Source organism: Streptomyces sp. NPDC019937, from assembly GCF_040631655.1.
Lineage (GTDB): Bacteria > Actinomycetota > Actinomycetes > Streptomycetales > Streptomycetaceae > Streptomyces.
Window position 1 is genome coordinate 250015 of the sequence record NZ_JBEYAL010000006.1, and the last position, 49064, is coordinate 299078.

General features: G+C 71.9%; 43 protein-coding genes. 17 read left to right on the forward strand and 26 right to left on the reverse strand.

Annotated elements, in window-relative coordinates; genetic code table 11:
• Positions 1-235: 235 nt before the first annotated feature.
• From ABZ562_RS08185 to ABZ562_RS08230, 10 genes are all read right to left on the reverse strand, one after another.
• Positions 236-1513 (reverse strand): MFS transporter, encoded by a 1278-nt coding sequence (locus ABZ562_RS08185; protein WP_361475462.1) that lies wholly within the window; start codon positions 1511-1513, stop codon positions 236-238.
• Between the two features lie 93 nt (positions 1514-1606).
• Positions 1607-3073, reverse strand: a complete 1467-nt coding sequence (locus ABZ562_RS08190) for a dihydroorotase family protein (protein WP_361475464.1) — start codon at positions 3071-3073, stop codon at positions 1607-1609.
• Positions 3074-3084: 11 nt separating this feature from the next.
• On the reverse strand, positions 3085-4110 hold the full coding sequence (locus ABZ562_RS08195; protein ID WP_361475466.1) for a hypothetical protein: 1026 nt from the start codon (positions 4108-4110) through the stop codon (positions 3085-3087).
• Positions 4110-5912 (reverse strand): asparagine synthase (glutamine-hydrolyzing), encoded by a 1803-nt coding sequence (gene asnB / locus ABZ562_RS08200; RefSeq protein WP_361475468.1) that lies wholly within the window; start codon positions 5910-5912, stop codon positions 4110-4112. Before asnB ends, ABZ562_RS08195 begins: the two co-directional genes overlap by 1 nt.
• Positions 5913-5987: 75 nt before the next feature.
• Positions 5988-6713, reverse strand: a complete 726-nt coding sequence (locus ABZ562_RS08205) for a nitroreductase family protein (RefSeq protein WP_159043350.1) — start codon at positions 6711-6713, stop codon at positions 5988-5990.
• Between the two features lie 142 nt (positions 6714-6855).
• Positions 6856-7014 (reverse strand): hypothetical protein, encoded by a 159-nt coding sequence (locus tag ABZ562_RS08210; protein WP_159043349.1) that lies wholly within the window; start codon positions 7012-7014, stop codon positions 6856-6858.
• 99 nt (positions 7015-7113) lie between these two features.
• A complete protein-coding gene (locus ABZ562_RS08215) occupies positions 7114-7959 on the reverse strand; it encodes a hypothetical protein (RefSeq protein ID WP_361475471.1) in 846 nt (281 codons plus the stop codon).
• Complete coding sequence (locus ABZ562_RS08220) at positions 7956-8864, reverse strand: DUF692 family multinuclear iron-containing protein (RefSeq protein WP_361475473.1); 909 nt, start codon at positions 8862-8864, stop codon at positions 7956-7958. The genes ABZ562_RS08215 and ABZ562_RS08220 overlap by 4 nt, the downstream gene beginning before the upstream one ends.
• A gap of 28 nt (positions 8865-8892) precedes the next feature.
• Positions 8893-10074 (reverse strand): acyl-CoA dehydrogenase family protein, encoded by a 1182-nt coding sequence (locus tag ABZ562_RS08225; RefSeq protein WP_361475475.1) that lies wholly within the window; start codon positions 10072-10074, stop codon positions 8893-8895.
• Positions 10075-10328: 254 nt separating this feature from the next.
• The gene (locus tag ABZ562_RS08230) at positions 10329-12350 is read right to left on the reverse strand and encodes a BTAD domain-containing putative transcriptional regulator (protein ID WP_361475477.1); all 2022 of its coding nucleotides are present in this window, start codon (positions 12348-12350) and stop codon (positions 10329-10331) included.
• 1381 nt (positions 12351-13731) lie between these two features.
• On the opposite strand from ABZ562_RS08230, the gene ABZ562_RS08235 reads away from it, so the two are divergent.
• From ABZ562_RS08235 to ABZ562_RS08250, 4 genes are all read left to right on the forward strand, one after another.
• Complete coding sequence (locus ABZ562_RS08235; protein WP_361475479.1) at positions 13732-15105, forward strand: prolyl oligopeptidase family serine peptidase; 1374 nt, start codon at positions 13732-13734, stop codon at positions 15103-15105.
• Positions 15106-15219: 114 nt separating this feature from the next.
• Positions 15220-17634 carry a glycoside hydrolase family 3 C-terminal domain-containing protein gene (locus tag ABZ562_RS08240; RefSeq protein WP_361475481.1) on the forward strand — a complete coding sequence of 805 codons (2415 nt, stop codon included), beginning with the start codon at positions 15220-15222 and terminating at the stop codon, positions 17632-17634.
• Positions 17635-17667: 33 nt separating this feature from the next.
• Complete coding sequence (locus ABZ562_RS08245) at positions 17668-19272, forward strand: carboxylesterase family protein (protein ID WP_361475483.1); 1605 nt, start codon at positions 17668-17670, stop codon at positions 19270-19272.
• A 509-nt stretch (positions 19273-19781) separates the two neighbouring features.
• Complete coding sequence (locus ABZ562_RS08250; RefSeq protein ID WP_361475485.1) at positions 19782-21212, forward strand: endo-1,4-beta-xylanase; 1431 nt, start codon at positions 19782-19784, stop codon at positions 21210-21212.
• 75 nt (positions 21213-21287) lie between these two features.
• Here the strand turns inward: ABZ562_RS08250 and ABZ562_RS08255 are convergent, their stop codons facing one another.
• The 4 genes from ABZ562_RS08255 to ABZ562_RS08270 form a co-directional block, all read right to left on the reverse strand.
• Positions 21288-22811 (reverse strand): aldehyde dehydrogenase family protein, encoded by a 1524-nt coding sequence (locus ABZ562_RS08255; RefSeq protein WP_361475487.1) that lies wholly within the window; start codon positions 22809-22811, stop codon positions 21288-21290.
• 68 nt (positions 22812-22879) lie between these two features.
• The gene (locus ABZ562_RS08260; protein WP_361475489.1) at positions 22880-24211 is read right to left on the reverse strand and encodes a GAF domain-containing protein; all 1332 of its coding nucleotides are present in this window, start codon (positions 24209-24211) and stop codon (positions 22880-22882) included.
• Positions 24212-24256: 45 nt separating this feature from the next.
• Positions 24257-24409, reverse strand: a complete 153-nt coding sequence (locus ABZ562_RS08265; protein ID WP_361475491.1) for a hypothetical protein — start codon at positions 24407-24409, stop codon at positions 24257-24259.
• A gap of 259 nt (positions 24410-24668) precedes the next feature.
• Entirely contained in the window at positions 24669-25919 is a 1251-nt protein-coding gene (locus ABZ562_RS08270; RefSeq protein ID WP_361475493.1) for a glycoside hydrolase family 18 protein, read from the reverse strand.
• A 348-nt stretch (positions 25920-26267) separates the two neighbouring features.
• Here ABZ562_RS08270 and ABZ562_RS08275 point away from each other — a divergent pair, with 348 nt between their 5' ends.
• The gene (locus tag ABZ562_RS08275) at positions 26268-27440 is read left to right on the forward strand and encodes an acyl-CoA dehydrogenase family protein (RefSeq protein WP_361475495.1); all 1173 of its coding nucleotides are present in this window, start codon (positions 26268-26270) and stop codon (positions 27438-27440) included.
• Between the two features lie 60 nt (positions 27441-27500).
• Here the strand turns inward: ABZ562_RS08275 and ABZ562_RS08280 are convergent, their stop codons facing one another.
• The gene (locus ABZ562_RS08280; protein ID WP_361475497.1) at positions 27501-27875 is read right to left on the reverse strand and encodes a hypothetical protein; all 375 of its coding nucleotides are present in this window, start codon (positions 27873-27875) and stop codon (positions 27501-27503) included.
• A 217-nt stretch (positions 27876-28092) separates the two neighbouring features.
• On the opposite strand from ABZ562_RS08280, the gene ABZ562_RS08285 reads away from it, so the two are divergent.
• The 5 genes from ABZ562_RS08285 to ABZ562_RS08305 all read left to right on the forward strand — a co-directional run bounded on the left by ABZ562_RS08285 (position 28093) and on the right by ABZ562_RS08305 (position 33804).
• Entirely contained in the window at positions 28093-28533 is a 441-nt protein-coding gene (locus ABZ562_RS08285; protein ID WP_361475499.1) for an Lrp/AsnC family transcriptional regulator, read from the forward strand.
• A gap of 79 nt (positions 28534-28612) precedes the next feature.
• Positions 28613-30256 carry an amidohydrolase gene (locus tag ABZ562_RS08290; protein WP_361475501.1) on the forward strand — a complete coding sequence of 548 codons (1644 nt, stop codon included), beginning with the start codon at positions 28613-28615 and terminating at the stop codon, positions 30254-30256.
• 587 nt (positions 30257-30843) lie between these two features.
• A complete protein-coding gene (lnt, locus tag ABZ562_RS08295) occupies positions 30844-32586 on the forward strand; it encodes an apolipoprotein N-acyltransferase (protein WP_361475503.1) in 1743 nt (580 codons plus the stop codon).
• A gap of 215 nt (positions 32587-32801) precedes the next feature.
• The gene (locus ABZ562_RS08300) at positions 32802-33524 is read left to right on the forward strand and encodes a polyprenol monophosphomannose synthase (protein ID WP_050800284.1); all 723 of its coding nucleotides are present in this window, start codon (positions 32802-32804) and stop codon (positions 33522-33524) included.
• Positions 33525-33609: 85 nt separating this feature from the next.
• On the forward strand, positions 33610-33804 hold the full coding sequence (locus ABZ562_RS08305) for a rho termination factor (protein WP_361475505.1): 195 nt from the start codon (positions 33610-33612) through the stop codon (positions 33802-33804).
• Between the two features lie 20 nt (positions 33805-33824).
• Here ABZ562_RS08305 and ABZ562_RS08310 read toward each other — a convergent pair whose 3' ends face one another.
• The 6 genes from ABZ562_RS08310 to ABZ562_RS08335 are packed head-to-tail and all read right to left on the reverse strand — an operon-like array spanning position 33825 to position 37670.
• Positions 33825-35639 (reverse strand): complex I subunit 5 family protein, encoded by a 1815-nt coding sequence (locus ABZ562_RS08310; protein WP_361475507.1) that lies wholly within the window; start codon positions 35637-35639, stop codon positions 33825-33827.
• A 4-nt stretch (positions 35640-35643) separates the two neighbouring features.
• Complete coding sequence (locus ABZ562_RS08315; protein ID WP_361475509.1) at positions 35644-35988, reverse strand: sodium:proton antiporter; 345 nt, start codon at positions 35986-35988, stop codon at positions 35644-35646.
• A complete protein-coding gene (locus tag ABZ562_RS08320) occupies positions 35985-36746 on the reverse strand; it encodes an MnhB domain-containing protein (protein WP_361475511.1) in 762 nt (253 codons plus the stop codon). The genes ABZ562_RS08315 and ABZ562_RS08320 overlap by 4 nt, the downstream gene beginning before the upstream one ends.
• On the reverse strand, positions 36743-37027 hold the full coding sequence (locus ABZ562_RS08325; protein ID WP_361475513.1) for a DUF4040 domain-containing protein: 285 nt from the start codon (positions 37025-37027) through the stop codon (positions 36743-36745). The genes ABZ562_RS08320 and ABZ562_RS08325 overlap by 4 nt, the downstream gene beginning before the upstream one ends.
• Positions 37024-37509, reverse strand: coding sequence for an MrpF/PhaF family protein (locus tag ABZ562_RS08330; RefSeq protein ID WP_361475515.1), 486 nt, complete (start codon positions 37507-37509; stop codon positions 37024-37026). Before ABZ562_RS08330 ends, ABZ562_RS08325 begins: the two co-directional genes overlap by 4 nt.
• Positions 37506-37670, reverse strand: coding sequence for a hypothetical protein (locus tag ABZ562_RS08335; protein WP_361475517.1), 165 nt, complete (start codon positions 37668-37670; stop codon positions 37506-37508). Before ABZ562_RS08335 ends, ABZ562_RS08330 begins: the two co-directional genes overlap by 4 nt.
• A 127-nt stretch (positions 37671-37797) precedes the next feature.
• On the opposite strand from ABZ562_RS08335, the gene fxsA reads away from it, so the two are divergent.
• On the forward strand, positions 37798-38406 hold the full coding sequence (gene fxsA, locus ABZ562_RS08340) for an FxsA family membrane protein (RefSeq protein ID WP_361475519.1): 609 nt from the start codon (positions 37798-37800) through the stop codon (positions 38404-38406).
• 84 nt (positions 38407-38490) lie between these two features.
• Here the strand turns inward: fxsA and ABZ562_RS08345 are convergent, their stop codons facing one another.
• On the reverse strand, positions 38491-38868 hold the full coding sequence (locus ABZ562_RS08345; RefSeq protein WP_055556980.1) for an RNA polymerase-binding protein RbpA: 378 nt from the start codon (positions 38866-38868) through the stop codon (positions 38491-38493).
• A gap of 257 nt (positions 38869-39125) precedes the next feature.
• Positions 39126-39869, reverse strand: a complete 744-nt coding sequence (locus ABZ562_RS08350) for a hypothetical protein (RefSeq protein WP_361475521.1) — start codon at positions 39867-39869, stop codon at positions 39126-39128.
• Between the two features lie 98 nt (positions 39870-39967).
• On the opposite strand from ABZ562_RS08350, the gene ABZ562_RS08355 reads away from it, so the two are divergent.
• A complete protein-coding gene (locus ABZ562_RS08355) occupies positions 39968-41491 on the forward strand; it encodes a PLP-dependent aminotransferase family protein (protein ID WP_361475523.1) in 1524 nt (507 codons plus the stop codon).
• Positions 41492-41534: 43 nt separating this feature from the next.
• Here the strand turns inward: ABZ562_RS08355 and ABZ562_RS08360 are convergent, their stop codons facing one another.
• Positions 41535-43136, reverse strand: coding sequence for a hypothetical protein (locus tag ABZ562_RS08360; protein ID WP_361475525.1), 1602 nt, complete (start codon positions 43134-43136; stop codon positions 41535-41537).
• A gap of 1 nt (position 43137) precedes the next feature.
• Positions 43138-43332, reverse strand: coding sequence for a hypothetical protein (locus ABZ562_RS08365; RefSeq protein ID WP_039936790.1), 195 nt, complete (start codon positions 43330-43332; stop codon positions 43138-43140).
• A gap of 211 nt (positions 43333-43543) precedes the next feature.
• Between ABZ562_RS08365 and ABZ562_RS08370 the strand changes: the two genes are divergently transcribed.
• The 4 genes from ABZ562_RS08370 (at position 43544) to ABZ562_RS08385 (ending at position 46647) form a co-directional block, all read left to right on the forward strand.
• Positions 43544-43963 (forward strand): ankyrin repeat domain-containing protein, encoded by a 420-nt coding sequence (locus ABZ562_RS08370; RefSeq protein ID WP_361475527.1) that lies wholly within the window; start codon positions 43544-43546, stop codon positions 43961-43963.
• 187 nt (positions 43964-44150) lie between these two features.
• On the forward strand, positions 44151-44996 hold the full coding sequence (locus ABZ562_RS08375; protein ID WP_361475529.1) for a glycoside hydrolase family 16 protein: 846 nt from the start codon (positions 44151-44153) through the stop codon (positions 44994-44996).
• 36 nt (positions 44997-45032) lie between these two features.
• A complete protein-coding gene (locus ABZ562_RS08380) occupies positions 45033-46301 on the forward strand; it encodes an amidase (RefSeq protein WP_361475531.1) in 1269 nt (422 codons plus the stop codon).
• A gap of 37 nt (positions 46302-46338) precedes the next feature.
• Complete coding sequence (locus ABZ562_RS08385) at positions 46339-46647, forward strand: hypothetical protein (protein ID WP_361475533.1); 309 nt, start codon at positions 46339-46341, stop codon at positions 46645-46647.
• A 27-nt stretch (positions 46648-46674) separates the two neighbouring features.
• Here the strand turns inward: ABZ562_RS08385 and ABZ562_RS08390 are convergent, their stop codons facing one another.
• The gene (locus tag ABZ562_RS08390; RefSeq protein WP_361475535.1) at positions 46675-47844 is read right to left on the reverse strand and encodes an ROK family transcriptional regulator; all 1170 of its coding nucleotides are present in this window, start codon (positions 47842-47844) and stop codon (positions 46675-46677) included.
• A 175-nt stretch (positions 47845-48019) separates the two neighbouring features.
• Between ABZ562_RS08390 and ABZ562_RS08395 the strand changes: the two genes are divergently transcribed.
• Positions 48020-48916, forward strand: a complete 897-nt coding sequence (locus ABZ562_RS08395; RefSeq protein ID WP_361475537.1) for a sugar ABC transporter permease — start codon at positions 48020-48022, stop codon at positions 48914-48916.
• The last annotated feature ends 148 nt before the right edge of the window (positions 48917-49064 follow it).

Below are 49064 nucleotides of genomic sequence, written 5' to 3' on the forward strand. Positions count from 1 at the left end.
GGCCGTGGGGGTGTGTTTTGTATCGGGCCGGGCGTCGGGAGCCCGGCCTGATCCACACGACAATTCTTACGACCAGGCCACGTGCAGCGGCAGCTGCACGGTGCCGTGCCGACATGCAGACGAGTGTGGCGCAGCACTCGGGCGGGCGTGCCGCCACCAGTGACGACCGGGTGTGGCTTGGTCAGGGAGTGGTGGCGGGGTCGGTGCCCTGTGCACGGGCGAGGGCGAACGGGACTCATTCGGCGTGCGGTGGCGCCGCTACGGGGCGGGGTGGAGCGTCGTGGGCCGCGGCCAGGTAGGTGAGGTTGGCCCGGCGGGCGGTGGTGATCCACCACAGTGCGCCGACAGCCGTGGACAGCACACCGGTGGCTATGCCGACCGACTGGATGTCGACGGCGGCCAGGAGGCCACTGATCAGGGCGAGGGAGAGCTGGGACACCGCGTTGTAGGTCGTCATGTGGAGGCTTGTGACCCGTCCGCGAAGGGATTCGGGCACGGTCTCCAGGAGAATGGTGGTGTCCAGCGCGATGATCACCCCGCTCGCCAGCCGCATGACGCCGAAGAGCACCAGGCCCAGGACGACGTTTCCGGCGGCGAACATAAGGGCCCAGAACACGCCCTGGGCGATGTACGCCAGGGCGTAGCCCGGCAGGTGGCCGGCTCGCCGGAGGCGGGCGGCGCACCAGCTGCCGACCACCACCGCGGTCCCGTCCACCACGTAGAAGAGCCCGAGCCCCCCGCTTCCGCTGTGCAGTTCGTTGAGGGCCAGTCCTGCGATGAGGACGTTGAACCCACCGCTGATCAGGCCCCAGGCCATGCCGACCCAGATGATGGACCGGGCCAGGGGGTAGCGGTCCACGAGCCTCACGCCGTCGCGTGCGTCCCGCAGCAGCGAACGGGCCCCGGGCTCGGCGGGAGTGGTCCCGGTGGCGGTGGGGTACCGGGCGATGAGGATGCCGATGGCGGCACAGGTCTGGGCGGCGAGCGCCAGCAGGACGGTCAGGTCCGGGTTCCAGGCCGTCAGCACGCCGCCGGCGGCGGCGCCGATGACCGTCATGAGGCCCTGCACCGAGCCGATGGTCGCGTTGACGGCGGTGTACTGGCTCGGCTCCACCAGCCGGTAGAGCCACACCTGCCGGGCCGGCTGCCATAACGCGTTGCTGATCGTCAGCAGCGCGTAGAGGGCCGCGACGATGGCCGGGCCGTGGTGGAACATGAGGAGGAGGGCCGCCAAGCACGTGATCTGGGTGGCCATGGAGCCCAGCGAGAGCGTGCGGGCGTTGTATCGGTCGGCGAGGCTTCCGGCCAGCGGCATGAGCAGCAACGACGGCAGGATGCCGGCGAGTTCCACCATCGCCAGGGTGGAGGTCGAGTACTGCTCGAGGATACGTACGAAGATCACGATGCGGATGACCCAGGTCGCGCCGGAATCGAAGACCGTCGCACTCCACAACAGGGCGACATCGCGAGAAGTGAGGGACTTTCCCGCACGCCGGCGGAGCCTGCCTGTCACGTTACCGATGCGAAGACCTCCAGGAATCGGCCGGTGGCGGAGGGAGCGCGGCCCGCCCCGGCGCCATGACCGGCGTACAGGCGGAAGGCCCCATCATCCCACCCAGGGGGCCGCGGCGGTACGGAGCCGGGGCCGCCCGGCACGGTCGCCCGGGGTGGTGCCCTCCGCCCCGGAGTCCCGGGCGGGCAGCCATCTGCCGTTCCGTTCACCGAACGCCTCGGCGGAGCCGTGCTGCCGGTAGACCACCTCGCCCCGCCGGACGGTCGCCTCGACGGCGCCGAGGAGTTCGCCGCCCTGGTACGCCGACCAGTTGTTCTTGGTGTGAATGCGCCCGGGGGTCATCGTCCATGGTGCCTCGGGATCCACGATGACCAGGTCGGCGTCCTTGCCGACCTCGATGCTGCCCTTCCGGTCGGCGAGTCCGAACAGCCGGGCCGGAGCCAGCGCGAGGCGTTCCGCGACGATCGCCATCAGAGTCTCCGTGGCCTCCTGCGGCCAGCGGCTCCGCAGCCCCTTCCACACGGTGCCGAACAGCTCCTGCACCCCGGGCAGACCCGGTGGCACATCCGGGACGGGGCGGGCCTTCTCCGCCGCCGTATGCGGTGAGTGGTCACTGCCCACGGTGGCTGCCTCGCCCGTGCGGACCGCCTCCCACAACCGGTTCCGGTCGGCCTCGTCCCGGATCGCCGGACGGAGCCTGATCTGCGGTCCGAGGCGCCGGATGTCGGCGTCCACGAACGTCAGATGGTGTCCGGTGACCTCGAAGGTGATCGGAATGCCGGTGCTCGCCGCCGCCGCGAGCAGATCGGTCTCCTCCCGGGTGGACACGTGGACCACATGGGTTCGTACGCCGAACTCGGCTGCCAGATTGATGAGTTGGGCGGTCGCCACGATGCCGCCGGTCCGTGGCCGATGACGTTCGTACTCGCTGTACCGCGCGGGCGGCGCCTGCCGCCGGTCGAGAAGACCGAAGACGGCATCGTCCTCCGCGTGGAAGAGCAAGGTGACACCGGTGTCCGAGGCGATGGTGAAGATCCGCCGCAGGGTGCGGATGTCGCGGACCACGGTCGGTGTGGTGTGATGGCTGCTGAGGAAGACCTTGAAGGAGTCGGCCTCGGCCCGGTCCCAGTCGCGCATCGCCTCCACGCGCGAGGGATCGACCCCGGCGTGGCATCGGTAATCCACCAGACTCCGCCCCTCGATCAGCCGCCGGCGGGTGGCCAGCTCCTCCGGTGTGATCAGCGGTGGAACCGTGTTGGGCATGTCGATGACGGTGGTGACCCCGCCGGCGACCGCGGCCATGGACCCCGTCCGCCACTCCTCCTTGTGGGTGAGACCGGGGGTGCGGAAGTGGACGTGCGAGTCGACGAGCCCCGGCAGGACATAGCGTCCGGAGGCGTCCAGCGTCGACTTCGCCGCGGGCACCTCCGCGGCGGCTGCCGACGGGAGGAGCGCCGCGATCCGGCCGTCCAGTACGGCGACGTCCGCGGGGCGGGCCCCGTCCGGGGTCACGATCGTGCCGCCCCGCAGGAGAAGGTCGTAGAGCTGTGGTGATCGCACGGGCACTCCGTTCACGGCTTGGACGGCTCGGGCACCGCGCGGCTGCGCGCGCCCGCTTCCGGCAGGTCGAGGGAGGTGACGAGACGGGCCGACTTCGGTGACACGCTCACCTCCACCAGCCGGCCGGCGGCTGTGGCGGCCCGGACCTGCGTACGTCCGGCGGCGGTGCGCACGGTGAGCCGCCCGCTCGTGTCCACCCCGGCCAGCCGGTGCGGGACGGTGCCCTCCTGGGCGGCTGCGGTCGCCAGGCAGGTCGCCCCGGTGAGGGCGAGCGTCGGATGCCAGGAGGGCACCGATATGGCCCGCGCGGCGAGGACTCCGGGCCCGCCCGGCAGCAGGGCCGCCACCTTGGGGAAGCACAGAGAGTCCCAGCCGAGCCGGTGCGCCACCAGCTCGCGCGTCCGCGTCAGAGCCCGGAACAGCGGTGCCCCGGCCGCGAACAGCGCCGCCTCGTCGGGGATGTCCAGCTCCCGTGCGTCGACGAAGACATAGGGGTTGCCGAGCGAGACGAGCGAATAGGGGATCTCGAGCCCCCCGGAGCGCAGCACGCTCACCGTCTCGCCCAGCAGCAGGGTGCCCGCCAGCGGGGTCGGCGCGGTGCGCCGGAAACCGACGGTGAAGGTGACGCGGTCCCCGGCCGGGGTGATGTCCAGAGGCTCGCACACCACCGTGTCGTCGTTGGTGAGGACCCGTACCCGCACCCGTACGCCCGGCCGGAGCCATGGCACCATGCCTATCTGGCTCACCGCGAGCACCGAACTCAGGATCGAATGCCCGCAACTGCCCCCGAACTCGAACCGGGGGACGGCGCCGGGCACCACCTGGACGAAGCGGTACGCGAGATCGCATCCGGGGTCGGCGGGCGGCGCCACCAGCGCGATCTTCAGGACATGAGCGGCCCCGCGTTCGCACAGCGCGCGGTGGACACCGGTGAGGATCCAGGAGAGCGTCTCCTCGTCCCCGGGCCAGGCGATCGGCGACGGCAGCACCAGGGTGGGGCAGGGGCTGCCCTGGGCGTGGGCGATGTAGGCACGCATCACGCCACCTGTTCCCTGGGGCGCGGAGCCGGGACGGGCTCGCTCTCCTGCCTCCGCCAGAGTTCGAAGACCATGAGCGACCAGATGGCGAGCGCCGATCCGGCGTCGGGTGCGAGGGCCTGCCGGCGCAGCAAGGCGGTGACACCGCCGGGGTCGAGCGCTCCGCCGGTGCGCAGCTCCGCCGGTGCCAGCACCTCCTGGGCGTGGGCGAACAGCGCGGTGCCCGGGGCGAGCATCGCCGTGATGGGCAGGGTGAACGGCTGTTTGGGCCGGTTCCGTACGCTCTCGGGCACCACGCCCCGGGCCGCGGCGTGCAGCACGCGTTTGCCCCGGCCCCGGTGCACCTTGAGCGGGGCCGGCAGCCGGCGCGCCGCCGCCACGAGGGAGCGCTGGCAGAACGGCGGTCGCACTTCGATCGCGCTGGCCATGCTCAGGTGGTCGACGCGGCGCAGGTGGTACGCGGGCATCCGCAGGCCGATCTCCACGTCGGTCATGGCCGCGAGGCGGTCGCTCTCCCGTCCGCGCACCCGCTCCAGCAGCTCCTCCTCGGCGGTGTGGATCTCCCGCAGCAGATCCCGGTAGTCCGGCCGGTACAGCCGCGTACGCAGCGGGGACGGCACGGCGGCCAGGGCGCGGACGTACTCGGTGCCCCAGTCGCCCTGGGCCGAGACCCCCTCGGTGACCCGTGCGTAGCCGCCGAACAGCTCGTCCGCCGCGTCGCCGGTGAGCGCCACGGTGAAGCCCGCGTCCCGCACGGCCTCGAAGAGCGCGTAGGTGCTGACGGTGATGGGGTCGGCGTTCGGCTGCCCCAGGTGGCGCAGGACCTTCGGCAGCAGATCGGGTATGTGCGCGGGGTCGAGTTCGACCTCGTGCAGCCGGACGCCCCGCGCCGTGGCCACGGCGCGCGCGTGGGTGGACTCGTCGGCGGGCCAGGAGCCCCGGTAGCGGATGTGGAAGGCGTGCAGGTCGTCCACCACCTCCGTGAGCAGCCCGGTGACGAGGGAGGAGTCCAGCCCGCCGCTGAGGACGGCGGCCACCGGGACGTCCGCCACGGCGAGCCGGTGGACTTCCGTGCGGAGCAGGTCGCGCACCGTGCCGGCGGCTCGCTCCGGCCCGGCCGCGTCCGGCCCGGGTGAGGGAGCGGCCGGGGCGCGGGGGTGCCACCGCATCCGGCCGTGCGCGGTGACCGTCACCGTCCGCGCGGGCTCCAGTGCCGTGATGTCCTCGTAGACGCAGCGGGTGCCGAGCGGGGTCTTCGTCGTCAGGAAGGTGTCCAGCGCGTCGGGGGCGTGCCGGGCACCCGCGCCCGAGAGATACCGCAGAGCAGCGATCTCGGAGGCGAAGGAGACGCCACCGTGCCGGTCACGGTGGTAGTAAAGGGGTTTGACGCCGGTGTCGTCGGTGGCGAGCACCAGTCGCGGCGCGCCCCGCAGATCCATCACGGCGATGGCGTACATGCCGTCCAGATGGTCGGCGAAGGAGGTGCCGTACCGGTGGTACAGGGCAGGGAGCACCGCGCCGTCGCAGGGGTCGTCGATGGGGTATCCGTGCCTGGCGAGCCGCTCGCGCAACTCCCGGTGGTTGTAGATCTCGCCGTTGAACACCACCCGGATCGGACCGAGGACGTAGGGCTGCGCACCGTGCCGGGGAGCCATCACCGCCAGCCGGGTGGCCCCCAGGGCCCAGCCGGGGCCGTGGTCGAAAAAGCGTCCGTCCGGCCCGCCGTGGTGCAGAAGGGCGCCCGTGTGCGCCAGGCGCGTCGGTGGTACGTCACGGTTGATGTATCCATAGACGCGGCACATGTTCACCTTCGCATGTCTCGGGTGGGCGTGGCATGACGCGGCAGGCGGGCAAGGCGGGCGGTCCGGTGCGGCCCGTCAGCCCGGCCCGCGGAAGGTCCTCAGCCCCTTGACCACCTGCGCCCGCCATTCGTGAAGGTCTTGCTCCGTGACCGGCCCGGCGGGGTTGCGGAGGATGGCGTCGCTCGGCAGCGCGGCCCGTTCGGACCCGGTCTGCCGGTAGCGCTCGCGGTGAACCATCAAGTCGGAACGGAGACGCGGCCGGGCGGCCGGTGTCGTAGCGGCCCATCCGATGCACACGCCGAACAGCGGCGTGACGCCGGGCGGCAGCGCGAACACCTCCGCCACCCGGTCCGGTGACCGGCGCACCGCCCCGATCATGACGGTCCCGAGCCCCAGCGAATCGGCGGCGAGCGACAGGCACATGCCCACCATCGAGGCGTCGATGGTGGCGGACAGGGCGGCGTCCGCCGACCACTCGCCGAGCGGCACCCCGTAGTTGTCACCCTTCTCCGGCAGGGCCGCGAGGTCACAGCAGACGAGGACGAAGGCGGCGCACTGCCGCACGAAGTCCTTGCCCAGGATCTCGGCGAGTTCCTTCCTGCGGCCCTCGTCGACCAGGGTCACCAGGGAGTAGGACTGGAAGTTGAAGGAGGTCGGCGCCCGGAGGGCCGTGTCGAGCAGGGCGTCCAGTACGTGCGGCTCCAGACGCTCTCCGGTGAAGTTCCGGACGCTCGACCGACGCCGGAGCAACTCCAGAACACTGGATGTGGGGGCGGCTGCTCGCCGCACGGAGGCGGTCAACGGCGGATCTCCCTTCTCGGTGACCGGCCGGGGTGGAAGAGTGGTCCGTGCCGCGGTACGGCACGGACCACTCGACTCGTCACTCGTCCGGCACACCGTCAGGGACGTGCCCGGTGGTCCGCCGACGAGCGCGCACCACCGGTCAGGCGTTGCCGGTGAACTTGACCACGATGGTGCCCGGACCGGTCTTGCGGCCGCGCCCGGTGGCCTCGACGGCGGGAGCCGCGACGGCGCGGGTCTCGGTGGAACCGGTGAACTTCACGACGATGGTGCCAGGGCCGGCGCTACGACGCTTCTGCATGACAGCCTCCACTTTGGTGAGATCCAACCCGGCGCTTGACGACGGGTCATGACATCGGTGTCCGTCACCCGTGAGCTCGGCGGCGGACACCCCCGCTGGCTAACGCCCACCCGGGCGGGTGAGCTCACCAGCAAGCTCAGGGGGTACGACGAGGTGCACGATGCCTTCCCGGTGCAGCTCGGCCACCTCCGAGAACAACGTCTCGTAGGTGTAGGCCGGCAGCCGCCCCGCGAGTTCCAGCACACTCGCCGGTGCCTCGCTGATCGAGCCGATCAGCGGTTCCTCCGCCAGGTCGAAGACCTGGCAGCGTTTGTGCGTGTCCCAGATGCGCTGCACGAGGACCTTGCGGGCACCCGGGGTGGTGACCTGGGTGACCGTGTCCGGGTCGTCGAGGAGCGGCAGCACGTTGTACCGGAAGGACAGCACCTCGTAGGGCCGCCGCAGAACGGCCCGGTAGTTCCCGCGCACGGTCACCGCCCCGGGCGGATCGGCGTGCGCGGGCGCCTCTTCCTTGGGGGACTCGGCGACCGTGGTGATGGCGGAGCACAGCCGGCACAGGTCCACCAGGTAGGGCGGCAGCCGGTGATCGACGATGAACGCCACCACGAATGCCTCGAACCGGCGGATCTCCGCGCGCCGTTGCCACCAGCCGTGCCGGTGCTCGTCGTCGAAGCGGCGGTAGAGCGCGGGGACGTCGCAGTGGGGCGCCAGATGGTCGAAGAGCAGCGCGAAGACGGAGCTGAGCCGGTCGAACCGCTCACGCCGGACCGTTTCCGCCACCTTGGTGAGGTCGGCCAGCTCGATCTGCTCGATGAGCCCGCGCTCCTCCTCGGTGAGTTCCCGCCCATCGAGTACGGAGGTCAGCTCGCCGCCGTCGCAGCGGCGGCGGACGTCGCTGTCCCGCACGTACTCGGCGAGGAAGGTCTGCACCTCGCGCAGGCTCATGACGCCACCGCCACTTCGGTGTCGGCCCCGAGCAGCTCGCGCGCCCAGTCCAGGGCGTCACGCAGCTCCTCCGGCCGGGCGTGGGACGGGGTGCCCGCGTCCTCGATCTCGAAGATCACCGAGACCGGTTTGAACGAGGGTTCGCGGAAGAGCTGTTCCAGGGTGCTGTTGGCCCAGCGCTGTTCCTCCCGCCGCCAGTCGAGACCGAGCCCGGGGTCGTTCAGCTCCTCCGCCCGCCCCAGGGGGAGATGCACCTGCCACACGTGGTCCAGGGGGATCGCGGCCAGTTCCCGTTCGCGGTCCATGGAGACGAACCGCTCGGCGATGATGAAATTCGACAGGCTCAGCAGGATTCCCACATCGGCGCCGAGGGCGATGTCCCGGACCTGCTCGCAGATGGAGCGCGGGCCGACCTGGTTGTAGACCTGTGACTGGTTCTCGATGGTGAGCGGACATCCCGGGGCGCCTTCGAGGTCCCGCAGATTGTCGATGAACCGCTCGGTCTGCTCGTCGGTGCCGAACGGCTGCAGAAAGGTGCCGGAGTACCGCTCACCGGTGCCCATCATGCCGACGTGTTCGCCGATGTACTGGCAGTTGGCCAGCTCGGCCATGCGCCGGAGCTTGGTGATCGTCCGCTCGTCGGGACGGTCCACACACCCGATCATGTATTCGTAGCAGTGGAGCGTGGAGGGCGGGTCGCCCAGACTCCGGTTCACCTCCGCCACGTATTCGACGTCCGAGCCGAAATGGGTCGCCAGATACTCGATCATGTCGATCCGGCCGCCGCACTCGACCAGCGCGCGGTACAGGTCGGCGAACCTCGGGGCGCAGTGATAGAGGAAACCTGCCCCGATCGGGTCCGGCTTGGTATGCCGCCGCGCCGGGGCTTCGATGAGATCCGTCACGCGCTTGCCTCCAGATCTGCTCGGTCCTTCACACCAGGTCGTCCGCGATACGCCGCAGACACAACTCGTTTCCCGGTCCCATCAGCGCGGTCGCCTGGGCGTCGCGGAGGTGGCGCTCCAGCCCGTACTCCATGAGGAAGCCGCGGGAACCCACCACATGCGTGAGGTTTCTGGTGAGGTCCTCGGCCACCGTGGTGGCCGCCACCTTGAGCTTGCTGGAGGCCGCGTACGCGTCATCCGGCGCCGCCGCGATACCGCTCACCAGACGGGCGGCGTAGGCGTAGACGCTCTCCAGAGCCACCGTCGTCGCGGCCAGGCGGTGCGCACGGCTCTCGGAGAGGAGGACCGGCGCCGGTTCGGCGGCCTGCTCCCGCACCATCTCCAGGGCCCGGCCGAGCGCGGACGACGCGATGCCCAGCGCCAGCAGGGCGGGGTTCAGCGGGGTTTCGTGGTTGGCGCGCATCAGCTGCCGGGCCTCTCCCACGCCGCCGATCACGGCGTTCGGCGCCACCGGGACACGGGAGAGGGTGACCGTCCCCGTACTGGTGCCGCGCAGGCCCAGCATCGGATAGATCTCCCGGCCCACCCCCGCGTGGTCCGCGTCCACCCGGACGAAGGTGGGGCCGTGGCCGTCGTCGGTGGAGGCGTTCACGAGCACGTCTATCACCGAGGCGGAGTCCAAGCCGGTGCAGTACGTCTTGGTACCGTCGACGAACAGTGCGTCCCCCTGGCCCGCCAGGGACGTTCTGACATCCGACTTGCTCTTCGACGGGCCGGGTTCGGTCCACGCGCTGGCCGCGATCCGCTCACCGGCGGCCATCGCGGGGAGGTCCCTCTTCTGCTGGAGTTCGTCGCCGTATCGCACGGTGCGGTGCACGACCTGGTAGTGGAACATGAGGATGGCGGCCGTGGACGCACACGCCCGTGCCGTCCGTTCCACGGCCAGGGCGGCCATGGCGTTCCCGAGGCCGAGCCCTCCGTGCGATACGGGGATCTGCACCCCGAAGGCACCGATGTCCCGCAGCGCCTTGAGCGATTCCTCCGGGGCCCTGCGCTCCTGGTCCACGGAGGCCGCGTGCCGGGCCACCGTCTCCGAGCACACCCCGTCCAGAGCCTCCAGCCATCGTCTCGCGTTCTCGCCGGACCGCTCCAGGCAGGCCAGGACGAAATCTTCTCGGGTGGCGGGCAGATGCAACTTGGACGTGTACATGCGGCTCTTTCCTGACGAAGAAGGAGCGAACCTGGAATTCAGCGGGACATCCTGTGCAGGTGGCGCTTTTCGGAAGTGACGGGGTCCGGGGAACCAGCTCCCGGGGCCCGTCGGCTTCTGTTTCACAGTCTGCGCCGTGTCCCTTTCCGGAACCTCGCCCGCTCGCTGGAGGATTCCTTGCGATCCGCTTGCGGCCGGTCGCAAGCCCGCCGGGATCCGTGCCCCTCCGGGCCGGAAAGCACCTGGCCCGGCCGCTACCCGAGCCGCGCCGCCCGCGCGTGCAACCGGTCGCGGTCGTCCGGGGCCAGTTCGCCGAGCAGGGTCTCCCGGACGAAAACGGAGGTGAAGGAGAACACCCCTGGCCGCTTGGCGTCGGCCGTGAGCAGATGGCCCCGCACCGCGCTGTCCACGGCGGCCGCGGGGTCCTCGCCGTCGTCCAGGGCCGCCTTGACCGCGTCGAGATCGGCCTCGGGGCCGAGGACGGCACACACCTCCAGCACCCGTCTCGTCCGCGCGGGCAGTGCCGCCAGCCGACGGCTCAGCCGCGTGTGGAGATCCGGCGGTACTTCGGTGAGCAGCGCACTGACCGCGTCGTGGTCGTGCAGGGACTTCGTCGTTCCGAGCATCGAGAGCAGCTGGAGGAGCAGATACGGATTGCCCTGGGTGCGCCGGTGCAGCGCGCGGACCACCTGGGTGTCGACACCAGTCCCCACCTGGGCGGCGATGAGGTCCTCGGTGGCCTGCTCGGACAGCCCCTCGAGCCGCATCGTCCGGGTCCCCGGATCGCTGAGGATGTCGCTCAGCTTCCCGCTCAGATCCTCGCCGCGGACCGGTTCCTCGCGGCCATAGGCGTCGCTGATCGTCACCAGAACGCTCAGCCGGCTGCCGTACAGCCGGGCTCTGAGCAGCCTGAGCAGATCCAGCGACGGACCGTCGGAGAGATGCAGATTCTCCAGCACGAGCACCAGCGGCCGTTCGGCGGCCAGGGTGGTGAGAGTGACGCACACCGCGTCCTGGAGCAGGAAGCGCGTCCGGGAGGGCTGGGCCCCGGAAGGCGGTTCGAGGCGCGCCAGATTGGGCGACTCGGCATAGCTCGCGGTGGCTTCGCGGAAGCTCTCGCGGCGGGAGAGCGCCAGCTGGCGGAGGATCTGGGACCACAACCAGTGGGCGGGAACGCCCTCCCCCGGATCGGACTGGGCGCAGATGACTTCCTGCCCCATCTCTCCCAACCGGGCCACGAGTTCCGCGATGAGCCGGGTCTTGCCGACACCCATGTCTCCGACCACCGCCATCAGATGCCCCGCCCCCTGCAGAGCGTCGTCGGTGAGCCTCAGCAGAGCGGCGAGTTCACGCTCGCGGCCGACGAACGACGGCGCTTCCCCCGGCCGCGCCGCCGTCGGCACCTCGTCCAAAGGCGCCGGGGACCGGCCCTCCGAACCGTCCCGGGAGCTCTTCCGGGAGCCGTCATCGCCGCCGAGGTGGCCCACGGGGTGGCCGAGGTGGACGACGGAGGGACCGGCCTCCGCGCCGGAGTAGTGCGATGGCACGGTCAGTTCATGGCGGAGGATACGGGTGTGCACGCGCTGGAGTTCGGCGTCGGCGTCCACCCCGAGCTCCTCGGCCAGGCAAGCGCGGGTGCGCTCATAGAGCTGAAGCGCCTCGGCCTGCCTGCCCAGCTCGTACAGGGCGGTCATCAGATGGCCGATGAGACGCTCGCGCATCGGATGATGGCGAGCCTCCGGGCCGAGCCGGGCCACCACCGCGTCCGGCTGCCCCAGGGCCAGGCATACCTCCGCGTACGACTCGACCGCTGTCAGCCGCTGTTGCTCCAGCCGGGAGCTCTCCTCGGCGAGCGGTTCGTAGGAGGTCAGGCCCAAGAAGGGGCTGCCGTGCCACAGCCCCAGCGCGGCCGTGAGCAGATCGTGGGCCGATTGGAGGAGCTGCTCGCCCGCGTACCGCCGGGCCTGCGCGATCAGACCCTCGAAACGATGGGCGTCGACGTACTCGGGGTCCAGCGCGAGGACGTATCCGGGCGACTGGAAGCGCAGCAGCCGCGCGCCCTCCGCGCCGCAGTCAGGGGCGAGTGAGCGGCGTAAGTGGGAGACATAGGTCTGGAGGGTGGCGGCGGGCCGGCGTGGCGGGGCCCCGCTCCACAGCTCCTCCGCCAGCTGGTCGGTGGGGACCACCTGTCCGAGCCGGATGAGCAGCAGGCCCAGCAGCGCCCGGTGCCTCGGCGGCCCGAGCGGCGTTACCCGGCCCCCGCGGCGCCGGGTCATGGGGCCCAATACCTGCAATTCCAGATCCCGGCGGGCGTCGGGTCCTGGTCCGTCCTGGGCACGCCCGCTCGTTTTCCGGATCTGCCGCGAACTCTGCACGGTGTTTCCCTCCTGCGATCGGCATTCTTCGCGCTCGCGTACCCAGCGCGTAGGGGATGCGGCCATGGAAACGCCCCGAAACAATGCGATGAACGGTTTTCGGGAAATCGGCGCGCACAACACAAAGACCACCGCAGGCATGCGGAAGGGGTTATGTGTATTGCGTGCCGATGTGTCACCTGGTCATGCGTGTGACGCCGGATAATTCCCGTGGGGAATTCCGGGCGAACGCCGCCCCCGTTGATGCAGCGATCAGATCGGCCGCGGGCCGGGTGTCAGGTTCTGACTGCCTTGGAGCAGCTCACCGGGCCGAGTGGCGGTACGGACGGTCTCATGCGGTGCTCTGGTGCACCGGACGCAGGGCCACGCGGCCTTCGCTGGAGGGCGGAGCCGCCACAGGGAGCGTACGCGAGTGATGGGCGCTGTGACGCGCGCAGGAATAAGGCGGTACGCACGGAGACGGTCACTCCTTTGCATCGCACCGGAGGACGACTGAACCCAGTGGTGCCTGCCGGTTCCGAGCGATTTCGAGGATTGTGCTTTCGACTAGTATTTGCGCCGGGACAGCATGTGTAAAGAGCGGCCCCAGTGAGTGCGAGAATCCCTAGTCTTGGCGTCTTCCCTACCGGTCCGTTGTCGTGTAAAAAGCGGTCGGGCGATCCGGCCGGGGCCGACGGAATGAGCCCTGGGAGCGGAGAAGCCGCAGGTCGGCTCGGACTGCCCGCGAGTCACCGCCCTGCGGAGCCGGGCCGGAGGGCGACGTCGGCGCCGCACCGCGCTGTTCGCAAAGGTGCTGCTTCAGCGCGTAGGCGGTCTGGCGGCACCGGCGGGCGCCCTGAGATCATGCCCCGCCGATCGTCTCACTGGTCGACGGGACAGTCAGCGGATTTCCGCGGCACCGGGGCGGCGCGGCTGCCGCACGGGCTCCGGCCACAGCGCGGCATCTCGTCCTGTCCTGCCCGAAGACCTCATCCGCTCAGATGATTCGGCAAGCACACCGTCACGGGGGGCGAAGGTCAGCCACGCCGAGGAAGTCCTGACCGAGGGGGAAGAGGGCGTCCGTACGGGGACAGCGCCGGATCGCCGCCAGTTGACGCGAGGGGGTCCACGGCCCACGACGACAGGGCGCACTTGCTTGCATTGATGCGCTGATCGCATGAACAGATCTCGGTTTGTTGCTGGACACGGATCCGTTAATGCTTCGACACTCTCGCGTAACACCTCGCTCTGCCCCAGCCCCGCCCACCGTCCCCGGGTGCCCCACCGACTGAGACGAGGACCCATGAGAGGGATCACCAGACGCACGGTGCTCACCGTCACGGCAGGTGCGGTCACGGCGCCGGCCGTGAGCACGGGGGCCGCCGCGGCCGCCGGTACCACGACGGCGGCCTCCGGACCCCATCCGGTCCTGCGAACGGACCTCGTCACGCGGGTGACGCCGAGGAACAATTGGCTGGTGGCGGCGGTCGCCATCCAGTACTCGCATCGCATCGACTTTCGCGGCGGGGTGATCGAGCCCACCGCCTTCCAGGTGAAGGCCACGGTGGGCAAGCAGACGGCGGCTCGCACGGTGACCCGGGTCTACTCCAACACCGTCGCCGACGTGGACGACCGATCCGCTCCCGGGCGGCCGGGGGACCGTCTGATCGTCGAACTCGACCCGAACGACGCCAACGCGCGGGCCGCCGGCACCGATCCCCTTCCGCTCGACCGCGCGTACTCCGTCAGACAGGTCGCGGACGTGCGCACCCCGGGAGGTGAACTGGTGCTCAGGGCCGGCCCTTTCGCGAGCCGGAACAACGGGATCATCACTCCCGTGGTCGACGCGTTCGCCGCCGGTTCCTTCACCGACTCCGCGGGTTTCGAACTGGACTTCCGGCTGTACCAGCCCGAGGGATTCGTACGCCATCCGCACAGGCGCACGCGGTACCCGCTCGTCGTCACCCTGCACGGCGGTGGCGAAGTCGCGGACAACAACATGACCCAGCTCACCGCCAACCGGATCGCGGTCACGTTCGCCAAGCCGCAACGACAGCGCCGCAACCCCGCGTTCGTCCTCTCTCCGCAGATCCCCCTGCCCCGTCCCATGGACGGACCCGACGGCACGGACTGGACCGACGCCAAGGTCCAGGCCGCGCTCATCGAACTCATCGACACCTTCGTGAGCGAGCACTCCCGCAACGTGGACACGGACCGGCTCTACGTCGTCGGGCTGTCCTCGGGCGGGCGTGGCATCTACAGCCTGCTGGCGAAGCGACCCGAGGTGTTCGCGGCCGCCCTGCCCACGGCCGGCTGGGGCGACCCGGCCACCATGGAGAGGATCACGCACATTCCGATGTGGGCCGACCACTCCGTGGACGACCCGGTCGTCCCCTACCGGGAGGGCCGGTTCGGCAACCCCGGTACCTGGACGCTGATGAACGCGCTGGAGGCCGCCGGTGCACCGGTCAGCCGCGGAGAGTGGGCCAACGATCTACCGAAGGCGCAGTTCGAGGCCCGCTCGCGGGAGCTGCTGCGGCAGGCCCGGGCCGCGCGCGGTCACGTCCTGTTCACGAGCTATACGCCCGGCACGACACCGGTGAACCCGCACTTCGCATGGCCCCAGACGTACGAGAACGACGTGGTCATCGATTGGCTCTTCGAACAGTCCCGGTAGCCGGCCGCACGGCGGACACAACCCGGTCCAGCTCAAACCGTCGAATGCTTTCCTTGATGAGGAGTCCGCATGGAGTCCAATGGGACATCGGTACGGCGTCGCAGGAGAGGCCGGTTGCGCCGCACGGCCCTGATCGCGGGAGCGAGCGCGATGCTCCTTGCCGCGGGCACGGCCGTGGCCCCCGGCGCCTCGGGCGTGGGCGCGGGTGACGCCCGGGGCACCGCCGGCGTCTCTCCCCGCGTCGCTGCCCTCATCGCCCGGATGTCGCTGGACGAGAAGTTGTCCTTCGTCCATGGAGGCACCGATCCCCGGGCCCTCGGCCAGGCCGGATACATCCCCGGGGTTCCCCGCCTCGGCATCCCCGAACTGCGGCTCACCGACGGTCCGGCGGGCGTCCGGGTCAACGCGCACGCCACCGCGATGCCGGCGCCGGTCGCGCTCGCCTCGTCGTTCGACGACCGGCTGGCCCGTGCCTTCGGCCAGGTCATCGGACGCGACGGCCGTGCGCTCGGCCAGGACGTCCTGCTCTCACCGATGACGAACATCATCCGGGTGCCGTACGCGGGGCGGAACTTCGAGACCTTCAGCGAGGACCCGCTGCTCAGCTCCCGCATGGTGTCCGGCGAGATCGGGGGCGTTCAGAGCCAGGGCCTGATCGCCACCGTCAAGCACTACGCGGAGAACAACCAGGAAGACAACCGCATGGGGGTGAACGTCAACGTCGACGAGCAGACCCTGCGCCAGATCGAGCTGCCCGCCTTCGAGGCCGCCGTCAAGGCCGGCGCCGGTGCGGTGATGTGCTCGTACAACTCGGTGAACGGCAGTCACGGCTGCGGCAGCGACGAACTGCTCAACTCGATCCTCAAGGAGCAGTGGGGCTTCCAGGGCTGGGTCATGTCGGACTGGGGCGCGGCGCACGCGACGACCGACATCGTGAACGGCCTCGACCAGGAGATGCCGAGCGGCGTCTTTCTGGGCGACAAACTGAAGACCGCGATCACGAACGGCACCATTCCGGTCTCGGAGCTCGACGACGCGGTCGCCCGCATCCTGGGCCAGATGAACGCCTTCGGGCTCCTCGACGGCGCCGCGGGCCGGCGGCCCGCACGCGACCCGCAGGGCGGTGCCAGGGTCGCGCAGCAGGTGGCCGAGTCCGGCTCGGTCCTGTTGAAGAACACCGGCAAGGCGCTTCCGCTGACCGGCGAGGACACCGACATCGGACTCATCGGCCCGACCGCGAAGACACCGAAGGTCACCGGCGGCGGCAGCTCCAACGTCGTACCGGACTCCGCGGCCTCGCCGCTGGATACCATCACGCAGCGGGCCGGCCGGAATGCCACGGTGCGCTACGCGGCCGGGGTCGACACCACCGGCGCCCCCATTCCCGCGACGGCCCTCAGCCCCGCCCTGCCGGCCGGCTCGGACGGCACGATCACCGTCACCCCGGCCGCCCCCTTCGACTACAGCGGCACCCTCACGGTGCCGGCCGACGGCGACTACTCCTTCGTCTACGACCTTCCCGCCGCGTACGGCGCGCTGAAGATCGACGGCAAGAGCGTCATCACCGGTTTCCTGGGCTCCAGCAGTGCCACGGTGCACCTCACGGCGGGAACGCACCGCTTCGCGGCCAACGCCCAGGCCATCCAGGGCGCACCGGCCAAGATCCGGCTGAACTGGGTCACCCCGCAGGCCGCGCAGGCCGCCCGGGAGCAGGCCGTGGCCCTGGCCCGCCAGGTGAAGACCCCCATCGTCTTCGCCCACGACGACGGTACCGAGGGCGCCGACCGGAAGGACCTCTCCCTGCCGGCCGACCAGGACGGGCTCATCTCCGCCGTCGCCGACGCCAACCCGAACACGCTGGTCGTCCTCAACACGGGATCGTCGATCACCATGCCGTGGCTGTCCAAGGTCAAGGCGGTGCTCGACACGTACTACCCCGGGGAGAACGGGGCCGAGGCCACCGCCCGCCTGCTCTACGGCGATGTGAACCCGTCGGGCAAGACCACCCAGACGTTCCCCGCGAGCGAGTCCGCCACACCGGTCGCCGGCGACCCGCTCAGGTACCCGGGAGTGGACAACCAGGAGAACTACTCCGAGGGCATCTACGTGGGCTACCGCTGGTACGACAAGGAGAAGGCCGCCCCGCTGTTCCCCTTCGGCTACGGCCTGTCGTACACCTCCTTCGCCTACCGCGACCTGGCGGTCCGGCAGAGCCACGGCACGTTGACCGTCTCGTTCACGCTGAAGAACACCGGCACCCGTGACGGTGACGAGGTCGCCCAGGTCTACGTCGGTGCGAGCCCGAAGACCACCGCGCCCCAGGCGGTGCGCTCGCTCGGCGGCTACCAGAAGGTGCATCTGCGCGCCGGTCAGTCGACGACCGTACGCATCCAGGTCGACGCACAGCAGCTGAAGTACTGGAACACCTCCTCCCACGCCTGGGAGCTCGGCACCGGGCACCGGGAGGTGTGGGTCGGCTCCTCGTCGCGGACGCTCCCCCTGCACGGCGGCGTCGAGGTCACCCGCTGACCACCCGGCATCCGGCCAGAGAGGTCCCCATCCATGACTGTCAGCAGAACCCGTACGGCCCTGGGCGGCGCGTTGGTCATGTCCCTCGCCGTCGTCGGGCTGCTGCCCGCGACGGCGTCCGCGACGGCGCCGGCCGCGGTGGCCACCGACAAGGGCGCCGTGCTCGGCGCCACCTCGAAGGGCGTCGAGAGGTTCCTCGGCATCCCCTACGCGGCTGCGCCCACCGGCTCCCTGCGCTGGAAGCCGCCGCGGCCCGCGGCGCGGTGGACCGGCGTGCGGGAGGCGGCCGACTTCGGCAACCCCTGCCCCGTCCTGCCCAGCGGCAACGGACCACGCAGCGAGACCGAGGACTGCCTCGACGTCAACGTGTGGCGGCCGTCGGGCGTGCGGGCCGGCGCCCGTCTTCCGGTGCACGTCTTCATCCACGGCGGTGGCCTGACCAACGGCAGCGGCTCGCAGAACGACGAGTCGAAGCTCGTCAAGGAGACGGGTGTCATCGGCGTCTCGCTCAACTACCGGCTCGGCGCCTTCGGCTTCCTCGGCCTGCCCGCCCTCACCGAGGAGGGCGGCGAGTCCGGCAACTACGGGTTCATGGACCAGCAGGCCGCGCTGCGCTGGGTGCAGCGCAACATAGCCGCCTTCGGCGGTGACCCCGGTGAGGTCACCATCGACGGCGAGTCCGCGGGCGGCTGGTCCGTCTGCGGTCATCTCGTGTCGCCCGGCTCGCGCGGGCTGTTCGCCCGCGCCATGATCCAGAGCGGCTCCTGTCGCAGCGGGCCGCAGGCCCGGGCGGAGGCCGCGGGGACGGCGTTCGCCCGGCGGGCGGGCTGCGACGGCACGGCTCGGGCGGCCGTCCTCGACTGTCTGCGGTCGGCTTCGGCGGGTACGCTCCTCGACGCGAGCCGGACCTTCTCGGCCGGCTTCGTGGACGGAACTCCGACCTTCCCGAACGGAATACGCCAGGCGCTGGACAGCGGGAGGTTCACCCGCGTGCCCATGGTCGTCGGTGCCAACCGTGACGAGGGCCGCACCTTCGCCGCGGGCTACATGGGCGCGGGCAAGGAGGCCTACCTCGCCTTCGTCCAGAACCTCGCCGGCGCCCGCGCCGACGAGGTCCTCGCCCGTTACCCCTGGCCCGATACGTCCGACCGGTACACCGCGGCGTACCTCATCGGCGGGATCATGACCGACTCGGGGAGTGTCGCGGGCATCGGCGGGTGCGGGCTCCGCTCGCTCGCCCGGACCCTCGAGCGGTACACCCCCACCTATGCGTACGAGTTCGACCACCGGACCGGCCCGGGCCTGACGCAGATCCCCGGCTACGTCTGGGGGGCCGGCCACGCCGCGGAACTCGCCTACATCTGGCCCAGCTTCAACAACGGCACACCCATCACCCCGTTGTTCAACGCCGACGAGCGCCGACTCGCCCACGAGATGACGCGGTACTGGGGCGCCTTCACCAAGACCGGCCGGCCGGCCGTCGCCCGGCAGACGGCCTGGCCCGGCTATCACGGGGGCAAGGGCCTGATGCTGTCGCTGCGGGCCGGGGGCAGGAGTGCCCTGATCGACGACGACCGGTACGCGACGGAACACCAGTGCGCGTTCTGGGACACGATGCCGGGCACACGGCACTCCTGAGCAGGGCGAGCGGGCTCGGCCTTCCGCTGGGCCCGCCACGCCGGTTCCATACCGGAGCCGGGTTCGTGCCACGCCGTCAGCGCCGCGGAGTCAGCAGACCCGGACGGGGTAGGGCAGGAGGCCGTAGTCGCCGCCGGAGGCAGGGAAAGCCCTGAAATATTTCGAAGAAGTTCCGGATGCTCTGGCGCCACAAGCTAGGAATATGGGGCCCTCTGGTCAAGGCCTGTGGCCGATCTGTCCACAAACAGCGCCTCCCCTCCGTGTTCGTGGCGCCAGCGGTTCGCCGGTCGGTTGGCCAGGGTTCCGGAATTTTTCGGGAGAGGAACGGAAACTTTTTCGGTGAGGAGTATTGACGATCCACCGTCAACACCTCACCGTGCTGCACGACGGATCCGCGCACCAAAGCCTGCGCCACCCCGTCACGTTCCGGTGTCCGTCTGCCGAGGGGGAGTGGACGGCGCACCCCCCTGCGACTGCCGTCCTTCCGTGATGACCTTGGAGGCACAGCCATGGGCTTATACGCCGTTCCCGGACCCGTTACCCGCCGGAAGATCCGCCGCCTGCTGGTGGCGCTGGTCGTCGGCGTCCTCGGTGCGGTCGCCGCACTGGTCACGCCGCCGACCGCACACGCCGCCGAGAACACGCTCGGCGCCGCGGCGGCGCAGAGCGGCCGCTACTTCGGCACCGCCATCGCCTCGGGCAGGCTGGGCGACTCGGCGTACACGACGATCGCGGGCCGTGAGTTCAACACGGTGACGGCCGAGAACGAGATGAAGATCGACGCCACCGAACCGCAGCGGGGTCAGTTCAACTTCAGCGCCGGTGACCGTGTCTACAACTGGGCGGTGCAGAACGGCAAGAAGGTACGCGGTCACACCCTGGCCTGGCACTCCCAGCAGCCCGGCTGGATGCAGAGCCTCAGCGGCGGCGCGCTGCGCCAGGCGATGGTCGACCACATCAACGGCGTCATGGCCCACTACAAGGGCAAGATGGCCCAGTGGGACGTGGTGAACGAGGCCTACGCCGACGGCAATTCGGGAGCCCGGCGCGACTCCAACCTGCAGCGCACCGGCAACGACTGGATCGAGGTCGCCTTCCGCACCGCGCGCGCCGCCGACCCGGCCGCCAAGCTCTGCTACAACGACTACAACATCGAGAACTGGACCTGGGCCAAGACCCAGGCCGTGTACGCCATGGTCCGGGACTTCAAACAGCGCGGCGTGCCGATCGACTGCGTCGGCTTCCAGTCGCACTTCAACAACGACAGCCCGTACAACAGCAACTTCCGCACCACCCTGCAGAGCTTCGCCGCCCTCGGCGTCGACGTGGCCCTCACCGAACTGGACATCCAGGGCGCCTCGGCCACGACCTACGCCAACGTGACCAACGACTGCCTGGCCGTCCCGCGCTGCCTCGGCATCACCGTCTGGGGTGTGCGCGACACCGACTCCTGGCGAGCGGAGCAGACGCCGCTGCTGTTCAACGGCAACGGCAGCAAGAAGCCCGCCTACACCGCCGTCCTCAACGCGCTCAACGGCGGCTCCACCACGCCCCCCGCGGATTCCGGACAGATCAAGGGCGTCGGTTCGGGCCGCTGCCTGGACGTGCCCGGCACCAGCACCACCGACGGCACCCAGCTCCAGCTGTGGGACTGCCACAACGGCACCAATCAGCAGTGGGCGTACACCGACGCCGGCGAGCTCAGGGTCTACGGCGACAAGTGCCTGGACGCCGCCGGTACCGGCAACGGCTCCAAGGTCCAGATCTACAGCTGCTGGGGCGGTGACAACCAGAAATGGCGCCTTAACTCCGACGGATCCATCGTCGGTGTCCAGTCCGGGCTCTGCCTCGACGCCGTCGCGGGAGGCACCGCCAACGGCACCCTGATCCAGCTCTACACCTGCTCGAACGGCGACAACCAACGCTGGACCCGCACCTGACGCGACGTCGGCGGAGTGGAGCCAGGATGACCCTGGCTCCACTCCGCCGTGCCTCCTGGCAACCGGCTTCAGGCTCTAGAAGAAGCCGAGCCTCTTCGGGGAGTACGAGACCAGCAGGTTCTTCGTCTGCTGGTAGTGGTCCAGCATCATCTTGTGGTTCTCGCGCCCGATGCCCGACTGCTTGTAGCCGCCGAAGGCGGCGTGCGCCGGGTAGGCGTGGTAGCAGTTCGTCCACACCCGGCCCGCCTGGATCGCCCGTCCGGCCCGGTACGCGGCCGTGCCGTTCCGGGTCCAGACGCCCGCGCCCAGCCCGTACAGCGTGTCGTTGGCGATCTCGATGGCGTCCGAGAAGTCCGCGAACCGGGCCACGGCCACCACCGGCCCGAAGATCTCCTCCTGGAAGACGCGCATGTGGTTGCCGCCCTCGAAGATGGTGGGCCGCACGTAGTAGCCGCCCTCCAGCTCGCCGCCCAGCTCCGCGCGGGTGCCGCCGGTGAGGACGCGGGCGCCCTCCTGCTTGCCGATGTCCAGGTAGGAGAGGATCTTCTCCAGCTGGTCGTTGGACGCCTGGGCGCCCATCATGGTGTCGGTGTCCAGCGGATGCCCCTGGGTGATCTTCTCCGTGCGGGCCACGGCCGCGTCCATGAAGTCCTGGTAGTGGCCGTCCTGGATCAGCGCGCGCGACGGACACGTGCACACCTCGCCCTGGTTGAGGGCGAACATCGTGAAGCCTTCGAGGGCCTTGTCGAGGAAGTCGTCGTCGGCGGCGGAGACGTCGTCGAAGAAGATGTTCGGGCTCTTGCCGCCGAGTTCCAGCGTGACCGGGATCAGGTTCTCGCTCGCGTACTGCATGATCAGCCGGCCGGTCGTGGTCTCGCCGGTGAAGGCGACCTTGGCGACGCGCGCGTTGGAGGCCAGCGGCTTCCCGGCCTCCACCCCGAAGCCGTTGACGATGTTGACCACGCCCGGCGGCAGCAGGTCGGCCACCCGGTTCAGCCAGACGTGGAGCGAGGCGGGCGTCTGCTCGGCGGGCTTGAGGACCACCGCGTTGCCCGCGGCCAGCGCCGGGGCGAGCTTCCAGGCGGCCATCAGGATGGGGAAGTTCCACGGGATGATCTGGGCGACCACGCCCAGCGGCTCGTGGAAGTGGTAGGCGACCGTGTCCTCGTCGATCTCGGAGAGACTGCCCTCCTGGGCCCGGATCGCCCCCGCGAAGTAGCGGAAGTGGTCGATGGCCAGCGGGATGTCGGCGGCCAGGGTCTCCCGCACCGGCTTGCCGTTCTCCCAGCTCTCCGCGACCGCCAGCTCCTCCAGATGCTGCTCCATGCGGTCGGCGATCCTCAGCAGCACCGCGGCGCGCTCGGCGGGCGCGGTACGGCCCCAGGCGGGCGCGGCGGCGTGCGCGGCGTCCAGGGCCCGCTCGACGTCCTCGGCGGTGCCCCGGGCGATCTCGGTGAACGGCTGCCCGTTCACCGGCGTCGGGTTCTCGAAGTAGCGTCCCTTGGCGGGGGGTACGTACTCCCCGCCGATCCAGTGGTCGTAGCGCGGCTGGTAGCTGACAACCGATCCCTCGGAGCCGGGGTTGGCGTAACGCGTCATGGGGGCGGCCCTCCCTGTCGTGCCTGCGGGCTCCGCCCGCCACGGGACGGACGGAGATGTGGGGGAGGCTAGACGCGGCAACGTTGCGGCGACGTTGCGTCCCCGTGCTCCCGGCAGTTGTCCTCCGGGCCGCCGCCCGCCACTCCGTACACCTCGCGCAGCCGCCGCACCCGCGCCGCCTGGGCCGCCCGGCCGGGGGAGTGCGGCGGATGGGCGGCCAGCAGCGCCTCCGCCACCTCCAGGTCGTCCTCGCCCCACGACGTCTGCGCCCAGCGCCGCAGCAGCTCCGGGTCACCGCGCGAGAGCACCGCCCGCCGCAGCCCGTCCTCCAACGCCCGCCGCATCCGGCACACCCCCGGCGCCTCCGACATCGGCAGCAGCGGCCCCGGATACGCCCGCAGCGCCGTGGCCACCTCACCGGCCGCCAACTCCTCGGCCGCCACGCCCGCATCGGTCCGCAGCGGCGCGCACAGCCGGTACGGGCGCGATCCGAGCAGCGGGCCCACCAGCCTGCGCAGCCGGGACATCTCGGCGCGCAGCGTCACCGGCGAGCGGTGGTCGGCCCGCGGCCCGTACAGCTCCAGCGCCAGCCGGGCGCCGCTCAGGCCCTCCGGATGGCCCGCGAGCAGCACCATGATCTCGCTGTGCCGCCGTCCCAGCCGCAGCCGCCGCCCCTCGGTGACCAGCAGCGCCTCGTCGCGACCCAGCGCCGTCAGCGCCACACGCGGCCCGCGCGCCGGGGGCGCGAGCGCGGCCAGCTGCGCCTCGGCGGCGCGGGCGGTCGCCTGGACCAGGGCGAGGCTGTGCGGGGCGGCCAGATGGTCGCCGCCGGTGAGGTCCACCGCGCCCAGCAGCCGCCCGGAGTGCGGGTCGTGGATGGGGGCCGCGGCGCAGGTCCAGGGCTGCACGCTGCGGTTGAAGTGCTCGGTGGCGAAAATCTGCACCGCGTGGTCGAGGGTGAGCGCGGTGCCGGGCGCGTTGGTGCCGGCGTGGCGCTCGTCCCAGCGGGCCCCGGCGACGAAGTTCATCCGCTCGGCCCGGTGGCGTATCCCCGCGTGCCCCTCCACCCACAGCATGCGGCCGAGGTCGTCGCAGACGGCGAGGAGATGGGCGCCGTCGTGCGCGATGCTCCCCAGCAGCTCGCGGAACAGGGGCATCACCCCGGCCAGCGGATGGTCCGCCCGGTACGCCTCCAGCGCGTCGTCCACCAGATCGATCGGTGCCGTGCACTCCTGCGCCACCCGGGCGTCGGCCGAGCGCCGCCAGGAGTCCGCCACCACCGGGCGGACGGCCGGGCCCATGGCCCCCTCCGTCAGGAACACCTCGTGCGCGCGGCGCACCACCCGGATGCGCTCCGCCGGATCGGTGCCGGATGCCATCGCCAGCCAGGGATTGACCACGGGGCCTCGCTCAACGGGTACGAAGGGGCGGGTGGGACTTCAGGGTCAGGTGGGGGTGGCGGGGGCGACGCAGTCGCCGGGCGCGGGAGCGGGCGCGAAGCCGGGCGGTGAGGCGTAGCCGCAGGAGTGGCAGATCTTCCACCCGTCCTGGTTGACGGCGAGTTGGCCGCCACAGCTCGGGCACTGCTCGGAACTCATGATCGATCCTTTGGTTCATGCGCAACGGGCCGGTCAGGGCCACCCCAGCGCTCAGATTTCCTTGTGAGGCGGATGCCCCGCAATAGTCAGAACAAGCCGCGTTGCGATACGGCTCCGGCGCCGGATCGGTTCACCGGAACACGGGTTTTCGGCACATGCGTGCGGCATACGCGCGAGGCGCTTGCGCGCCGCGTTACCGGCGGGTACGAAGGAGCCGGGAGCGCATGCGCTCCCGGCTCCTTCGTACCTCTTGCCCGGCTCAGCTGATGGACTTGATCAGCTCTCCGTTGCCGGTGTCACCGCTCAGCTCCCAGAAGAAGGTGCCACCGAGACCCTGCTGCTGCTTGTAGGTCATCTTCCCGGCGATGGTGGCGGGGGTGTCGTAGCTCCACCACTCGCTGCCGCAGTGCGCGTAGGCCGTCCCGGCGACCGTGCCGGTGGCCGGGCACTTGCTCTTGAGCACCTTGTAGTCCTCGATGCCCGCCTCGTACGTGCCCGGCGCGGCGCCGGTCGCGGTGCCGCCGGGGGCGGCCTGGCTGACGCCGGTCCAGCCGCGTCCGTAGAAGCCGATGCCCAGCAGCAGCTTCGAGGCCGGGACGCCGAGCCCCTTGAGCTTCTGGATCGCGGCGTCGGTGTAGAAGCCCTGCTGGGGCAGGCCGCTGTAGGAGGTGAGGGGCGAGTGCGGGGCGGTCGGGCCCTGGGCCGCCCAGGCGCCGAAGAAGTCGTACGTCATCGGGTTGTACCAGTCCACGTATTGCGCGGCGCCCGCGTAGTCGGCGGCGTCGATCTTGCCGCCGGACGAGGCGTCGGCCGTGATGGCGGCGGTGACCAGGTTGTTCTGGCCGAACTTGGCGCGCAGCGCGGCCATCAGGTTCTTGAACGCGGCCCGGCCGCTGGTGTCGCAGGTGTTGCCGCAGGCGTTGGGGTACTCCCAGTCGATGTCGATGCCGTCGAAGACGTCCGCCCAGCGCGGGTCCTCGACCAGGTTGTAGCAGGACTCGGCGAACGCCGCGGGGTTCCTGGCCGCCTCGCCGAACCCGGACGACCAGGTCCAGCCGCCGAAGGACCACAGGACCTTGAGGTTCGGGTGCAGCTTCTTGAGCTTGCGCAGCTGGTTGAAGTTGCCGCGCAGCGCCCCGGCGTCCCAGGTGTCGGCCTTGCCGTCGACGCTGCCCGCCGCGTCGTAGGCCTTGTCGTAGTCGGCGTAGGCGTCACCTATCGCGCATTTGCCGCCGGTGACATTGCCGAAGGCATAGTTGATGTGGGTGAGCTTGGCGGCGGACCCGGAGGTCTCCACGTTCTTCACGTGGTAGTTCCGCTGGTAGACGCCCCATTCGGTGAAGTAGCCGACGACCTTGTTGCCGGCCGCCTGCGCGGTCTTGGCCGCGGTGGGGGGCTCCGCCGGGGTGGCGCTCGGGCTGGCCGTCGCCGCGCCCGCCAGCAGGGTCGCGGTCAGCACCGCTGTCGAGAGGGCCGCGACGGCGGCCCGTATTCCGCGTGGTCTGAGCATGGGTTCTCCTCGGTGGGGGGTGAGGGGAGGTGAAGTGCCCGACGACCTGCCCCGATATTGACATGCACGCGCAGGGCAGGGTGGGAGAACGGTAGAAGGACTAGACCAGTGGGGTCAATGGTCTGGGCCAATCCAGTCCGGGCAACACCCGGGCGGAGGAATGTGGTTGAAGATCGATACATCGGTGACGCGGGCCCCTCGATCGGGCATACTCCAACCGCCACGGTGCAGGTCATCACCCGTTCGCGATCCGGCGGGAGGACCGGCGGCGAGGCAGGACACCGGCGGCGCCGCCCCACCGGGCGCGCACGCCGCCGCCGCGCCCTACAGGGAGAGGAGAGCGCCGCCATGACCGACCACGGCCCGCAGCCGGTGGAACGCGAACTGCCCACCGAGGAAGCCCGCGACCTGATCTCGCTCGTCCGCGAGCTGGTCGACCGGGAGATCCGCCCCCGAGCCGCCGAGGAGGAGGCCGCGGGGCACTTCCCCCGCGAACTGTTCGCCCTGCTGTCCGAGTCGGGGCTGCTGGGGCTGGTGTATCCCGAGGAGTTCGGTGGCGGCGACCAGCCGTACGAGGTCTATCTCCAGGTCCTGGAGGAGCTGGCCGCGGCCCGCCTCACCGTCGGCCTCGGCGTCAGCGTCCACACCCTGGCCTGCCACGGCCTCGCCCGGTACGGCACCAAGGAGCAGCTGGCCGAGCACCTTCCGGCGATGCTCGGCGGCGGGCTGCTCGGCGCGTACTGCCTCTCCGAGCCCGCCTCCGGGTCCGACGCCGCAGCCCTCACCACCCGCGCCACCCGGGAGGGCGACACCTGGACGCTGGAGGGCGGCAAGGCGTGGATCACCCACGGCGGCATCGCCGACTTCTACACCGTCCTCGCCCGCACCGGCCCCGAGCGCACCCGTGGCATCAGCGCGTTCCTGGTGCCCGGCGACGCCCCCGGGCTCTCCGCGGCCGCCCCCGAGCGCAAGATGGGCATGAACGGGTCACCCACCGCGCAGATCCACCTGGACCGGGTCCGGGTCCCCGACACCCGCCGGATCGGCGACGAGGGCCAGGGCTTCGCCATCGCCCTGTCCGCCCTCGAGGCGGGCCGCCTGGGCATCGCGGCCTGCGCGATCGGCCTCGCGCAGGCGGCGCTGGACGAGGCGCTGGCCTACACCGCGCAGCGCAAGCAGTTCGGCCGTCCGATAGCCGACTTCCAGGGGCTGCGCTTCATGCTGGCCGACATGGCCACCCAGATCGAGGCCGGGCGCGCCCTCTACCTGGCCGCCGCCCGGCTGCGGGACGCGGGGCGGCCGTTCTCCAAGCAGGCGGCCATGGCCAAGCTGTTCTGCACCGACACCGCGATGCGCGTCACCACCGACGCGGTCCAGCTGTTCGGCGGCTACGGCTACACGGCGGACTTCCCGGTCGAGCGCTACATGCGCGAGGCCAAGGTCCTGCAGATCGTGGAGGGCACCAACCAGATCCAGCGTGTGGTCATCGCGCGCAGTGTCGCGGGACCCGAGAGCCGGTAGGTGAGCGGTAGGGGGCGCGGCCGTGCCGGGCCCCCGCCGTATTCGCGTTCGCTACGGGCTTTACGGGCGGGACGCGGCGTGGCGCACCGTCATCGGCGTCCTGATCGGGCGCGAGCCCGGGCCGCCGATGTGCGAGAACGGCTGCTTCCGCCAGTCCAGCCCCTCCGGCAGCGTCAGTAGCAGCGCCGCGTCCCGCTCGTGCGCGTCGAGCGAGGCGTCCGCGGCGGCGGCGTCCGCCACCCCGCGCCCGGTGCCGGCGCACACCGTCAGTCCGAACGGGTTCCACGGAGACGGGCACAGCGCGTGCTCCGGGAGAACGTCCTCGTCCGCGAGCAGCGCGATGGGCTGCGCGCAGTCCGGGCAGATGACCCGGAACATTTCGTATGTTTCGTACGATTCGATGTCGCCTTCATCGAGGCGCTCGACGTAGGGCATGAGATTTCCCCCTCGGGTGGGCTGGCCAGGCGCGTCGGCCTCGACCACAGCAAGCATTTCCCTCGCGGTCGCATAGGTAATCGCCGCATCTCATAGGACACCCACCAAGGGATGTGGCGTTCGTCACATGCCCCGTGCAGATGCTGCGCGTTCCGGACCGATCCACGGGGTGTGCCCGCTGTGCCGAGAGCCTTCCGACCACATAAGGTGATCGGCTGTGGAGGAGTTGGACAGACAAATCGTGGAGCTGCTCGTCAAGGACGGGCGGATGAGCTACACGGACCTGGGCAAGGCCACCGGCCTGTCCACATCGGCCGTGCATCAGCGGGTCCGCCGCCTGGAGCAGCGGGGCGTGATCCGCGGCTACGCGGCCGTGGTGGACCCGGAGGCCGTGGGGCTGCCCCTGACCGCCTTCATCTCGGTCAAACCCTTCGACCCGAGCGCGCCGGACGACATCGCCGACCGGCTCGCCGAGGTGCCCGAGATCGAGGCGTGTCACAGTGTCGCGGGCGACGAGAACTACATCCTGAAGGTGCGCGTCGCCACCCCGCTGGAGCTGGAGCACCTGCTCAGCCGGATCCGCTCGCTGGCCGGTGTCTCCACCCGCACCACCGTCGTCCTGTCCACTCCGTACGAGGCGCGCCCGCCGCGCGTCTGACCCCCCGTACGGGCCCGGCCGGACGTGTGATCCCCGGTGCCCGGATCGTCCGAAAACCGACCCCGCGAGGCAGCCCGCCGTGAACGACCCGACCCCCGACCAGGCCGACGAAGGCCGCACCGTCCTGCTGCGCGGGGGCGAGGTGCACAGCCCCGCCGATCCGTTCGCGACCGCGATGGTCGTCGAGGGCGACACCATCGCCTGGGTCGGCTCCGAGGGCGCCGCGGACGGCTTCGCCGACGGCGTGGACGAGGTGGTGCGGCTGGACGGGGCGCTGGTCACCCCCGCGTTCACCGATGCGCATGTGCACACCACCGCCACCGGACTCGCCCTCACGGGCCTCGACCTGACGGGCACCCCCACCCTCGCCGACGCCCTGGAACGGGTCCGCGCGCACGCCGCCGCCCACCCCACCGACCAGATGCTTCTCGGCCATGGCTGGGACGCCAGCGGCTGGCCCGGCGGCCGCCCGCCCTCCCGCGCCGAACTGGACGAGGCCACCGGCGGCCGGCCCCTCTACCTCAGCCGCGCCGATGTGCACTCCGCGGTGGTCACCACCGCGCTGCTCGACCGCGTCCCGGACATCACCGGCCGCACCGGCTACGCCCCCGACGCGGCCCTGACCGCCGACGCCCACCACGCCGTGCGCGCCGCCGCGTACGCGAGCGTGACGGCGCGCCAGCGCGAGGACGCCCAGCGCGCCGCCCTCGCCCACGCCGCCTCGGTGGGCATCGGCTCGGTCCACGAATGCGCGGGCCCCGGCATCTCGGGCGAGGACGACCTCACCGGGCTGCTGCGGCTCGCCGCCGAGGGGGCCGGCCCCCGGGTCCACGGCTACTGGGCCGAGGCCGTGACCGGCCCCGCCGGCCTGGAGAAGGTGCGGGCGCTGGGCGCCGCCGGAGCCGCCGGAGACCTCTTCGTGGACGGCGCCCTCGGCTCCCACACCGCCTGCCTCCACCAGCCCTACGCCGACGCGCCGCACACCGGCACCGGGTACCTGGACGCGGCCGCCGTCGCCGCCCATGTCGCCGTGTGCACCGAGGGCGGCGTCCAGGCCGGGTTCCACGCCATCGGCGACGCCGCCGTCTCCGCCGTCGTCGAGGGCGTACGGGCCGCCGCCGACAAGGTCGGCCTGGCCCGGGTCCGGGCCGCCCGGCACCGCGTCGAACACGCCGAGATGCTCACCGACGAGACCATCGCCGCCTTCGCGGACCTCGGCCTCACCGCCTCCGTCCAGCCCGCCTTCGACGCCGCCTGGGGCGGCGAGGAGGGCATGTACGCCCAGCGGCTCGGCCCCGGGCGGGCCCGCACCCTCAACCCGTACGCGGCGCTGCTGCGGGCCGGGGTGCCCCTGGCGCTCGGCTCCGACAGCCCCGTCACCCCGCTGGACCCGTGGGGCACCGTGCGCGCCGCCGCCTTCCACCGCACCCCTGAGCACCGGGTCTCCGCCCGCGCCGCCTTCACCGCCCACACCCGCGGCGGCTGGCGGGCCGTCGGACGGGACGACGCGGGCGTCCTGGTGCCCGGCGCGCCCGCCGACTACGCGGTGTGGCGGACCGGCGAACTCGTCGTCCAGGTCCCCGACACGCGGGTGGCCGGCTGGTCGACCGATCCGCGCTCCGGCACGCCCGGGCTGCCCGACCTCACCCCCGGCCGCCAACTGCCCCTGTGCGTGCGCACGGTGGTGGGCGGACGCACCGTGCACAGCCGTCCGGACGAGTGACGCTACGCGTTCGCGTACCGCCGAACGATGTGCCACCGGCCTGTCGCGACAGCTGAACATTGTCCGTACTGACCTGGTCATTTGAGGAAACGGCGCAGGTCATGCGACTGTTGACAGGGTCCGGTCGGTGGCCGGTAGGTTCGGCCCCGTCCACCACTGGACACCCGACCGGGGAATCTTCACGCAGTCGTCGAACGCCGCTGGGCCAGAGGGAGACGCGCCGCCCAGGCCGTCACCACTGGGAGCCAGGTCCAGCGCACGGGGGCGAGGGAGGGTCGCCGGGTCGGCAGGTGCGACCCGGGAGGGGCCCGGACGCTCAGTAGACAACGGCTCTCGGTCGACCCGCAGCCAGCGGGTCCCAGGCCGGCCCGAAGGGCGTCGGGCCCCCATCCGCACGCACACGGCGGACCGCCCCCCGTGAGGGGGCGGCATCCGCCGAAATCAGGAACAGCGGCCCGAAGAGACCTGAACGGGCCCGAACCGGGAACCCTGGTCTTCTTCCCTGCGTTCCGCACCTCGGGGACACAGCCGCGCGCCCGCGTTATACGGTCACCTCATCACAGCTTGATTTGCAGGAAGGCCGCACCGTGCCCTCGGGTTCCGACACCACCGCCGAAGCCGCCTCGTCCGGCCCGGCCGAAGAACGACCGGACGGGCCGCGGACGCCCGCCGCCGCGCCCCGTACGGACGACCGGGGCGACGCCGCGGCGGAGGCGCCCACGCCCCCCGGTGGGGACCGTCCCGGCCGGTGGCGCCGCCTGGCCCGGCTCGCCCGCCGCGAGGCGTGGCGCAGCGTGCTCGCGGCCGTCGCCGGGCTCGCGCTCGGGTTCGCCTTCCCGCCGTTCGGGGTCTGGCCGCTGTCCCTGCTGTCGGTGGCGGCCCTGAGCCTGCTCACGTACGGCCGCACCGCCCGCCAGGGCGCCTGGACGGGGTTCGCCTTCGGGCTGCCGTTCTTCGTGCTGCTGCTGAAGTGGCTGAGCGTGATCGGCTGGGACGCGGTGATCGGCCTGTCCGTCATCGAATCGCTCTTCCTGGTGCTGATGGGCGCGGGCTTCGCGCTGGTCTCCCGGCTGCCGGTGCCGTCCCTGTGGCCGCTGTGGACGGCCTGTCTGTGGGTGGCCGAGGAGCTGGCCCGGGACCGGGTGCCGTTCGGCGGCTTCCCCTGGGGGCGGCTGGCCTTCGCCAACACCGGGTCGCCGTTCACCCCGCTCGCCGCGCTCGGCGGCGCCCCGCTGGTCACCTTCGGCGTCGCGCTGACCGGCGGACTGCTGGCCTCCGCCGCGCTCGCCCTGTGGCGGCTGCGGGGGGCGGACGGCGGTCTGTCGGCGCGGGGCGCGCTGCCCGCCGCCGGCGCGGTCGTCGTCGCGGCCGCCGTGACCGTGGCCGGATTCGCGGTGCCGATCCCGACCCGCGCGGACGACAGCGTGGACGTCGCGGTCGTGCAGGGCAACGTGCAGCAGGCGGGCATGGACTTCCTGGGCCGCCCCATGAAGATCCTCAACAACCACGTGGACGCCACGCTCGACCTGGCCAGGGACGTCAAGGCCGGCCGGATCAAGAAGCCCGACCTCGTCATATGGCCGGAGAACTCCTCCGACCTGGACCCCTTCCAGTACCGGGAGGCCTACGCCCGGATCGACGAGGCGGTCAAGGCCATCGGCGTGCCGGTGCTGGTCGGCGCCCTGGTCGACCACCCCACCAAGCCGGGGTACGTGTTCAACGAGGGCATCGTCTGGGACCCCGAGAAGGGCCCCGGCGCCTCGTACACCAAGCAGCACCCGGTGCCCTTCGGCGAGTACGTGCCGTTCCGCGAGCAGCTCAGCAAGATCATCACCCGGCTGCAGCGCATCCCCCGCGACTTCTACCCCGGTGACCACACCGGGCTGCTGAAGGTCGGCCCGGCCCGGCTGGGCGACGTGATCTGCTTCGAGGTCGCGTACGACGAGATCGTCCGCGACACGGTCAACGCGGGCGCCCGCGCGATCGTCGTCCAGACCAACAACGCCACCTACGGCCGCAGCGGCCAGCCCGAACAGCAGCTGGTCATGTCCCGGCTGCGGGCCATCGAACACGGCCGTCCCGTGATCACCGCGGCCACCAGCGGGATCAGCGCGGTCGTCGCGCCGGATGGCACGATCGAGCAGCGGACGAAAGAATTCACGCAAGATGTGCTCACCGCGCGCATCCCGCTGCGTGACGGCACGACCCTCGCCGACCGCGTCGGTGCGGCCCCGGAGTGGGTGCTCGCTATGGTGGGCGTTCTGTCCTGCGCGGCCGCGATCATGATCGGCCGTCGGGGACGTACGGACAAGAAGGGGCAGCAGCCGTGAGCGACGCACGCGAGGCCGAGGAGCCACGCACCGGGGCCGAGGAGCCGACCACCGAGGCCGACCAGCCGCGCACCGAGGCCGACCAGCCGCGCACCGAGGCCGACCAGCCGCGCACCGAGGCCGACGGGACCGGCACCGAGGACGGGGGACCGCGGCCGCGCCGCACCGGCCAGGACGACGGCGGACGGCGGAAGTACGGTCCGCTCGGCACCGTCCTGGTGATCATTCCGACCTACAACGAGGCGGAGAACATCGCGCCGATCGTCGCCCGGGTCCGGGAGTCCGTACCGGACGCCCACATCCTCGTCGCCGACGACAACAGCCCGGACGGCACCGGCAAGGTCGCCGACGAGCTGGCGGTCGAGGACGACCACGTCAAGGTCCTGCACCGCAAGGGCAAGGAGGGCCTGGGCGCCGCCTATCTGGCGGGCTTCCGCTGGGGCATCGAGCACGGCTACGGCGTCCTGGTGGAGATGGACGCGGACGGCTCGCACCAGCCCGAGGAGCTGCCCCGGCTGCTCACCGCGCTCAAGGGCGCCGACCTGGTGATCGGCTCCCGCTGGGTGCCGGGGGGACGGATCGTCAACTGGCCCAAGTCGCGCGAGTTCATCTCCCGCGGCGGCAGCACGTACTCCCGGCTCATGCTGGACGTGCCGATCCGCGACATGACGGCGGGTTACCGGGCCTTCCGCAAGGAGACCCTGGAAGGGCTCGGCATGGAGGCCGTCGCCTCCCAGGGCTACTGCTTCCAGATCGACCTGGCCTGGCGCGCAGTCAAGGCGGGCTTCCACGTCATCGAGGTCCCCGTCACGTTCATCGAGCGGGAGCGCGGGGAGAGCAAGATGAGCCGGGACATCGTCACCGAGGCGGCCTGGCGGGTCATGTCCTGGGGCGTCGGCTCGCGGGTGAACAAGCTGCTGGGCCGCAAGGAGCCGTAGCCACCCCGGGGCCGTGCGCGCTCGGAGTAGTCCCACGGGCGGCGGTCCGTCACCTGCCGGACACTGAAGGCGGAAGGAGGCGGACATGCCCAAAACGACCATGAAGAGCAGCAAGAGCGCACAGCGCAGGACGATGGCCCCCAAGGGGGGTGCGAAGTCCGGCGGCATGGAGGCGCGTACCAAGGAGGACCTGTACCGCGAGGCCCAGAAGGCCGGGATCGAGGGCAGGTCTCAGATGTCGAAGAGTCAGCTGATCTCCGCTCTGCGCCGCGGCCGCTGACGCCCGGACAGCCGGATCCGCTAGCGGATCCCCGGGACGGTCAGCGCGGTCAGCAGTGCCGTCCCGGCGACCATCCAGGCGACGTAGTCGCCGACGTGCCCGGACTGCAGCCGCCGTACGGGCGCGAGCAGCGCGGCCGCCCCGGTGCGGACGGGCCGCCGCACCGCCAGTGCGGCCAGGGCGATGGCGAGGGCCGTGGAGAGCAGCCCGAGCAGGATCCCGGCCGCCGACCAGTGCGGCGGCGCGAACGCCGGGGCGGACGCCGCGCGTCCGCCGAGCACCGCGTGCCGGTAGCCGGAGCCGTCGGCGAACAGCGCCCCGGCCCGCCCGGCGGCCGCCGCCGGCGCCGGCACCACCCCGGCCGCCAGCGCCCCGGCCAGCAGCACCGCCGGTACGGCCAGCATCGGCACCGGGATGCGCCCGAGCCGGCCGCCGGTCTCCGGCTCCTCCTCGCCGGTGGTCTCCGGGCCCGCGTTCCGCTTGTCGTGCGGCGGCCGGCCCGCCCCGGCGAAGACCCGCAGGCCCACCCGCAGCACCGCGCCGCCGGTCACCGCCGACACCAGGACGTACAGCACGGGCAGCCAGCCCGCCGCATGCCCGGCGGCCTCCTCCACGACCGCCTTGCCGAGCCCCGGGCCGAACGGCGGCAGCCCGCACAGCGCCAGGCCGCCCACCATGAACAGGGCCCCCACCAGGCGCAGCTCCCGGGCCTGCCCGTACAGCTCGTGCTCGTCGACGGATGCGTACCGGTCCAGCAGGATGCCCGCGCACGCGAACAGCGCAGCCTTCACGCCCGCGTGGCCCACGACGTACAGCGCCGTCCCCGAGACGGCGTCGGGGGAGAGCACGGCCAGCCCGATCAGGAACAGCCCGGTGTGGGACACCGTGGAGAACGCCAGCAGCCGCTTGAGATGGCGCTGCTGCCAGCACATGAGCGCGCCCAGCACGGCCGTGAGCACGCCGAGGGACAGCAGCGCGCGGGTGAAGGCGGGGTGCGCGATGCCGCCCGGGCCCGCGAAGACCGTCCAGTAGACCCGGCCGACCCCGTACACCCCCAGCTCCACCATGACGCCGGACAGCAGCATGCACACGGGCGTGGGGGCGACCGCGTGCGCGTCGGGCAGCCAGAAGTGGAAGGGCACCGCGGCCGCCTTCACCAGCAGACCCGTCGTCACCAGGACGAACGCGGCGAGCACCAGGCCGTCCGGGCGTTCGGCGTCCAGCGCCCGCCCGATCTGGGCGAAGCCCAGCTCCCCGGTGCGCGCGTACAGCAGCGTGATGCCCAGCAGCACGCAGTACGCGCCGAGGGAGTTCACCACGCCGAAGGCCAGCGCCCCCTGCACCGGCTTGGGCTCCTCCACCCGGAAGCCGGTCAGCGCGTACGCGACGACGCCCATCAGCTCGAAGAAGACGAACGCGTTGAACAGGTCCCCGGTCAGCGCGAAGCCGCACATGCCCGCCTGGAAGAGCAGGATCAGCGCCGGGAAGGAGCCGGTGTGGCGGACGGGCGGCTCCTCGAAATAGCGCCAGGAGTAGACCAGGACGGTCACCACCAGCAGCGAGACCAGCGCCGCGAGCCCGGTGCCCAGCGGGTCGCCGACCAGCACGATGCCCACGCCCTCGCCGTGCACCGGGTGCCAGCCGCCCACCCACTCCACGGGCCGGCCGGTGGAACGCCCCGCCAGGATGAGCGCCAGTACGGCGGTGGCGGCGGCGAAGGCGCAGCCCAGGACGTCGGAGGCGAGCCGGGGCAGCCGCCTCCCGGTGGCCACCAGCACCGCGGCGCCGAGCAGCGGTACGGCGACCACCAGCGGCAGCAGCCGTGCGGTGTCCACCCGGTCAGCCCTTCAGCTCGGACAGCGCGTCCGGGTCGACCGTGCCGTGCCGTTTGCGGAGCTGGACGACGAGGGCGAGCAGCAGCGCGGTCACCGTCGCGCCCACCACGATGTCGGTGAGGGCGAGCGCCTGGACCACCGGGTCGACCACGCGGCTGTCGGTGGGCGCGTCGGAGAACACCGGGGCGGTGGCGCCGCGGCGGTAGCCGACGCCGAGCAGCAGCACGTACGTGGAGGACTGGGCGACGGCCAGGCACCCCACGGCGTGGATCAGGTTCCGGCTGGTCACCAGCCCGTACACCCCGATCAGGAAGATCCATCCGGCGATCAGGTACGGCAGGACCGTCACACCCGCTCCTTTCCGTCGTTTCCGCTGTCGTGGGCGTGTCCGATCTCCACCGCCTGGTCCAGGAACCGGGCCAGCAGGACGACGATCCCGCTGGTGACCTCGATGCCGACGGCCGCGTTCAGCAGGATGACGGTGCCGCCGGAGGACAGGGTGGCGAAGGTGCCCAGGGGCAGGACGTTGGCGAGGAACGCCGATCCGGCGAGGACCGCCCCGAGCCCGGTGACCACGTAGGCCGCCTCGCCGACGGCGTCCCCGATCTCGTACAGGGGGATCGGCCGCACGCGCTCCAGCGCCCGGTAGTCGGCGGCGATGTAGAGGAGGTGCAGCGCGGTCGCCGTGACCACCCCGCCCTGGAAGCCGCCGCCCGGGCTGACCTGGCCGTGCGCGATCACATAGAGGCCGACGAGCATCGCGAGCGGCAGCATGGGCAGGGCGAACCGGCGCACCCGGGGACGCACCACGGCGGGTGCGGGCCGCCTCCGCTCCTCGTCGGCGGTCTGGCGCAGCAGCACCACGGCGCCGAGCACCGCGGCGAACAGGATCGTCTCCTCGCCGAGCGTGTCGAAGGCGCGCAGGTCGAAGTTGACGGACGCGATCACGTTGGCCGTGTGGTGGCCGAGGGCGGCGCGTACGGCCCGCTCCCCGTACGGGTGGTGGGCGATGCCGAACGGCGGCAGGGAGAAGCAGGCGGTGGCGAACAGCGCCGCGAAGACGGCCGCTCCCGCCAGGAAGAGCCACAGCCGGCCGCGGGCGCTCATCGCCCGCGCTCGCGCGACTGATGGGGCTCGCCCGGCTCGTCCCCGGGGCGGCGGCGCACCTTCCGTACGGTCAGCAGGATCATCAGCGGGGTCACCGCGGAGCCGACCGCGAGCTGGGACAGCGCGACGTCCGGGGCCTGGAGGAACGTGAACAGCAGCGCCAGCGACAGCCCGAGGAACGAGAGCACGAGCGCCTGCCGCACCGGGTCGCGGTTGAGGACGGCGGCGGTGGCGGCGCCCGCGACCAGCAGCAGCGCCACGACGATCAGGGCATCGGTCATGCCGTACGGCCCCCGTTCGCAGCGCCGCCCTTCGCCGCGCCCCCGTCCGCCGCACCCCCGTCCGGGCGGCTGCCGCCCGCGCTGGTCACCACGCTGCCCGCGATCAGCAGCGCCCCGATGAGCAGCAGCTTGCCCATGGCCCGGCCGGGCCCGGTCGCCACGCACAGCGGCAGCACGATCGCCGGAACCCCGAGCAGGGCGGTCCAGCGGACCAGCCGGGAGTCGGGCAGGACGCCGAGGAAGCGGGCGTAGATCAGCGTGCCGACGGGCCCGAGCACGGACAGCACCAGCGCCACGTCCACGTACGCGGGGCGGCCGAAGCCCCGCGCGGCGGGGAGCAGCGCCAGGCCGCCGAGCAGCGAGCTGAGGTTCTGGGCGATCAGCCGGTCCTCCGGCGCCCCGCGGGAGACCCGCCACAGCACCGGTCCGAGGGCGAGCAGCGGCACCAGGGCCACCAGCAGCCAGGCGTCGGCCGCGCTCACCGTCCGGTCACCACCCGGCGCGCGGCGCGGGCGACGAGGGCCGTGGGCAGCGCGGCGGCGGCGCCGACCGTGACCTCCAGGGAGTCGACGGTGCTGATGAGCACCAGCCACACCCCGGTCAGCACCAGCCACCACGCGAGCACTTCGAGCACACCGGACATTCCGCCACCTCCGCGTCGGCGGGTACCCGGACCGCCGCCGCCGATTCCCTGTGGATTCACGTCCGGGGCCCTCCGGATCCACGACCCGGAGTCCGTACAGCACTCGGGCCCGGGCACACTTGGAGGCATGATGACCGGCGCATCTCCGCAGAGCGACCCGACCCGCCCGAAGCGCACCCGCGCCCGCACGTTCGTACCGCTGGGTGTCGCCGCCTGGCTGGTGCTGGAGATCTGGCTGCTGACCCTGGTCGCGGAGGCGGCCGGCGGGCTCACCGTCTTCCTGCTGCTGATCGCGGGCGCGGTCGGCGGCGCGGCCGTCGTCAAGCGGGCGGGGCGGCGGGCCTGGCAGAACCTGGCCCGGACCATGCAGCCGGGCGCCGAGCCCGCCGAGCAGCCGGGGCGCACCGGCAACTCCTTCACCATGCTCGGCGGCCTGCTGCTGATGATCCCGGGGCTGGTCTCCGACGTGGCCGCGCTGCTGTGCTTGTTCCCGCCGACCGCGGCGCTGCTGCGGCGGCGTGCCGAGAGCGCGCTGTCGCGCCGTATGGGCTACACGCCGGGCTCGCTGGGCGGCCCGTTCCGGCAGGCCGGGCAGGGCCGGTGGCCGGGGCCGGGCGGCGGCTCGCGGGACGGCCAGGTCATCCAGGGCGAGGTGGTCCGCGATGACGTGAGGCGTGATGACGCGCGGCGCGATGAGGCGGGACGGCCCGAGATCGTCCGGGACGACAAGGACTGAGCGCGCACAAGGGCCGGGGCCACCGCGTTCAAGCGTGGCCCCGGCCCTTGTACTTGTACTTGTGCGTCAGTACTGCCGTGAAGGTCAGGCAGACTTACGGCTGGTGTCGCGCGGATGCACGGCGATGTTCATGGCTCCCGACCGCAGGATCGCCAGCCGCTCGGCCAGCACCTCCTCCAGTTCTTCACGGGTACGCCGCTCCATGAGCATGTCCCAGTGCGTGCGTGCGGGCTTGCCCTTCTTCTCCTCCGGACCCTCGCCGTCCACAAGGAGTGCCATGGCGCCGCACGCCTTGCACTCCCACTCCGACGGAATCTCCGCCTCTACCGAAAACGGCATCTCGAATCGATGTCCGTTCTGGCATGCGTACTCCACCGCCTGGCGCGGGGCCAGATCGATGCCGCGGTCGGTCTCGTAGCTGGTCACCACGAGTCGCGTGCCGCGAAGAGCTCGCTCACTCATGAATCGTGCCTCCCGGGCTTTCTCGCCCACAGGACAGGTGTCGCTGTCGTCGTCATCCGGTCAACGTCCGGTCGGCGGTGAAGATTCCCGTACTGGGACATGCGTCGCCCGTCGTGCCGCCCCGTTGTTCTACCCACAGGCGCCCGGTTTGTCACATCTGGCAGCAGATGTCACCCAGCGTTTCTCATGCTTTAGCGCGCAGTAACGGTCCGCCTGGTGGGCCAAGGGCGTACACTACCGCTCCACGTGCGCGAGGGCTAAATCAGGTCACGGATCGGACTCCGTGGACCGCCCTGCGCCACCGCCGATGTACCCTCCGTCGTCCCGCCGGGAGTGCCGCCGGGAGCGACATCGGCCGTCTCGCCGGTGGCCGAGGGTATCGCGAACAGGGTCAGGAAGTACTGCGAAAGCGGCCCGATGGCCAGCGCGTACAGCACGGTGCCCACCCCGACCGAACCGCCCAGCGCGAACCCCGTGGCCAGCACCGCCAGCTCGATCCCGGTCCGCACCAGCCGGACCGACCGGCCGGTGCGCTGATGCAGCCCCGTCATCAGGCCGTCCCGTGGCCCCGGCCCGAACCGCGCCGAGATGTACAGCCCGGTGGCCGCGCCGCCCAGCACGATCGAGACCACCAGCAGCGGAACGCGCAGCGCCAGTGCGTCCGGCTGCGGTACGAGCCACAGGGTGGCGTCCACCGTGACCCCGATCACCATCACGTTCGACACCGTGCCGAGCCCCGGCCGCTGCCGCAGCGGAATCCACAGCAGGAGCACCACGGCACCGACGATGACCGTCACCGTGCCGAACGACAGCGGCGTGCGCTTGACGATCCCCTGGTGGAACACGTCCCACGGGTCGAGCCCGAGCGCGGCGCGCACCTGGAGCCCCATGCCCACGCCGTACAGCACGAGCCCTCCGTAGAGCTGGACGAGGCGACGGGCGAGGCGGGAGCCCCCCGAGGGTTCCTTGGGCAACGCGTCCTCCTGGTGGTGAGTGGCCATGTCCGCCCGGGCTGGTGCCATTGGCCGGTGGCATGTCACTCTGATGCCTGAAAGCAGTCCAGTTCCATGGCCAATCCGGGAAAGGTGGACCGCATCCGATGAGTCCGTGGACCTCCGCGGTGGGGGCATCCCAACTGGCCCGCCTGCTCGGCTCCCAGCACACCCGCGACGCGACGGCCGCGAGCCCGGTCGCCGTGCTGAACGGCAACCGCCGCGTCCCCGCCTACCGCGCGCTCGCCGACGGCGTGCGGCTGCTCCTGCTGGAGGGCCGGGTCCCGGTCGCGGCCCGCCTCCCCGCCGAGCGCGAGCTCGCCGCGGCGCTCACCGTCAGCCGCACCACCGTCGCCGCCGCCTACGAGGCGCTGCGCGGCGAGGGGTTCCTGGAGTCGCGGCGCGGCGCGGGCAGCTGGACGGCCATGCCCGCCGGAAGCCCGCTGCCCACCCGCGGGCTCGACCCGCTGCCCCCCGAGGCCGCCGCCTCCGTCATCGACCTCGGCTGCGCCGCGCTCCCCGCCCCCGAGCCCTGGCTGACCCGCGCCACGCGCGGCGCCCTGGAGGAGCTGCCGCCGTACGCCCACACCCACGGCGACTACCCCGCGGGCCTGCCCGCCCTGCGCCAGGCCCTCGCCGACCGCTACACCGCCCGTGGCGTGCCCACCATGCCCGAGCAGATCATGGTCACCACCGGTGCCATGGGCGCCGTCGCCGCCACCTGCCGCCTCATGGCCCGCCCCGGTGAGCGCGTCGCCGTCGATTCGCCCAGCTACGCCAATGTGCTCCAGCTGATGCGGGAAGCGGGCGCCCGGCTGGTGCCCGTCGCGATGGCCGACCACCTCGCGGGCTGGGACATCCCCGCCTGGCGCCAAGTCCTCGCCGCCGCCGCGCCCCGCATGGCCTACGTCGTCGCCGACTTCCACAACCCCACCGGCGCGCTCGCCACCGAGGAGCAGCGCCGCAGCCTCGTCGACGCCGCCCGCGCCGCCGGAACGGTCCTGATCGCCGACGAGACCATGGCCGAGCTGCGGCTGGACGACGACGTCGAGCTGCCCCGCCCGGTCTCCGCCTTCGACCCGGCGGGCAGCACCGTCGTCACCGTCGGCTCCGCGAGCAAGACCTTCTGGGCCGGGCTGCGCATCGGCTGGGTCCGCGCCGCGCCCGACGTCATCCGCAGCCTCGTCGCCGCCCGCGCCTACGCCGACCTGGGCACCCCGGTCATCGAACAGCTCGCCGTCGCCTGGCTGTTGAACACCGGCGGCTGGGAGGAGGCCATCGAGATCCGCCGCGCCCTCGCCCGCGACAACCGGGACGCGCTCGTGGCCGCCGTACGGCGCCACCTCCCCGACTGGGAGTTCACCGTCCCGCACGGCGGCCTCACCCTCTGGGCCCGCACCGGCGGCCTGTCCGGCTCCCGCATCGCGGAAGCGGGCGCCCGGCTGGGCGTCCGTGTCCCCTCGGGCCCGCGCTTCGGCGTGGACGGGGCCTTCGAGGGCTACGTCCGGCTCCCGTTCACGGTGGCGGGCGCGGTGGCCGACAAGGCCGCCGAGCGCCTGGCGGCCGCCGCGGACCTGGTGGCGACGGGCGCCACGGCGGAGGCGGAGGCCCCCCGTACGTGGGTGGCCTGACGCCGGACCCGGCTGCACCCGACGCCGCCCCGACCCGGCGGGTTCACCCTTTCGTGGCCACCACCCGCTCGCCCCGGGGGCCGGGCTCCGGCTCCGGCAGCAGCCGCAGCACCGCCCGCCGCTGCCCCTCGCTCGTCGCGTCGTCGTACGGATCGGGCGTGGCCGGTACCTGCAGCCGGTGCACCGGGCCCGCGCCCAGCCGGGCGTACCCCCGGCCCGCCGGTACCTCCGGCACCGGGGTGGTGGGCGGCGGGGCGCCGAGCACGGCGGTGGTCTGCTCGAGTGAGGCCGGGCCGAGGATCACCCGGGCGCGGGTGTGGAGCCGTACGGCCTCGCTGAGGCCCTCCGCCGCGTCGAGCTGATCGGCCACCACGACCCGTACGTTCGCCGCCCGTCCGTGCCGCAACGGCACCTGCAGCAGCTCCTGCGGGTCGGTGCGGCCGTCCGCCGCCGCCACGTGGCTGAGCGCCGACGGCCGGTCCACCACGATCCACAGCGGGCGCTGGACGTCCTCCGGCGGCGGGTGGCCGAACTGGCGGGCGCGGTTGGCGGCGAGCAGCCGCCGCTCGGTCTCGTGCCCGGCCCACTCCAGCGTCGCCAGCACCCCGGCGAGCCCGCATTCGACGGCCAGCACCCCGGCCCGGCCGCCCAGGCACGCGTACTCGCCGGTCCCGCTGCCGTCCACCACCAGCACATCGCCGTGCGGCAGCGCCTGCAGCAGGATGGAGCGGAGCAGGGTGGTGGTGCCGCTGCCGGGGCGGCCGAGGGCCAGCAGATGCGGTTCGGTGGAGCGCGGCCCGGTGCGCCAGACGACGGGCGGCACGTCCCGGGTCGTCGCCGCGCCGCCCGTCCCGCCCGCATCGGCCTCCGCCTCCGTCTCGTCGTCGGCGCCCTCCAGCACCGGCAGGGTCCGCCGCTCGGAGGACGCGTCCGTGAAGCCGAGCACCGTCTCGCCCGGCGCGGTCACGAAGCGCTGGGCGCAGATCGCGGTGGACAGGGCGGGCAGCACCGCCAGGGTGAGCCGGTTCGCCTCCTCGTCCCAGGTGAACAGGTACTCCCGGTCGCGCCCGGACTTCGCGTACAGCAGCTGTTCGACGCGGGCCCGGGACTCGGGCTCGCCGTCCCTGAAGTACGCGGGGTACCGCAGCACCAGCCGCGTCAGCCGCCCGTCCGCGTCGACGTCGTACGACTCGAAGGGGCGCGACCACTCCCCGCCGTGGCGGTACAGCGGGTCCGGGTCCTCGGCGGCGGCGAAGTACGGCACCAGCGCCTCGTAGAGCAGGCGCAGCCGCTCCGTCCCGTCCGCGCCGGGCCCGGGGGAGGCGGGGGCGCGCACCCGTCCGGCCCAGCCCGCGGCGCCGAGCAGGCCGATGGCCGAGGCCAACGGCCCGTACGGCAGCAGGAAGACGACGAACACGCAGGCGGCCGCGACGAAGAACGCGGGCCCCCGCTGTTCGCCCGGAAGCTCCGTCCATCGGCGCCGCCCACCGGCGGCCAGCACCCGCAAGCCCCGGGAGAGGGCGAGCAGCGGATGGAGCACGTCGGCGGCGCTGTCGGCCGCGGTGCGGGCGAACTCACGGCCGCGGCGGAACGGGGCGCGCCCGGCGCCGCCGATGCGGAGCCGGGGGAGCGGTGGCAGGCCCACGTCAGATCTTGATCCCGCCCAGCAGACTGGCGAGGCTCGCGCCACCGGCCTTGATGCTCGGGGCGATGGCGGTGCTCGCGAGGTAGAAGCCGAAGAGGGCGCAGACGACGCCGTGGGATGCCTTGAGGCCGTCTTTGCGGAAGAAGATGAAAACGACGATGCCGAGCAGGACGACACCGGAAATGGACAGGATCATCTCGGTCTCCTGGCTGGTGGGGGACTCTCACCATGAGTCATTCCAGGGTCACAGCATGTATCCATCCCGGGAAAGGTGCAAATGGGGAGATTGGCGGCGCAGGCGCCACAATGGTCACGTGCCGGTGATCACATGCACAGGTCGCGTGTGCGCGGGTAGCGGCATGCACAGGCAGTGAACGCACAGCTAGCGAAGCCGGAGGCGATACGCGATGAGCGCACCGAACCCCGAGAGCGAGCCCGCTCACGACCCGGAGGTGCTGCAACTGGCGGCCAAGGTCTTCGACCTGGCCCGGCACGGTGACACGGACACGCTCGCCGCCTATGTGGATGCGGGCGTTCCGGCCAACCTCACCAATGACAAGGGCGATTCGCTGCTCATGCTAGCCGCCTACCACGGCCACGCCGCGGCCGTGTCCGCCTTGCTGGAGCGCGGCGCCGACCCCAACCGCGTCAGCGACCGGGGGCAGACCCCCATCGCCGGGGCGGCGTTCAAGGGGGAGGAGGAGGTGCTGCGGGTCCTGCTGGCCGCCGGTGCCGACCCGCGCGCGGGCTCTCCGTCGGCGGTCGACACGGCGCGCATGTTCGGACGGGACGATCTGCTGGCGCTGTTCGGGCCCGCCGGCTCGTAGCGCCGCCCCCCTGGGGTGATCCCTCCCGCCGGACCCGATTCCCCGATTCCCCGGGTCGGCGGGAGGGATTGGTCCAGACCTATTGACATGAACAGCGCGGCGCTGGAGATTGTGCGCGCACCTTCCCTCCCGGACCGGCCCCACGCGCCGATCTCCGGGATCCCCCACACAGGAAGGCAACCGCGCCATGCGAAGGACGCTGCGCACCACCCTGGTCGGTCTGCTCTCGGCGACCGCGCTCGCCGCCACCCCCTGGTTCACCGCCCCGGCCGCCGCCGGGCCGCGCACCCCCACCGCCGCCTTCACCGACGACTTCGACGGCCCGGCGGGCGGCGCGGCCGACGCCTCCCGATGGGGTTATGAGACCGGCGACAACGTCAGCAACCACGAGCGGCAGTACTACACGGACGGTACGAAGAACGCCGCGCTGGACGGCCGGGGCAACCTCGTCATCACCGCCCGCAAGGAGAACCCCGCCAACTACTCCTGCTGGTACGGCCGCTGCGAGTACACCTCCGCCCGGCTGTCCACCGCCCGCACCTTCACCACCGCCTACGGCCATGTCGAAGCCCGCATGAAACTGCCGCGCGGCCAGGGCATGTGGCCCGCCTTCTGGATGCTCGGCAACGACATCGGCAGCGCGGGCTGGCCCAACTGCGGTGAGATCGACGTCATGGAGAACGTCGGCTACGAACCCGGCACCGTCCACGGCACCATCCACGGCCCCGGCTACTCCGGCTCGGGCGGCATCGGTGCCGGGTACACCCTCCCGGGCGGGGCCAGGTTCGCCGACGCGTTCCACACCTTCGCCGTCGACTGGTCGCCCAACAAGATCACTTGGTCGGTGGACGGCAACGTCTACCAGACCCGCACCCCCGCCGACCTGGGTGGCAACCGCTGGGCCTTCGACCACCGCTTCTACCTCATCCTCAACCTCGCGGTCGGCGGCTACTGGCCCGGCGACCCGGACGGCAGCACCACCTTCCCGCAGCAACTGGTGGTCGACTACGTGAAGGTGACCGGCGGCAACTGACGCGCCGTCCTCCGGCCCGCCCGTAACCTGGCGTCCATGGAGACCGCGCCGCCCATGGACCTCTGTGACCGGATCGAGGCCGCCGACCACCGCGTACACGCCTTCGTCCCCGAGCCCGGCCGCCGGGCACGGCTGCGGCGCGAGGCGCGGGCGGCGGCCGAGCGGTGGCCCGATCCCGCCGGCCGGCCGCCGCTGTACGGGGTGCCGGTGGGCGTCAAGGACATCGTGCACGTCGACGGGCTGCCCACGCGGGCCGGTTCGGCCGTCCCCGCCGAGGCGCTGGCCGGTCCGCAGGCGTCGCTGATCGACCGGCTGCGGGCGGCGGGGGCGCTGGTGGCGGGCAAGACCGTCACCGCCGAGTTCGCCGTCACCGCGCCCGGCCCGACCCGCAATCCGCACGATCCGGGCCACACCCCCGGCGGCTCCAGCAGCGGTTCGGCGGCGGCCGTCGCCGCGGGCATGGTGCCGCTGGCCATCGGCACCCAGACGATCGGCTCGATGATCCGCCCGGCCGCGTACTGCGGGGTCGTCGGCTTCAAGCCGACCCACGGCCGCATCCCGGCCGACGGCGTCATCCCCAACGCGCCGACCTTCGACACGGTGGGCCTGTTCGCCCCGGACACGGCCGCGCTGAGCCCGGCGGCGGGCGTGCTGTGCGACGACTGGCGGCCCGAACCGGCCGGCGGGGGCCCGGGGGAGGGGCGGCGGCCGGTGCTCGCCGTGCCGACCGGCCCGTACCTCGACCGGGCGGAGGCGGAGGCGGCGGCCGCCTTCGAGGACCAGGTGCGGCGGCTGGCCGACGCCGGGTTCCCGGTCCGCCGGGTCCCCCTCCCGGCCGACTTCGACGCCCTCGTCGCCCGGCAGGAGGTGATCAACCGCTACGAGCTCGCCCGCACCCACGCCGAGTGGTTCCCGCGCTACGGCGAGCTGTACCGGGAGCAGACCGCCGCGAAGATCCGGCAGGGGCGGCGGATCGACCACGAGGAGTACGCGTCGGCGCTGCGCGACCGCGACCGGTTCCGGGACCGGCTGACGGCAGTGATGGACCAGGAGGGCATCGACCTGTGGATCACCCCGGCGGCCACCGGTCCGGCGCCGCGCGGGCTCGACAGCACCGGTGACTCGATCATGTGCCTGCCCTGGAGCGTCGCCGGAGTGCCGGTCCTCGGCCTGCCCGCCGGCCGGGCCGCCAACTCCCTTCCGCTGGGCCTGCAGTGCGTGGCCCGGGCGGGGGCGGACGAGCGGCTGCTGGCGTGGGGCCCCGGAATCGAGTTGGTCCTCGGCGGACCTTCCGCACCCGTATGATCGGTATCCAGTCCTATGGGACGGAGTTGGGGGCGCGATGTCTGCCACGTGGTGGCTCATGCAGGGAGAGGACACGGTCGGCGAGTTACGGCAGTACGGGGTCGATCAGCCGGTCTTCCTGTGCCACTTCACGCCCGGACCCGCCTGGGAGAACGCCCGGGACAAGTTCGAATCATGGTCGGCGCTGCGCGGCCCGGACCCGGACGGAAGCCGCACCGCCCAGGTCATCAGGTCCATCATGGACCTCGAACTGCGGCTGGTCCCTGCGGACGGCAGCCCCTCGATGGCGCTGTTCACGGAGTGCATCCTCCGGATCGACGGTCACACGGCCCGGCTGCGCTACTGAACCCCCGCGGCCGGGCCCAGGCACCCCCTAGCCGTCCGTCTTGCCGAGGACGAGCACCTGGATGGCCAGCACGGCGGCCCCCCGCGCCCAGTCGTTGAAGTCAGAGACCTTGGTCTCCAGATCGACCGGGTCCGCCAGCGGATGACGATGGGCGGCGATGGTCCGCTGAATGGTCTCGCCCGCCACATCGACCAGGCCGACCCCCTCCCCGGCGAGCAGGATCTTCTGCGGCATCGCGAAGTTGGCGATCTGCGCCACCAGAATGCCGAGCCCCCGCGCCGCCTCGTCGAGCACCCGGCCGGTGACCGGGTCGCCGGATGAGGCCAGGGCGAGAATGCCGGGATAGTCGATCTCGCGGCCCAGCGCGGCCTGCACCTGGTAACGGATGCTGGGGATGGACAGCAGGGCGACCGCGCTGCCGCGCTCCCCGTCCGGGGTGAGGGGGCCGTTCGGATCGATGATCCAGCGCTTGCCGAGGCCATGGCCGTCCTCCGACCCGCGGACCAGGGTGCCGCCGATGACCAGGCCGTATCCGATGCCCGCGCCGATCGTGAGCACGACGAAGCGGTCCAGCCCGCGCCCCGCGCCGAACCAGGTCTCGGCCTCGGTGAGGGCCACCACGTCGTTCTCCACCACCACCGGCAGCCCGGTGCGCCGCTCCAGGAACTCGGCGAACGGGACGTCGTCCCAGTCGAGGAAGGCGGAGTCGACGACGGTGGACCGGCCCCGGACATGGCCGCCCACGCCCACGCCGATACCGGCCAGCCGGGGGAAGTCGCGGCTGAAGTCCTGGACGAGCGCCTGGAGGAGATCGGCGACCTCCTCGGGGTCATGGGTGCCCAGCGGACGGGTCCGCTGGGCCACGACCTCGCTCTTGAGCGTGGTGACCACGCCGTAGACCGCGTCACCGGTGATCTTGAACCCGGCGAAGTAACGCGACGCGGCCACGATGTCCAGGGGCTGGGAGGGCCGCCCCTGCCCGTGGGGCCGGACCGGGCGGGACGAGGGCGGCCATGCCTCCTCGACCAGCAGCCCGGACTCGATCAGCGGTTTGGTCAGCCGGGTGAGGCTGCCCGCCGACAGATCCAGCCGTCTGGCGATCTCACCACGGGAGAGCGGTCCGTGCATCAGCACTTCGATCGCCACCGCCCGCTCGGCGGGACTCAGCGGTGCCCAACTGTCCGCCGGCGCACTCATCGAGCCGTTTTTATCCACGCCCCGGAGCCTATATATCTTTCCCGGCGAAAACAATGGCGGGGCTGTGGGCCTGTGGACAACCGGATCTCGGCGACTTATGCACAGGTCTTGACAGCTCTATTTTTTCGTCACGAAACTAAACGGCCATGGACCACGTCATGGACAAGGGAGTCTTATGGCCATCGCCTCGCCCCGTCGCGAGGGCACCCGCGGCGACGGGCTGCTCGCGGCGGCGTTCATCGCCCCCGCCCTGTTCGGATTCCTCGTCTTCCTCCTCTGGCCGACCCTGCGCGGCATCTATCTGAGCTTCACCCGCTTCAACCTGCTGACCCCGCCGGAGTGGGTGGGCCTGGACAACTACGTGCGCATGGTCAACGACCCCATCTTCTGGGACTCGTTGCGCGTCACCGTCATCTACGTGGTCATGAACATCGGGGTGCAGACGGTCGTCGCCCTGCTCATCGCCGTCCTGATGCAGCGGCTGACCCAGTCGGCCCTGGTGCGCGGCATCGTGCTCACCCCGTATCTGGTCTCGAACGTCGTCACCGGCATCGTCTTCCTGTGGATGCTCGACACCCAGCTCGGCATCGGCAACCAGATCCTCGGCGCCCTCGGCCTCGGCCACATCGCCTTCTTCGGCAGCCAGGAGTGGGCGATCCCCACCATCGCGCTCGTCAACGTCTGGCGGCACGTGGGCTACACGGCCCTGCTGCTCTTCGCCGGGCTCCAGGCGATCCCCAAGGACATGTACGAGGCGGGCCGGATCGACGGGGCGGGGGAGTGGCGGATGTTCTGGCGGATCTCCCTGCCGCTGCTGCGCCCGATCCTGGCGCTCGTGCTCATCATGACCGTCATCGGGTCGTTCCAGGTGTTCGACACGGTCGCGGTCACCACCGCCGGCGGCCCGGCCAACGCCACCAACGTGCTGCAGTACTACATCTACGGCGCCGCGTTCGGACGCTTCCAGTTCGGCTACGCCTCCGCGATGTCCGTCGCGCTGCTGATCGTCCTCAGCGTGATCACCATCGTCCAGTACCGGCTCACCAAGGCCGGCCAGACCGACCTCGGCTAGGGGTGTCGTGTGGATCATGCCGGGCTCCCGATGCCCGGCACGGCACCTCGCGGCCCCGCGCTCGTCGCACGCAGCGCCGCTGCGCTCTCCTCACGCGGGTTGCGATGCACCGCACCAGACGCCGCTCGCTGATCCGGCCTGATCCACA

Excerpts from the sequence above, each read along its gene's own strand:
- ABZ562_RS08375 (WP_361475529.1), top strand. The coding sequence starts at position 44,151 with ATGCGAAGGACGCTGCGCACCACCCTGGTCGGTCTGCTCTCGGCGACC.
- ABZ562_RS08230 (WP_361475477.1), bottom strand. The coding sequence starts at position 12,350 with ATGACCCGGCGCCGCGGGGGCCGGGTAACGCCGCTCGGGCCGCCGAGG.
- ABZ562_RS08320 (WP_361475511.1), bottom strand. The coding sequence starts at position 36,746 with ATGAGCGCCCGCGGCCGGCTGTGGCTCTTCCTGGCGGGAGCGGCCGTC.
- ABZ562_RS08265 (WP_361475491.1), bottom strand. The coding sequence starts at position 24,409 with ATGAGTTCCGAGCAGTGCCCGAGCTGTGGCGGCCAACTCGCCGTCAAC.
- ABZ562_RS08305 (WP_361475505.1), top strand. The coding sequence starts at position 33,610 with ATGCCCAAAACGACCATGAAGAGCAGCAAGAGCGCACAGCGCAGGACG.
- ABZ562_RS08280 (WP_361475497.1), bottom strand. The coding sequence starts at position 27,875 with ATGCCCTACGTCGAGCGCCTCGATGAAGGCGACATCGAATCGTACGAA.
- ABZ562_RS08270 (WP_361475493.1), bottom strand. The coding sequence starts at position 25,919 with ATGCTCAGACCACGCGGAATACGGGCCGCCGTCGCGGCCCTCTCGACA.
- ABZ562_RS08255 (WP_361475487.1), bottom strand. The coding sequence starts at position 22,811 with ATGACGCGTTACGCCAACCCCGGCTCCGAGGGATCGGTTGTCAGCTAC.
- ABZ562_RS08390 (WP_361475535.1), bottom strand. The coding sequence starts at position 47,844 with ATGAGTGCGCCGGCGGACAGTTGGGCACCGCTGAGTCCCGCCGAGCGG.
- asnB (WP_361475468.1), bottom strand. The coding sequence starts at position 5,912 with ATGTGCCGCGTCTATGGATACATCAACCGTGACGTACCACCGACGCGC.
- ABZ562_RS08215 (WP_361475471.1), bottom strand. The coding sequence starts at position 7,959 with ATGAGCCTGCGCGAGGTGCAGACCTTCCTCGCCGAGTACGTGCGGGAC.
- ABZ562_RS08385 (WP_361475533.1), top strand. The coding sequence starts at position 46,339 with ATGTCTGCCACGTGGTGGCTCATGCAGGGAGAGGACACGGTCGGCGAG.
- ABZ562_RS08370 (WP_361475527.1), top strand. The coding sequence starts at position 43,544 with ATGAGCGCACCGAACCCCGAGAGCGAGCCCGCTCACGACCCGGAGGTG.
- ABZ562_RS08345 (WP_055556980.1), bottom strand. The coding sequence starts at position 38,868 with ATGAGTGAGCGAGCTCTTCGCGGCACGCGACTCGTGGTGACCAGCTAC.
- ABZ562_RS08210 (WP_159043349.1), bottom strand. The coding sequence starts at position 7,014 with ATGCAGAAGCGTCGTAGCGCCGGCCCTGGCACCATCGTCGTGAAGTTC.
- ABZ562_RS08250 (WP_361475485.1), top strand. The coding sequence starts at position 19,782 with ATGGGCTTATACGCCGTTCCCGGACCCGTTACCCGCCGGAAGATCCGC.
- ABZ562_RS08275 (WP_361475495.1), top strand. The coding sequence starts at position 26,268 with ATGACCGACCACGGCCCGCAGCCGGTGGAACGCGAACTGCCCACCGAG.
- ABZ562_RS08325 (WP_361475513.1), bottom strand. The coding sequence starts at position 37,027 with ATGACCGATGCCCTGATCGTCGTGGCGCTGCTGCTGGTCGCGGGCGCC.
- ABZ562_RS08350 (WP_361475521.1), bottom strand. The coding sequence starts at position 39,869 with ATGGCCACTCACCACCAGGAGGACGCGTTGCCCAAGGAACCCTCGGGG.
- ABZ562_RS08225 (WP_361475475.1), bottom strand. The coding sequence starts at position 10,074 with ATGTACACGTCCAAGTTGCATCTGCCCGCCACCCGAGAAGATTTCGTC.
- ABZ562_RS08365 (WP_039936790.1), bottom strand. The coding sequence starts at position 43,332 with ATGATCCTGTCCATTTCCGGTGTCGTCCTGCTCGGCATCGTCGTTTTC.
- fxsA (WP_361475519.1), top strand. The coding sequence starts at position 37,798 with ATGATGACCGGCGCATCTCCGCAGAGCGACCCGACCCGCCCGAAGCGC.
- ABZ562_RS08235 (WP_361475479.1), top strand. The coding sequence starts at position 13,732 with ATGAGAGGGATCACCAGACGCACGGTGCTCACCGTCACGGCAGGTGCG.
- ABZ562_RS08395 (WP_361475537.1), top strand. The coding sequence starts at position 48,020 with ATGGCCATCGCCTCGCCCCGTCGCGAGGGCACCCGCGGCGACGGGCTG.
- ABZ562_RS08245 (WP_361475483.1), top strand. The coding sequence starts at position 17,668 with ATGACTGTCAGCAGAACCCGTACGGCCCTGGGCGGCGCGTTGGTCATG.
- ABZ562_RS08195 (WP_361475466.1), bottom strand. The coding sequence starts at position 4,110 with ATGCGTGCCTACATCGCCCACGCCCAGGGCAGCCCCTGCCCCACCCTG.
- ABZ562_RS08380 (WP_361475531.1), top strand. The coding sequence starts at position 45,033 with ATGGAGACCGCGCCGCCCATGGACCTCTGTGACCGGATCGAGGCCGCC.
- ABZ562_RS08335 (WP_361475517.1), bottom strand. The coding sequence starts at position 37,670 with ATGTCCGGTGTGCTCGAAGTGCTCGCGTGGTGGCTGGTGCTGACCGGG.
- ABZ562_RS08355 (WP_361475523.1), top strand. The coding sequence starts at position 39,968 with ATGAGTCCGTGGACCTCCGCGGTGGGGGCATCCCAACTGGCCCGCCTG.